The following is a 57,671-nucleotide window of genomic DNA, read 5'->3' on the forward strand; positions in this document are numbered from 1 at the left end:
CCCGCCCACAGCCTGACATCAGCAAGGTCCCCACCCATAACCACACCAACGACCGACCTGGCCATCAGTCACGGCAAGGACCGTTGCAGTACTAGTCTGGTGCACACCTCAACCACGCGACCCACGGCACCAGTGAGTAGCCCTCGCCCGACCCGCCTGGGTCGGCAGTCGCCTCGGCGGTGAGAAACAGCGCTCGGGCGGTAGCCGGGTCGATGCTCGGCCGACCATTCGGATGGCGGGCGTTGACATTCGGCTGGTCAAGCCGTCCGGGCCTGGGTCAGGTCGGCGAGGGAGGCGGGCGCGCGCCCTGACGTTAGCGCATCCTCTCCCGCATGTTGAGCAGGTGTATTCGGCCTAGGCTGGCGTCAGGTCCTTCAATGCGCCCTGAAGGGCCGCCCCGGTCACCGGTGCCGCCTCAGCAACCTTCCGAAGATCTTCACCGGTCAAGTACCGGTAGCTCTGCGGTGGATGGAACGGTCCCGAGGCTCGCAGCGCGGCCAGCGTTACCGGGTCCTCGAAGGTGATCGGTTCCTTGAGCAACAGACCGCTGGCCTGAGTCGCTCCACTCATGTACTCGTCGTACTCGCGACGACTGATCCCGGCACTCGTGCGGCTGGCCGACCAGACCTCCCGCGGGGAGGCCACTTGCACAGAAGCGATCCGAGCCATGCCCACGATGGCCATCGTGGGCGCGGTCGCATAGAGGAGTACTGGAGTTCCAGGCAGGACGGCGACGCGCTGTCGGCGGACCTCGACCGTCTTTGTTCCGGCCAGGATCGCCGTGGCGAACCTAGGGTGGACGGACAGCAGCATCGCGCGCTCCGGATCACTCACGTCTTTCGGTGCCCCTCTTCGTACATGGCCTGGAACAGCGCGTTGCTGATCTTTGACAGCTGCATTGGCGGTACCCACCGTAGCCCCAGCCCCTTGGCCAACGCGGTCACTCGTGCATGCGTCACCTGTACGGGAAAGATCTCCGTGTCCGAAAACCTCAACGCCATGGCCTTGCCCGACACATCGGCTGCGGCACGCACTTCGGCATGACCATATACGCCCAGGTGTTCGAATCGCGAGAAGAGGGTGTCGGGGTCGTCGATGACCACCTCGTCGAGGCGCGAGCAGCCGATGACCATCTTGCCCTGCTGCCCAGAAGTCCCCTCACTGACGTACCACAGGATTCGGGCGGGAACGCTCTCTCCGCGGTGTCCGGACGAGCGGTAGTAGACATGCTCGCGGTTGATGCCCAGTACGTCGTCACGGGGAACCAGCATGGCCGGAACGTCGAAGAGCTCCGTGGACCAGCGCGGCTTGATGGGCGCGATGAAGGAGGGGAGGGCCGTGTCGATCAGTTTGGCCGGCCACCACACCCGCTCGGCCACGCTCGCGATCTCGGGCGACACACGAGCATCCAGCCGTGGCGTCGACCGCCTCATCCGCCCCGCGATCTCCGCAGCCTTCTCCGAGACCGCTTCAGCAGGTCCGCAGACGTCGACCAGAAGCGCGGTGAAGCCGCTCTCGTCCTCGGTGAAGCCGTCGGCGCCGGCAGCCGCCATAGCCGTCGGAGACAGGAACGGATCGGTGATACGGACCGCCTGCGCCCCTCGCTCCCGGCCAAGGCGCTTGAGCATGAACAGCAGTTGCCGTGCAAGTGTCTCCTCCAGCGGGTGCGACGCCGTACGGAGGAACGCGACGTTCAACGTGCGGCCGTCCATCGCCCAGACGTAAAGGGCCACCGGGTGCCCTTCTCCATCCCGGAGCAACTCCCTGCGCCACAGCACCCCGTCATTGGCGAGGCTTTTCAGCCGCTCCGCGAAGCCCGTTCCACGGTCGCCCTCAGCCTGGTCGAAGAAGGCGACCAGCTCTCCTTCACCGCCTGGCGCGATCTCCTCGGCGGAGAAGGCAGTGCCCATGAGATCCGCAGGACGGTACACCTGGGCCTGGCGCAATTCGTCCACATGCAGCGTGACCACCGCCGGGGAGACGACCTTGACCCGTGCGACGTCCCAGGCGATGTCCGCTAGAGCCGCTAGTGCGGGATCGCGCGTCACCAGCACCTGGAGCCCGGCACACGACGTCTCGGCCACGTAGCGCAAGCGGGCACGCTGCCGATCATCGAGGGGAACAGCAGGCAGCTCCTTCCTCGCTGCCGCGGCCAGCTCCTCCAAGCGGATGGCCACGGCAGCGCTGTCGGGAGACAGTGACCGCAACTCGGCAAGCCCCGCACGCTGATGATTGCGCGCCGCACGCTCCTCGACATCACGCACATCGTGCAGAAGCTGCGGAGTGAACGCGAGCTCGATCAGGTCGGCAAGCCATCCTGCCGCGAGAGCACGGGACTCCTCAACGGCGCGTTCCGTTCCCGCACCGCGCAGCCCGGCGAACACGCCATGATCGACGGTCACCACCAGAAGCGCATCACTCTGGGCCTCGGCGAACAGATCCTCGTGTCCCAGATCGAGCCACCACGTGTCCAGCGTCTCCTTGTCCTTGCCCCGCCCCAGGCTCTCACCCTTGGGAACGAAACCCAGCGCTGTCCACATGCCGCTGAGCCCGTAGTCGCGCCGGCACTTGGCACGGATACCGAGCCGATGAGCGTGCCGCGCGCGGATCGCGTCGATCAGCTCACGAGCGACACCCTTACCTCGGTGTTCCTCAGCCACACACAAATGAGCCAGCCGCACATACAGACTCCGCTTGGGCAGCCCGAAGAGCGCGTAGCCGACGACCTCTTCGTCATCCACGGCCACCAGCAGGCCGCCGTCCTCGGCGTGCTTACGGTAGGCAGGAGGCGTGAGCAGCCCGAGATACTTCGTATACCGGTTACCCAAAGCGATAACCGCGTCCAGCAGCTCCGACTGTTCCGCAGACACCGGCAGCACTCTGATCGCCATGTTCCCCCTCCGGTTCCCTCAACCGACAATGCCCCAGGACGGCATACTGCCCAACAGCGTCAGTGGCGAGCCACTGATTGATCAAAACCGGCTAACTGGCGGGAACCCATCCGCTCTTGTTTCGTTCACCGCCGCCATGGCCGACTCGCCAGCAGGTCAGGGAGGCCGAGCTGACGGCAACGGTGATGACGCCGACCGCACGGACTTAGACACGGTCCACGTCACTCCCGCTCGTTCGAGCGACTTTTTCGAACCAACCGTCGCTGAGGAACGAAACTGACAACATGCCGCCGTCGTTCGTCAACCTCGAGTTGAAGGCGGGCCATTGGAACGGCAGGTCAATGAACGGCAACTGTCGGTGCTGCAGTGGGTGGAAGACGGGTGCCCTGCGGGCGTCTGGGAGACCAGCTCCTACAAGACCACCTGTCAGGCACTGCAGAACCGGGGCCTGGTCACGGTCTCCCGGAAGGGAGGGCAGTGGAGCGCAGCCCTTACGAGTGCAGGCCGACACTATCTGGCGCACGGCACCTACCCTCCCCGTGAGTTTCGCCCGAGGAAGGCCCAAGCCACCGCTCCACGACCCCAGTCCACCCGGGCGCAGGAGACTCCGGCCGCCGCACGTAAGCCAGGCCCTCCCGCACAACCTCGTGTGACGTTCACGGAGCAGCTGTTGCAGGAGCTCGCGGACGCCGGCGGGCGGATCGTCAAGAGCGGTAACGGGCCGGAGTTGGAGAAGTGGCCGTCCCGCGTCGCCGCGGCACGCAGGTCCGGAAGGGTCCCGGAGACGAAGGAGTTGTACGGGGGCTGGTGCCCTGGCGGGTACGAGATCAAGCTCGTCGACATCCCCTCCTGGCGCCTCGCCGTCCTCGAACCCGTCCCCGTCCCCTCCCGGCTCGCGCGGCCACACACCGTGGTCCGGGCCATGCAAGCCGAATCCCAGCCGCTGGGCCTGACCAAGCCCGTCCAAGGACGTGCCCTCCGGCTCATTCATGCACTGGTCACCGCCGTCGAGGCCAATGGGCACTCCAGCTCAGCCGGACAGACCGACTTCGCGCCGCCATCTCATCGCCGCCGCAGCGCGTCTCCCCATTTCACCATCACCGCACAGGGCCAGACCGTGGGGTTTCTCGTCCTACAGGAGCAGGACCGGACCGAGCACGTCGCCACCGAGAAGGAACTCGCCGCCGCCCCGAAGAACTCCTGGATCAGGATCCCCCGCTACGACTACACCCCGTCCGAACGACTCCGCTTCGTCCTCAGCGGCGGCCAGCCGCACCGGTCGAGCGAATGGGCCGACGCCCCCAACCATCCTCTCGAAGACCAGCTCGCCGAAATCGCCCAAGAGGTCAGGCTCCGTGGCGAAGCCGCCGAACGCAGACGCCTCGACGAGATCGAAGCAGCGCGCCAGAAGCGCATCCGCTGGGAAGCCGCCATGGAAGAAGCCCGCATCCGCTACGCCGAGGCGTACCGCGTCAGGCACTTCGAGGCGCAGGAAGCGGCATGGCGCCACGCCACCCGACTGACGGAGTACGTAAGCGCCGTACGCACGCGTGTCGACGCCATGCCTCCGGGCCAGGCCAGGATCGAAGCCGAATCATGGATCAGTTGGGCAGCGGCCACCATCGAGCGCCTCGACCCACAGAGCACACCGCCCCGACTGCCCGACATCCCCGAACCACGAGCCGACGATCTGAAGCCCTTCCTCGGGCACTGGAACCCCTACGGGCCCACCTACTGAGCGCCCGCTCCGCGAAACGTCCAGCCCGCCGAAGTACGGCCGTCCGGAACTCGGTTGATTTTCGTTCAAGTTCCCGCAAAGCCAGCCTTCGGAAGCACCGCTTCCACCCAGCAGGATCTGCACGATCAGTTAGGTGACACACCATCAGAACGAGCGTCAAATGAGCGTCACGAGCGTCATTTCAGCGTCAAGATATCGCCCGTAACGCCCACACCGCACATAATGCGCACACACAAAACCGCAGGTCAGGAGCCCTTCGCGGCCGGTTCAAGGATCGCGACACACTCAACGTGGTGGGTCATCGGAAACAGATCGAACGCCCGCAACGTCCGCACCCGGTACCCCCCGTCCCGGAAGTACCCCAGATCCCGAGCCAGCGCAGCGGGATCGCACGCCACGTACGCGATCCGCCGCGCCCCCAGCGACGACAGGTGCTCCACCGTCTTGCGTCCCGCGCCGGCCCGCGGCGGGTCCAGGACGATCAGGTCGACCTCCGTGATGCCGGTGCGCGGCAGCACGCTCTCGACCTTGCCCTGCTCGATCCGCACGCGGTCGAAGTCGGCGAGGTTGTGGCGGGCGTCCTCCACCGCGCGCTTGCCGGACTCGATGCCGAGGACCGCGCCCTGTTCGCCGACCCGGTCGGCGAGGGCGCCGGCGAAGAGGCCGACGCCGCAGTAGAGGTCGAGCGCCATGTCGCCCTTGCGCGGCAGCAGGCCCTGCATGACCGCCGTCACCAGGGTGTCCGCGGCCTTCGGGTGGACCTGCCAGAAACCGCCGTTGGCCACGCGGTGGGTACGGCCGTCCGCGCGCTCGCGGACGAACGGGCGGCCGTGGACGCGGTGGACGCCGCCGGAGCGCTCGTCGACGCGCAGCACGGACACCGGGCGGTCCAGCTCGACCAGGGGCAGGCGCGCGCCCGGCTTCGGCGTGAGGATCACCTGCCGGTCCTGGGAGCCCGTCGCCGCGATGGCCTCGACGGAGTCCATGCCGGTCCAGTCGCGCTTCTCGATGCCCAGCTCGCTGACGCCCTCGGCCGCGATCATGCAGTGGTCGATCGGCTCGACCTCGTGGGAGCGGTGCCGGCGCAGACCGGCGCGGCCGTCGGCCGTGACGGCGTACTGGACGCGCGTGCGCCAGGCCGGGACCTGCCCCGCGGGCACCTTGTCGCCCTCGGCGGGCACCACCGTGCCGTCCCAGCCGGCCTCCTCCGGGGTGAGCCCGGCGAGCCGCTGGAGCTGCTCCGCGATCACGTCGGCCTTCAGCCGCCGCTGCGCCCCCGGCTTGGCGTGCTGCCAGTCGCAGCCGCCGCAGCGGCCCGGCCCGGCATAGGGGCAGGGCTCGTCGATCCGGTCCTTGGAGGCGTCGAGTACCCGCACCGCGTCGGCCCGCAGGAACCGCGCCCCCTCCTCGCCCTCGGTGACCCGGGCCACGACCCGCTCACCGGGCAGCGCGTGCCGTACGAACAGCACCTGGCCCTCGGACGTGCGGGCGATGCAGTGGCCGCCGTGGGCGACGGGGCCGACCTCGACCTCGTACTCCTCCCCCACCAGCGACTTCCTCGGTTCTGCCTGCATGGCGGGGTGACTCCATAACGCGTGAGGGGGAAGGGCCGCACGGAAACGGCCGGACAACAGCCCACCAGTCTACGTGGCTGCCGCCCGGCCGGTTCACACCAGCCGCCGGCTCACGACTTGTGCTCGGTGGTCTCCTTCGACCGCACCTGCGCGGGACCCCGCCGCACCGAGCCGGGCGCGTTCCACTCCTGCTGCCTGCGGGCGCGCCGCTTGGCCGCCTCGGAGGACTGCAGCTGGTACGGCACCGAGGTGACCATGATCCCCGGCGTGAAGAGCAGCCGGCCCTTCAGCCGCAGGGCGCTCTGGTTGTGCAGCAGGTGCTCGTACCAGTGGCCGACGACGTATTCGGGGATGATCACGGAGACCGCGTCGCGCGGGGACTCCTTGCGCAGGCTCTTGACGTACTCGATGACCGGGCGCGTGATCTCGCGGTAGGGCGAGTCCAGGACCTTCAGCGGTACGTCGATGCCGCGCCGGTTCCACTCCTCCTGGAGGGCCTTGGTCTCGGCCGGGTCGACGTTGACGCTGAGGGCCTCCAGGGTGTCCGAGCGCATCAGCTTGGCGTAGGCCAGGGCGCGCAGCGTCGGGCGGTGGATCTTGGAGATCAGCACGACCGAGTGGACGCGGGAGGGGCGCACGCTGTCGTCGCTCGGGCCGTCGGGGGCGGCGATCTCGGCGGCGACCCGGTCGTAGTGCTTACGGATGGCCGTCATCGTCCCGTAGAAGATGACCATGCCGAGCAGGGCGACCCAGGCGCCGTGCGTGAACTTGGTGACGAGGACGACCACCAGTACCAGGCCGGTGAAGAACGCGCCGAAGGCGTTGATGGCGCGCGAGCGGATCATGTGACGGCGCTTGGCCGGATCCTTCTCGGTGGCCAGGTGGCGGTTCCAGTGCCGGACCATGCCGGTCTGGCTGAGGGTGAAGGACACGAACACGCCGACGATGTAGAGCTGGATCAGGCGTGTGGAGTCGGCGCCGTAGACGCCCACCAGCAGTCCGGCGGCGCCGGCCAGCAGCACGATGCCGTTGGAGAAGGCCAGCCGGTCGCCGCGGGTGTGCAGCTGACGCGGCAGGTAGCGGTCCTGGGCGAGGATCGAGCCGAGCAGCGGGAAGCCGTTGTAGGCGGTGTTGGCGGCGAGGAACAGCACCAGCGCGGTGGCGGCGGCCAGGATGAGAAACAGGAAGCTGTCCGCGCCGAAGACCGCCTCGGCGACCTGCGCGATCACGGGGTGCTGCACATAGTCCGGGCCGAGCGGGACGCCGTTGTGGACGAGGTCCTTGGCCGGGTTCTCGGCCATGCGCACGTCGGTGGCGGCGGCCAGCGCGATGATGCCGCAGAACATGGTGACGGCCAGCAGGCCCATCATGGCGAGGGTGGTCGCGGCGTTCTTCGACTTGGGCTTGCGGAAGGCGGGGACGCCGTTGGAGATGGCCTCGACGCCGGTCAGGGCGGCGCAGCCGGAGGAGAAGGCGCGCAGGAGGAGGAAGACCAGGGCGAAGCCGGCCAGGCCCTGGTGCTCGGGCTTGATGACGTAGTCCGCGGTCGGTGCCCGCATGGTGTCGTCCAGGACGAGGCCGCGGAAGGCGCCCCACGCCAGCATCGTGAAGACACCGGCGACGAAGACGTACGTGGGGATCGCGAACAGCGAGCCGGATTCCTTCACCCCGCGCAGGTTCATCAGCGTCAGCAGCACGATCACGCCGAGCGCGCAGGCGACCTTGTGCTCGACGACGAAGGGGATCGCGGAACCGAGGTTCTCGATGCCGGAGGAGATCGAGACGGCGACGGTGAGGACGTAGTCGACGAGCAGCGCGCTGGCGACCGTGAGGCCCGCCTTCGGGCCGAGGTTGGTGTTGGCCACCTCGTAGTCGCCGCCGCCGCTGGGGTAGGCGTGCACGTTCTGCCGGTACGAGGCCACGACGGTGAACATCAGCACGACGACCGCGACCGCGATCCACGGGCTGAAGTGGTACGCCGTCACGCCCGCGATCGACAGGACGAGCAGCACCTCGCCGGGTGCGTACGCCACGGAGGACAGCGGGTCGGAGGCGAAGACGGGGAGTGCGATGCGCTTCGGCAGGAGCGTTTCCCCGAGCCGGTCACTGCGCAGTGCGCGCCCGATCAGGATCCGTTTGGGCACGTCGGTCAGTTTGGACACAACAGAGGATCGTAAGCGTTCGAACGCGGGCTCGCCCACCCGCCACCCCTCATCGGCGTTCCCTCTGCTCTCCGAGTGAATTCAGGGGCCCCCGCGGCTGCGGATTCCGCAGGTCACGTCACTTCCATGCCTATATGACTAAGCCCGTCCCCGACCTGGCCGTCACCGCCCCAGGAGGCCCTCATGCACGCGCCCGCGGAACTGATCGGCGCCGCAGCCACACTCGTCGTCCTCGGAATCCTCACCCTGGCGAGCGTGCGCAGCATCAGTCGCCGCAAGGACGTGGCCCCGGGGGCCCGATAGGAGCAGCAGGAGGGGCCGTGAACGAACACCACTGCCGATTCCCATGGGAGACCGACGTCCAGCCGGGGCAGACCGCCACCGGCGAGTAGCCCACGACGCCGAAGACGACGAAAGGCATCGAGCTCGACATCACCGGCTTCAGTCGCACGACCGGTTTCCGGCCACGGACGCCTCGAGCGCCGCGACCCCGGCCTTCAGTTCCTCCGGTCCGATGCTGTCCGTCCGGGTCGCGGGCACCGTGCAGGCGTAGGCGCCGGCCACCGCGCCGTGCAGGGCGCAGCGGTGGGGCGGTTCGCCGGCGAGCCAGGCGTGGAGGAAGGCGGCCGCGAAGGCGTCGCCCGCGCCGTTGGAGTCGACGACGGGGGCCGGCGGCGCGGCGGTGGGTACGCGGGTCAGTTCGCCGTCGGCCAGCAGGTACGCCCCGTCCGCCCCGGCGGTGGCGACGACGGCCCGGGCGCGGCCGCGCTCGGCGATCCGCCGCATGGCCGGCTCCGGGTCGGCCAGGGCGGCGGCGGAGAGGAACACCAGGTCGGCCTGGTGGGCGAAGGGCTGGTGGTACGGGTCGGCCCCGTCCCAGTCGTGCAGGTCGGTGGAGATCGTGACGCCCGCCGCGCGCAGGAGCGGCAGCGCGTGGCCGCACGGCTGGGTGATGACGACGTGGGCGTGCCGGCTCACGGCCGCCAGTTCCCGCACCGTGGCCTCCGGCAGCCGGTCCGTCTCCGCCGAGCGCGTGGCGTCGTACAGGGACAGCCGCCGCCCCTCCGGGTCCACGAGGTTGACGGCGCGTTTGGTGCCGAGCGGCTGCGGGACGGCCGTGAGCGGGATGCCCCGCTCACGGTGCAGCGCCCGGACGAGCTCGCCCTCGGGGTCGTCGCCGAGCATGTCGAGGTGGTGCGTGCGCAGTCCCAGAGCGCCGGCCGCCAGTGCGACGAAGTCCCCGCTCTGGCCCGCGCGCGTCACGATCCCGGGCCGGATCATGTGGCTGTCCGCGTAGGGCACCGGCAGTGCGGGCACGTGCACGATCGTGTCCACGCCCGCGCCGCCCAGCACCAGGACGTCGATCTCGACGGTCATGGCAGATTCTCCCCCTCCCGAGGCTGTGCCCGGGTCCCGGCAGGGCCCCCGGCAACGCCCCCGGCTTTGCCGATACGTTGGAGTCGGGCAGCCGGACGCGGCACCGCCCCCGGAGGGCATCATGGCGTGATTCCACCGGCATGATGGTGCCTGGCGGCCCGCACTCAGGCCGCGACGTGTTGCCTGGCGAGCCGAAAGAGAGACATGGGCACGACATTCATGAAGGTCAGACGGCCTGCAGGAAGCGCGGTGTGACGCGATGCATATTGTCATCATGGGTTGCGGAAGGGTCGGCTCCGCCCTGGCCCAGAACCTGGAGCAACAGGGCCACACCGTGGCCGTGGTCGACCAGGACCCCACCGCCTTCCGCCGCCTGGGCTCCTCCTTCGGCGGCCGCCGCGTCACCGGCGTCGGCTTCGACCAGGACACGCTGAAGGAGGCCGGCATCGAGGAGGCCGGCGCCTTCGCCGCCGTCTCCAGCGGTGACAACTCCAACATCATCGCCGCCCGCGTGGCCCGCGAGATGTTCGGCATCGAGAACGTCGCGGCGCGCATCTACGACCCGCGCCGCGCCGAGGTCTACCAGCGCCTGGGCATCCCCACCGTCGCGACCGTCCGCTGGACGGCCGACCAGATGCTGCGCCGGCTGCTCCCCTCCGGCGCCGAGCCGCTGTGGCGCGATCCGACCGGCGGCGTCCAGCTCGCCGAGGTGCACACCTCCACCGCCTGGGTCGGCCACAAGATCAGCCGGATCCAGGAGGAGACCGGCGTGCGCGTGGCGTTCCTGACCCGGCTCGGCGAGGCGGTCCTGCCCACCTCGCAGACCGTGCTGCAGGAGGGCGACCTGGTGCACGTGATGATGCGCACCGACGAGGTCGACAAGGTCGAGGCGGCGTTCGCCAAGGGTCCCGAACAGGAGGGCGGTCACTGATGAGGGTCGCCATTGCCGGAGCCGGCGCGGTCGGCCGCTCGATCGCGGGCGAACTGCTGGAGAACGGCCACGAGGTCCTGCTGGTCGACAAGGCGCCGACCGCCATCTCGGTCGAACGCGTCCCGCAGGCCGAGTGGCTGCTGGCCGACGCGTGCGAGATCACGTCCCTGGACGAAGCGGCCCTGCAGCGATGCAACGTCGTGATCGCCGCGACGGGCGACGACAAGGTCAACCTCGTCGTGTCCCTGCTGGCCAAGACGGAGTACGGCGTCCCGCGCGTCGTCGCCCGGGTGAACAACCCCAAGAACGAGTGGCTGTTCAACGAGTCCTGGGGCGTGGACGTCGCCGTCTCCACGCCGCGTCTGATGTCGGCCCTGGTCGAGGAGGCGGTGAGCGTGGGCGACCTGGTCCGCCTGCTCCGCTTCAGCCACGGCGACGCCAACCTCGTCGAGCTGACCCTGCCGGAGGAGTCGGCCCTGGCCGGCACGCAGGTCGGTGACGTCGAGTGGCCGGAGGACACGTCCCTGGTGACGATCATCCGCGGCACCCGCGTGCTGACCCCCACCCGGGAGGACTCCCTGGAGGCGGGCGACGAGCTCCTCTTCGTGGCGGCCCAGGCCCGCGAGGAGCAGCTGGAGGACCTGCTGTCGGTGCGCCGGGACAGCGCGGCGGGCTGACACCCGGCCCGCGCGTCCGGCGAAGGAGGGGCGCCCCCGCAACGGGGGCGCCCCTCCTTCGCCGGATCCGGCACTCACTGCTCGGCGGACCGGGCGGCGGCCTGCCGTTCCCTCTCCTCGGCGGCCTTCTCCTCCGCCTCCATCTCCGCGAACACGTCGATCGGCGCGGGTGCCTTCGCCAGGAAGACCCAGGTCAGCCAGACCGCGAGCAGGAACGGCGGGATCTTCAGGGCGACCAGGACCCAGCCGAGCTGCGTGGTGTCGGCCCACCAGTACAGCGGGAAGAGGATCGCGCACTTGGCGAGCAGGATCGCGCCCCAGGCGTAACTGGCCTTGGTGTACGCCGCCTTGCGTCCCGGGTTCCGGGTGCGCCAGGAGAGGTTCTCCTTGAAGACCGGCCCGAGGATCAGGCCGATCAGCGGCACCCCGCACAGTGCGGTGATCACGTAGGCGAGTCCGAGGCCCAGCGTGTAGAGCATGCCGGGCAGGTAGAAGTCCTTGGCGTTGCCGGTCATCATCGCGAAGACGACACCGAAGGCCACACCGAAGACACCGCTGAAGGCGTGCTTGACGGTGTCCTTCATCACCAGCCGGACCACGACCAGCACGAGCGACACGGCCAGCGCCGCGATCGCCGACAGGTGCAGGTCCTTGTTGATCGTGTAGATGGTGACGAACAGCAGGCCGGGCACCACCGTCTCGACCATGCCCCGCACGCCGCCGAACGCCTCGAACAGGGCGGCCTCGGTCACCGCCCGGGCGTCGTCCGCAGAATTCTCTTCGGTCGGCTTGTCGAGCGACGTCACCGGCTACTCCCGTCCGAGGGGTCTGAGTTCGTACTTGGGATTGAACAGCACCCGGCGGCCCCGGCTCATCGAGATCCGGCCCGATGCGATCAGCTTGCGGCCCGGCTCTATGCCCACGATGGAGCGCCGGCCGAGCCACACCACGTCCAGCGCGGCCGAGCCGTCGAACAGCTCCGCCTCCAGGGTCGGCACTCCGGCGCGCGGCCGCAGGGTGACCGTGCGCAAGGTACCAGTAACCGTGACTATCTGGCGGTCCTGGCAGTCTCCGATCCGGGTGCAGCCGGCCGTCTCGGCGTCCTCCCGCAGTTCCTCGGACTCCAGGTCCTCCTGCGACGAGGAGAGCCGGTCGAGCATGCGCCGGAACCGGCCCACCGGCTTTTCGGAACGAGGAACAGCACTCATATCTGAAGCGTACCGGGGCGTGCCGACATCCCCGTAGCCCTGTGGCAGGGCCCCCGGCCGGGCGGGCGCCGGTCACTTCTCGAAGCGGTACCCCATCCCCGGCTCCGTGATGAAGTGCTTCGGGTGGGAGGGGTCCGCCTCCAGCTTGCGCCGCAGCTGCGCCATGTACACCCGCAGATAGTTGGTCTCCGTCCCGTACGACGGCCCCCACACCTCCTGCAGCAGCTGCTTCTGGCCGACCAGGCGGCCGCTGTTGCGCACCAGGACCTCCAGCAGGTGCCACTCGGTGGGCGTCAGCCGGACGTCCTTGCCGGCGCGCTGGACCTTCTTCGCGGCCAGGTCGACGGTGAACTCCCCGGTCTCCACGATCACGTCGCCCTCTCCGCCGCCGGCCGGCTCGGCCCGGCGCACGGCGGCCCGCAGCCGCGCCAGCAGCTCGTCCATGCCGAACGGCTTGGTGACGTAGTCGTCGGCGCCCGCGTCCAGCGCCTCCACCTTCTCGTCGGAGGAGTGCCGCGCGGACAGCACCAGGATCGGCACCCGCGTCCAGCCCCGCAGGCCCCGGATCACCTCGACGCCGTCCATGTCGGGCAGCCCGAGGTCGAGGACGACCACGTCGGGGTGGCGGGCGGCGGCGAGCTGGAGGGCCGTGGCACCGTCGTGGGCCGCGTCGACCTCGTAGGTGCGTGCCTTGAGGTTGATCACGAGGGCGCGCACGATCTGCGGCTCGTCGTCGACCACCAGGACGCGGGTCATGAGGCCTGCCTTTCCGGTTCTGCCGGCGGTTCTGCCGGCGGGAGCAGGGGCTGCGGGCGTGTTCCCGCCGCGCGGAGGGTGAGGACCATGGTCAGTCCCCCGCCGGGGGTGTCCTCGGCGTTCAGGGTGCCGCCCATCGCCTCGGCGAAGCCGCGGGCCACCGCGAGCCCCAGGCCCACACCGGCTCCGCGCGGGGCGTCGCCGTAGCGCTGGAAGGGTTCGAAGATACGTTCCTTGGCCGGGTCCGGGACGCCCGGCCCCCGGTCCACCACCCGCACCTCCACCCGGTCGGCGAGCGCGCTGGCGGAGACCAGCACGGGCACCCCGGGCGGACCGTACTTGACGGCGTTCTCGACGAGGTTGGCCATCGCCCGCTCCAGCAGCCCGGGGTCCACCCCGACCATGGGCAGGCTCTCCGGCACGTCCAGGTCGACGCTGCCCTCGGGCACGCCGCCCAGCGCCATCGGCGCCACCTCGTCGAGGTCGATCTCGCGGATGAGCGGGGTGACGGTGCCGGTCTGCAGGCGGGACATGTCGAGCAGGTTCCCGACGAGGTGGTCGAGCCGGTCGGCGCCCTCCTCGATGCCCTCCAGCAGCTCGGCCCGGTCCTCCTCGGACCACTCGACGTCCTCGGACCGCAGCGAGGACACCGCCGCCTTGATCCCGGCCAGCGGCGTGCGCAGGTCGTGGCTGACGGCGGCCAGCAGCGCCGTACGGATGCGGTTGCCCTCGGCGAGCCCCCGGGCCCGGTCGGCCTCCTCGCGGAGCCGGCGCCGGTCCAGGACGACGGCGGCCTGGGCCGCGAAGGCGGCCAGCACCCGGCGGTCCTCGGCGGGCAGGACGCGGCCGGCCAGGGCGAGGGCCATGTGGTCCCCGACCGGCATGTCCACGTCCGCCTGCTCGGGCCGCTCGACGGGTCGCCCCTGGCCGACGCGGCCCGCGCAGGTCCACGGCTCGACGTCGCTCGCCCGTTCCAGCAGGGCCGCGGACTCCATGCCGAAGGTCTCCCGGACCCGTTCCAGCAGTTCCTCCAGGCCGGTCTCGCCGCGCAGCACGTTCCCCGCGAGGAACGAAAGGATCTCCGACTCGGCCCGCAGCCGGGCCGCCTGGTGGGTGCGGCGGGCGGCGAGGTCGACCACGGACGCCACCGCCGCGCCCACGGCCACGAAGACCACGATGGCGACGATGTTCTTCGGGTCGGCGATGGTCCACCGGTGCAGGGGCGGTGTGTAGAAGTAGTTCAGCAGCAGCGACCCGACGGCCGCCGAGGCCAGGGCCGGCAGCAGCCCGCCGAGCAGGGCAGCCGCCACCGTCAGCGCCAGGAACAGCAGCATGTCGTTGGCCAGGCCGAGGTCGACGGTGCTCAGCAGCGCCGTGAGGACCGGCGGCCCGGCCACCCCGGTGATCCAGCCCCACACCCGCCGGGACCGCCCGAGGCGCGCGCCCCGGGCCACCGGCAGACCGCGGCCCTTGGCGACCTCCTCGTGGGTGACGATGTGCACGTCGAGGTCGGGTCCGGACTCCCGCGCGACGGTGGCGCCGACGCCGGGTCCGAAGACGTACTGCCAGCTCTTGCGGCGGGAGGAGCCCAGGACGATCTGGGTGGCGTTCACGCCGCGGGCGAAGGAGAGCAGCGCGGCCGGTATGTCGTCGCCGACCACGTGGTGGAAGGTGCCGCCGAGGTCCTCGGCCAGGGTCCGCTGCAAAGCCAGTTCCTTGGGCGAGGCGGAGGTGAGCCCGTCACTGCGCCCTATGTAGACGGCGAGCACCTCGCCGCCGGCACCCTTCTCGGCCAGCCGGGCGGCGCGGCGGATGAGCGTGCGGCCCTCGGGACCGCCGGTCAGGCCGACCACGATCCGCTCGCGCGAGCCCCAGATCCGCGACACCCGGTGCTCGCTGCGGTACCGGGTGAGGTGGGCGTCGACCCGGTCGGCCACCCACAGCAGGGCCAGCTCCCGCAGGGCGGTGAGGTTGCCGGGGCGGAAGTAGTTCGACAGGGCCGCGTCGACCTTGTCGGGCTGGTAGATGTTGCCGTGCGCCATCCGCCGCCGCAGCGCCTCGGGCGACATGTCGACCAGCTCGACCTGGTCGGCCCGCCGCACGACCTCGTCCGGCACGGTCTCCCGCTGCCGTACGCCGGTGATGGACTCGACGACGTCGCCGAGGGATTCCAGGTGCTGGATGTTGACGGTCGAGACGACGTCGATGCCGGCCGCGAGCAGTTCCTCCACGTCCTGCCAGCGCTTGGCGTTGCGGGAGCCGGGGACGTTGGTGTGGGCGAGTTCGTCCACCAGGGCGACCCGGGGGCGGCGGGCCAGCACGGCGTCGAGGTCCATCTCCGGGAAGACGCCGCCGCGGTACTCGAGCCCCCGGCGCGGCACCTGTTCCAGACCGCGCAGCATCACCTCGGTGCGCGGGCGGTCGTGGTGCTCGACGAAGGCGACCACGCAGTCCGTGCCCCGCTCGACGCGGCGGTGCGCCTCGGACAGCATCGCGTACGTCTTGCCGACGCCCGGTGCCGCACCGAGGTAGATCCGTAGCTTGCCGCGTGCCATGGCCCCATTGTCTTCCGGTTGTCTTCCGGTCCGCTGCCTGCGCAGCGTCGACCCTACGGCGCGCCGGGGCGGCGTGCCGGTGCCGGGCGGGTCCGCGGAACCGTCTTTGACGGAACCCTGACGCGCCCGGCCGGGCGGGGGCTTCAGGCGGGGTTGTCGCCGTGGGTGAGGGTCTCCCAGGCGACGAAGAGGTTGTTGCTGCCGGCGGGGCGGCCGCGCAGGGTCAGCGTCGCGGTGTTGGTCATGGCGTGCCCGAGGCGGTTGGCGAGGGCGTTGTGGCCGACCTCGGTGACCGGGCCGAGTCCGGGCTTGAGGGAGCCCCCGCACAGCCAGCTCGGGACGGCGCCGCCGAGTTCGTACCTGGCGTGGAAGCCGAGGCCGTGCCGCAGCCGCTCCCCGACGTCCGTACCGTAGAGGTCCTGGCCCTGGATCCGGCTGGTCTCGGCGACGTGCGAGATGGCCGAGAGGCCGTAACCGGTGTGCGTGAAGTCGCGGCAGGTCTCCTGGCTGAGCCCGTTGACGAAGGTCGACTGCCCCTGCCAGTACCTGACGATCTTGTCGCGGGTGTCGAGGTTCTGGCTGGGGACGGTCTTCGGCAGCGCGCCGTCGGACTCCAGGTAGACGTAGGCGGCCGTCCGGGTGCGGAACTTCGCCATGGCCTTGTCGTAGGAGGCCTTGTCGTCCAGGAAGACGGAGATGCCGACGGCGGCCTCCATCATCGACAGTTCCCAGTTGCCGTTGGAGTTGGAGCCGTTGATGATCTCGGGCAGGTAGACGGTGCGGAGCATGGTGGCGAAACGCCCGGAGTGGGCCCAGGTTCCGGTGTAGGTGTACTTGACGATCTCGGCGGCCCGGGGCCAGGTGGAGCCGGCCCAGCCGGTCTGCAGGGGCGCGTTGCTGTTGGTGTGGTCGCGGAGCACGGCGGACCAGGCGTCCATCAGCTCGATGGCCTTGCGCGCGTGCCGTTCGTCGCGCGTGATGTACCAGGCCAGGGCGTGGGTGTACGCGGCGATCGCGTCCTCGCGTTCGTCGGTGCAGCCGTGGTTGGGGTTGGAGTACGAGCCGCACTCGACGACCGCTCGGGGCTTGGGCGTGCGGTTCAGGTCGGCGTACCTGCTCGCCGTCATCTGGTCGAAGGCGCCCTTCCAGGGCTGGGCGCCGGCGGTGACCCGGGACCGGGCGAGGTCCAGCTGGCCTTGGGAGACGGTGACGCCGGGGTGGACGAAGGCCGCGGGGGCGGCCGGGGCGGCGCCAGCGGGACGGGCGAGGACTCCGGCGACGAGGGCGGCCGCGGCCGCGAACAGAGCGGTTCTGCGCATGCGTGGGGGGCCTTCCGTTCTCGTATGTGAACGTGAAGCGCCTTTATGAACGGGCGCGTTGACCGGAGACGGTAGGTACAGACCAATACGGCGTCAAGGTTCCGCACATGAGAAAGGGCCGCGCCCCCGGTGGGGTGCGGCCCTGGTGTGCCTCTGCGGATCAGCGGACCTCGGTGATCTCCGGTCCGCGCTGGAGCTGGCCCATTCCGCCCGCGAAACGGGAGCCCTCCTCCTGCTGCACGCCCTCGGGGACCATCTGGGCGTCGTTCGGCAGCTTCAGGACGATCGGGTCGCGGGGCGCCATCGGGCCGTCGCCGCGGACCACGACCGTGTCCCGGAAGATCTGCTCCAGCAGCCCGGCGGCCTGCGGCTGCACCGCGCCCTGGCCGGAGATGACCCCGCGCAGGAACCAGCGGGGACCGTCCACGCCGACGAACCGCACCACCTGGAAACCGCCCGTGCCGTCCGGCAGCTGGACGGGGACCTGGGCACGCAGCTCCCAGCCCAGCGGTCCCTCGACCTCGTCGACGATGCCGCCCTGCTGGGTGATGCCGGTGCCGATCTCCTCGCGCACCTCGCCCCAGATGCCCTCGCGCTTGGGCGCGGCGAAGGCCTGCAGCTGGATGGCGCTGTCGCGCAGCACGACCGTCGCCGCGACGATCGCGTCACCGGCGACCTCGACCCTGAGCTCCATGCCGTCGACACCCGGCACGAACAGGCCACCCAGGTCGACCCGGCCCTCGGCGGGGTCGCGTACCTCGGAGCTGTCCCAGGGACCGTCGGGGCGCGGCGCCGGTTCGAGCCGCAGGCGCCCGCCCTCTTCGTCCGCCTCGGTGTCGACACCGTCGACGACCTGCTCGGCCTCGCCGGCCGCGTCCTCGGCGGCATCCCTCTTCTTGCGACGTCCGAACACGTCACTGTCCTTCCCGGTCGGATACGACCGAAGCGTATCGATTCCCACCCGTCCGACCGCCCAGGGCGGCCTGACCGCTTGTGCCGCTCGTCCCGTCCACCGCGGCGTGCCCTCCGGTGGACCCGAAGCCCCCCTCGGCCCGCACGGAATCGGGAAGCTCCGCCACCTCCTGGAAGCGGACCCTCTCGACCTGCTGGACGACCAGTTGGGCGATCCGGTCGAAGCGCTCGAACCGCACGGCCTCGCGCGGGTCGAGATTCACCACGATCACCTTGATCTCCCCACGGTACCCGGCATCAACCGTCCCCGGGGCATTCACCAGGGCGACGCCGCAGCGCGCGGCCAGGCCGGATCGCGGGTGCACGAAGGCCGCGTACCCCTCCGGCAGCGCCACAGACACCCCCGTGGGCAGCACGGCCCGCTCCCCGGGCGCCAGTTCACACGCCTCGGTGGTGCGCAGATCGGCCCCCGCGTCACCGGGGTGCGCGTACGACGGGAGCGGTACGTCCGGGTCGACGCGCCGGATCAGCACGTCCACGGGCCGGCGGCTCACGGGTTCACCTCGAAGGCACGGGCCCGCCGGACCTGGTCCGGGTCGTCCATGGCCGCCCGGATCTCCTCCTGGCGGCCGTGGGCGACGAAGTGCTCGACGGCCACCTCGATGAAGAGCGCGTCGGCGCGCACGGCGACGGGCCCTTCGGGGCCGCCGACCCGGCCGGTCGCGGTCGAGTAGATCTTCCGCCCGGCCACGGCCGTCACCTCCGCCTCCAGGTGCAGCGTGGTGCCGACGGGCACGGGCCGCACGAAGTCGGTCTCCAGCCGCCCGGTCACGGCGATCGTGCGCAGCAGCCAGTTCAGCGCGCCGAGGGTCTCGTCGAGAGCGCTGGCGAGCACACCGCCGTGCGCGAGGCCGGGTGCGCCCTGGTGGGCGGGCCGCACGGTGAACTCGGCGGTGAGGCAGACGCCCTCGCCGGCCCGGGCCTCGAGGTGCAGCCCGTGCGGCTGGTCCCCGCCGCAGCCGAAACACTGGCCGTAGTGCGCGCCGAGGAGCTCGCCGGGCGCCGGGGCGTCCGGATGCCGCACCGGTCGCACGGCGTCCGCCGGGGGCTGAAGAGCTGCGGAAGTACCACTCACAGGCGCAGACCTTACCCGCGCGTCGGCCCGCCGCGGACACCGTGCCAAGCTTGGCCCCATGCAGCTCTCCGCCGCCCCCTACGAAGAACGCCTCACCGCCCCGCGGACCTGGTGGCTGATCTCGTTCCTCGTGGGCGTCTCCATGGCCCTGGTCCTGCTCCCGTTCGGCACGCTGCCGATGCTCGGCGGACTGGCCGGGGGCACCGCGGTCGCGGCCGTCGCCGCGAGTTCGTACGGCTCGGTCCGCATCCGCGTCGTGGGGGACGCGCTGATCGCCGGGGAGGCGCGGATCCCGGTGGCGGCGCTGGGCGAGGCGGAGGTGCTGGACGCGCAGGAGGCCCGCGCCTGGCGCACCCACAAGGCCGACCCGCGCGCCTTCATGCTGCTGCGCGCCTACATCCCCACGGCCCTGCGCGTGGAGGTCACGGACCCGCAGGACCCGACGCCCTACCTGTACCTGTCGACGCGCGAGCCGGAGCGGCTGGCGCAGGCGCTGCGCGCCGCGAAGCCGCAGTAGCACAGCCGCTCGGGGCCTCACCCGGGAGGCGGGCCTCCCCCGAAGGACGGACGGCGGGTCTCAGCGCCCGCCGTCGCGCTTGCCGTCTCCCCTGCCCTCGTCCGCGCGGTCGTGGCGGCCCAGCGGATCGTCGGTGATCCCGGTCATCTCCAGGGCGTCCGCCGGCTGTTCCAGGGCGGGCAGGGCGTCCAGGGCGTCCCAGGGCACCTGGATCTTGCGCAGGTCGGCGCGGATCCGCCCGGCGAGCTTTCTCGTCTCGCTGCGGTTCATGGCCGCGCCCACGACGGCACCCACCAGGAACGGCATCAGGTTGGGCATGTTGCGGACCATCCGCTTCATGATCCGCTGACGCAGCTCGCGCTTCATACGGCTGTTCAGCGCGGTGCTGAAGGTCGAGGGCTTGGTCGCGTCGATGCCGCGCTCCCCCGACCACGAGTCGAGGTACGCGGTGCTGCGCTGCTTGAGGTTGCCGGGCGGTCGTACGCCGTAGACCTCGTGCAGTTCGGCGATCAGCTTCAGCTCGATCGCGGCGACGCCGGTGACCTCGGCGGCCAGTTCCGTCGGCATGGCCGGCGGCACGGGCAGCATGGCCGCCGCGCCGACGCCGGCTCCGACCGTCGCCGTCGCCTTCGCCGCTCCCGCGACGAGCCGGTCCGCGAGCTCCTCGGGCCCCAGGCCCGGGAACTGCCTGCGCAGCGTCGCCAGGTCCCGTACGGGGACCCGCGGGGCCAGTTCGATGATGCGGTCGGCGAGATACGCGAGCCCCGCCCGGGCCCTCTCGCCGCCCTTGCGGGCGCCCCGTCTGGCCCGCTCCCGGATCGCCCCCGCCCGCCGCGGGGCGACGGGTGCGGGGACGTCCACGGACGCCGGGAGGTCACCCCGGTCCGCCGCCGGTTCGAGCGAGGCCGCCCCCGTACCGGTGGAGCCTCGCTCGTCGTCACGCGCGCCGTACTGCGGGCCGTCGTCGATCGGCCCTTCGTCCGCCCTCCGCCGGGAGAAGCGGCGCTTCCAGGGAGGGGTCGAGCCAGTCACGGCCGACCCGCCCTCAGTCGCAGTCGCGGCAGATCGGCTGGCCGTTCTTCTCCCGGGCCAGCTGGCTGCGGTGGTGCACCAGGAAGCAGCTCATGCACGTGAACTCGTCCTGCTGCTTCGGCAGCACCCGGACGGCCAGCTCCTCGTTCGAGAGGTCCGCCCCGGGCAGCTCGAGACCTTCGGCGGCCTCGAACTCGTCGACGTCCACGGCGGAGGCCGACTTGTCGTTCCTCCGGGCCTTCAGCTCTTCGAGACTGTCCGAGTCGACGTCGTCGTCGGTCTTGCGTGGAGTGTCGTAATCGGTTGCCATGTCGCTCTCCCCCTCTGGGTGTCTGCGGTGTCTCCAGCGCACGTAACGCGTGAGAGGCCGGACTTGTGCCCGACCTTGAGGCGGAGATTTTGCCTCACATCAAGGTCTGTTACTCAATCGACACCCAACCGGACTCCTCACGAGTGATCGGCTTGGATGGCGATGGGGACCGTACACGGTCCTAATGCCGCACTTCAAAGGCGTCTCACCGTGTACTTCCCGTGATCAAGACCCTCGAAAACCGGGATTTTCCCGGCTTTCCGACAGGGTGCATGATCACGGAGAGTAGATGTCCGGAAAGGCGCTCCTGTGATCGATCACACACGGACCCGGTGCGGCGAACCTCGCGAAATTCCGCGCAAAGCGAACATCCCCGTCTGTCGCCGAGTTGATCGGCGCCATGATCTCAGACGGGCAGCGTGACCCGCATCACGAGCCCCCCTCCTTCGCGGGGCTGGGCGTAGATGTGCCCGCCGTGCGCCCGGGCCACGGACCGGACGATGGACAGGCCCAGCCCGACGCCCTTGTCGCTGCCCGTGCGCTCGGTGCGCAGCCGCCGGAACGGCTCGAAGAGGTTGTCGATCTCGTACGCCGGCACCACCGGGCCCGTGTTGGACACGACCAGGACCGCCTGGCCGTGCTGGACGTCGGTGGTGACCTCGACCCAGCCTCCCTCGGGCACGTTGTAGCGCACGGCGTTCTGCAGCAGGTTGAGCGCGATCCGCTCCAGCAGCACGCCGTTGCCCTGGACGACCGCGGGCTTCTGCTCGCCGCGGATGGTCACGCCCTTGCTCTCGGCCTCGCCGTGCACCTGGTCGATGGCCTGTCCGGCGACCTCGGCCAGGTCCACCGGGCCCCGCTCGACGACCTGGTTGTCACTGCGGGCGAGCAGCAGCAGGCCCTCCACCAGCTGCTCGCTGCGCTCGTTGGTGGCCAGCAGGGTCTTGCCGAGCTGCTGGAGCTCCACGGGGGCGCCCGGGTCGGACAGGTGCACCTCCAGGAGGGTGCGGTTGATCGCCAGGGGCGTTCTCAGCTCGTGCGAGGCGTTGCCCACGAAGCGCTGCTGGGCGGTGAAGGCGCGCTGGAGCCGCTCCAGCATGTCGTCGAAGGTGTCCGCCAGCTCCTTCAGCTCGTCGTCCGGGCCGTCCAGCTCGATCCGGCGGGAGAGGTCCGAGCCCGCCACCGCGCGGGCGGTGCGGGTGATCCGGCCCAGCGGCGACAGGACCCGCCCGGCCATGGCGTAGCCGAAGGCGAAGGCGATGACCGCCAGGCCCAGCAGCGCCAGCAGCGAGCGGCTGAGCAGGTTGTCCAAGGCGTTCTGGCGCTGCTCGTTGACGCAGTGGTTCATGGCGTTGTTGAACTCGCTGGGCGAGGCCTGGTCGGGCAGGTTGCAGATGTCGCTGGTGACCTTGCCCTCGACGATCTTGAACGGCAGGTCGCTGCCCACGTTCAGCGCCTGCGCCGCGAGCAGGTAGATGATCGACAGCAGCAGGATGCCGGCGATCAGGAACATGCCGCCGTACAGCAGCGTGAGCCGTATGCGGATGGTCGGGCGCAGCCAGGGGAAGGGCGGAACGGGCCTTCTGGGGTCCCAGGTGGGCTTCGGGGGCGCCTGCGGAGGCGCGGGGGTCGCTGTCACGGGGATCAGATCCGGTAGCCCGAGCCGGGGACGGTGACGATGACGGGCGGCTCGCCGAGCTTGCGGCGCAGGGTCATGACCGTGACGCGGACGACGTTGGTGAACGGGTCGGTGTTCTCGTCCCAAGCCTTCTCCAGCAGCTGCTCCGCCGAGACGACGGCGCCCTCGCTGCGCATCAGCACCTCCAGGACGGCGAACTCCTTCGGCGCGAGCTGGACCTCCTTGCCGTCGCGGAACACCTCGCGGCGGTTGGGGTCGAGCTTGATGCCGGCGCGCTCCAGCACGGGCGGCAGGGGCACGCTGGTGCGCCGGCCCAGGGCGCGCACCCGGGCGATGAGCTCGCTGAAGGCGAACGGCTTGGGCAGGTAGTCGTCGGCGCCGATCTCCAGGCCCTCCACACGGTCGCTGACGTCGCCGGAGGCCGTGAGCATCAGCACGCGCGTGGGCATGCCGAGTTCGACGATCTTGCGGCAGACGTCGTCGCCGTGCACGAGCGGGAGGTCGCGGTCGAGGACGACCACGTCGTAGTCGTTGACGCCGATGCGTTCCAGGGCGGCCGCACCGTCGTAGACGACGTCGACCGCCATGGCCTCCCGGCGCAGTCCGGTGGCCACCGCATCGGCGAGCAGTTGCTCGTCCTCGACGACGAGTACGCGCACGTCCCTTGTCCTTCCTGGTGTCCACCCGCGCGGCGCTCTTCGGGCGCACGCGGGCAGGGGTCTTCGACGGTGTCGGTGTGTTGCCCTCCATCCTGCCCTTTTCGGTCATAAGTCGGGGGTAAGGCGGCTGCGGGGACGCGGGGCCCGGAGGGAATAGGAGATTTTCTCCGGCGGTTAGGTTTCCACGGAAGGGAGCTTGGGGAGGACGGCTTTACATCCCACGATCACCCTCTGCAGGTGTGGACCACCATGCGGTGCTGCACCATCCGCTTTTCCGCAGGGCGGGCGTGGGTGTCCGGCACCGCCGCCGCCCGGCCGAGCGGCGCTGGGCATCCGCAGGAGACGTGATCGTCCCTTCCGAACGGCACACCCCCGTGCCATCGACCCACGACCCAGGACGAGGGGGCGCAGCATGGACGCATTCACCGCAGGACTTCTGCAGCGCATAAGGGCGACCGAGTCCGATCTGTCCCGGGCTCGCGACGAGGGCGACGAGTTCCTCGTCGACGTGGAGCAGGGTGAGCTCGACGACCTGCGCCGTCTCGCCGCCGAGCACGGTGTGGAGGTCGGCGCGACGAGCGTCTGAATCAAGGCCTGAGCGACGGGCCCCGGCGAATCCAGCGCCGGGGCCCGTCGCGTCGTCCGCGCCGGTGTTCACGCGGTGTCCGGCGGGCCGCCGTCCGTCGTTCGCCGGAGGGCGGTGCCATCCCGGCCCTCCACCGCCCGGGGGTGGCCCGCCCTCAGTCGTGCCAGGCGCCGAAGTCCTCCAGCAGGCGCTGGAGCGGCTCGAAGACGCCCGGTGTCCCGGCGACCGTCAGCTCGCCCGAGGGGCGCTCTCCGGGGCGTCCACCGGTCAGCGCGCCCGCCTCCCGGGCGATCAGGTCGCCCGCCGCGAGGTCCCAGGCGTGCAGGCCGCGCTCGTAGTACCCGTCGAGGCGTCCCGCGGCCAGGTCGCACAGGTCGACCGCGGCCGAGCCGCCGCGGCGGATGTCGCGCAGCAGCGGGATCAGCCGCCGCGCGACGTCCGCCTGGTGGGCGCGGACCTCGGCGACGTAGTTGAAGCCCGTGGAGACCAGGGCCTGGTCCAGGGGCGGCGCGGGGCGGCAGGCCAGCCGGCGCTCGCCGTCCCAGGCTCCGGTGGCCCAGGCGCCGCGGCCGCGCACCGCGTGGAAGGTCTCGCCGCGCATCGGTGCCGCGACGACTCCGACGACGGTCTCGCCGTCCTGCTCGGCGGCGACCGAGACGGACCAGGTGGGCAGCCCGTAGAGGTAGTTGACCGTGCCGTCGAGCGGGTCGATCACCCAGCGGACACCGCTCGTGCCCTCGGTGGAGGCGCCCTCCTCACCGAGGATCCCGTCGTCCGGGCGGCGCTCTGCGATCAGGCCGGTGATCAGCTTCTCCGCGGCGATGTCCATCTCCGTGACGACGTCGATGGGGCTGGACTTGGTCGCGGCCACCGCCAGGTCGGCCGGGCGGCCGTCCCGCAGCAGCGCGCCGGCCCGGCGGGCGGCCTCCTGGGCGAGGTCGAGCAGGTCCGAGTGCAGGGGGTCGGTCACGGGGCTCCTCACGCGTAGGGGCTGTCGGCGCCCGCGGCGGCGGGCCGGGGGGCGCGGGCCGGGCAGCAGCCGACCGGGCAGAGGTCGTGGCTCGGGCCCAGGGAACCCAGGGCGCACGGCCTGACCTCCTGCCCGCGCTCGGCGGCGGCGCGCTCCAGGACGAGCTCGCGGACCGCGGCGGCGAACCTGGGGTCGTCCCCGACGGTGGCCGAGCGCCGCATCGGCAGCCCCAGCTCCTCCGCCTTGGCCCTGGCCTCCGTGTCGAGGTCGTACAGGACCTCCATGTGGTCGGAGACGAAGCCGATGGGGGCGATCACCACGGCCGGGACGCCGGCCGCGTGGCGCTCCTCGAGGTGGTCGCAGATGTCGGGCTCCAGCCACGGGATGTGCGGCGCGCCGGAGCGCGACTGGTAGACGAGCTGCCAGGGGTGGTCGACGCCGGTGCGCTCGCGGACCGCCCCGGCGATCAGCTCGGCCACGTCCAGGTGCTGCCGCACGTACGCGCCGCCGTCGCCGTGGTCCTCCACGGGCCCGGAGGTGTCGGCGGCGGACGTCGGGATGGAGTGCGTCGAGAAGGCCAGGTGCGCCCCGTCGCGGACGTCCTCGGGCAGCTCCTCCAGGGAGCGGATCACGCCGTCGACCATGGGCTCCACGAAGCCCGGGTGGTTGAAGTAGTGCCGCAGCTTGTCGATCCTCGGCAGCTCCAGGCCCTCGCCCTCCAGGGCGGCGAGCGCGTCGGCGAGGTTCTCGCGGTACTGGCGGCAGCCCGAGTACGAGGCGTAGGCGCTGGTGGCCAGGACGAGGACGCGGCGGCGTCCGTCGCGGACCATCTCGCGCAGGGTGTCCGTGAGGTACGGCGCCCAGTTGCGGTTGCCCCAGTAGACGGGCAGGTCCAGGCCGTGCTCGGCGAAGTCCTTGCGCAGGGCGTCCAGCAGGGCGCGGTTCTGGTCGTTGATGGGGCTGACCCCGCCGAACAGGAAGTAGTGCTGCCCGACCTCCTTGAGGCGCTCCTTGGGGATGCCGCGTCCGCGCGTCACGTTCTCCAGGAACGGGACCACGTCGTCCGGGCCTTCCGGGCCGCCGAAGGAGAGCAGGAGGAGGGCGTCGTAGGGGGTGGCATCGCGCGCGTCTGGCATGACTCCGATCCTGCCACCCTGCGCTGACAGCCGGGAAACGGCGGGTGGCACCCGCGCGGCGCCGGGTTCGGGAGCCGTTGCGGGAGCGGTCGAACGGGTGCACTACGGACGTCCGGAGTCGTAAGCTGTGTCGACTGCGTTCGCAGCTTACTGAGCCGTTCGGAGACCCCGTTGCCCAGCCCTTACCGCGCTCTGTTCGCCGCCCCCGGCACCAAGGGCTTCTCCGCCGCGGGCTTCCTCGGCCGGATGCCGCTGTCGATGATGGGCATCGGCGTGGTCACGATGGTCTCCCAGCTCACCGGGCGGTACGGCCTGGCCGGTGCCCTGTCGGCGACGATCGCGCTCGCCGCGGCGGTGGCGGGGCCGCAGGTCTCCCGGCTGGTGGACCAGTACGGGCAGCGGCGGGTGCTGCGTCCGGCGACGCTGGTCTCCCTCGCGGCGGCGGCCCTGCTGCTCCTCGCCGCGCACTACCGGTGGCCGGACTGGGTGCTGTACGTGGCCTGCGTCGGCATCGGCTGCGTGCCGAGCGTCGGCGCGATGATCCGGGCCCGCTGGGCGACCCTGTACCGGGGCACGCCGCAGCTGCACACCGCGTACTCCTTCGAGTCCGTGGTGGACGAGGTGTGCTTCATCTTCGGGCCGATCATCTCCATCGGCCTGTCCACGGCCTGGTTCCCCGAGGCCGGTCCGCTGCTCGCCGCGTGTTTCCTCGCGGTGGGCGTCTTCTGGCTGACCGCGCAGCGCGCCACCGAGCCGGAGCCGCATCCGCGCGAGCGCAAGGGCGGGGGCAGCGCGTTGCGCGCACCGGGGCTGCAGGTCCTGGTGGCCACGTTCGTCGCCACCGGGGCGATCTTCGGCGCCGTCGACGTGGTGACCGTGGCCTTCGCGGACGAGCAGGGGCACAAGGCGGCGGCGAGCGTCGTCCTCGCGGTGTACGCGGCGGGTTCCTGTGTCGCGGGCATGGTCTACGGGCTGATGCACTTCGCCGGGGCACCGGAACGTCGGTGGTTGCTGGGCGTGTGCGCCATGGCCGTGAGTATGATCCCACTCCTACTGGTCGGAAACTTGCCGTTCCTGGCCGTGGCGCTGTTCGTTGCGGGTCTGTCCATCGCGCCGACGATGATCACGACGATGTCCCTCATCGAAGAGCACGTACCACGCGCGCAGCTCACCGAGGGCATGACCTGGGTGAGCACCGGGCTTGCGGTGGGGGTCGCACTCGGCTCCTCCGCGGCCGGCTGGGTGATCGACGCCGCCGGGGCGCGCGCCGGGTACGGGGTACCGGCGGTGTCCGGGGCCGTCGCGGTCGCGGTGGGTTTCCTCGGTTATCGCCGGCTCAAGCGGCCGGCTCCGGGTCGGGGAGGCTCCGTTGGGCAGCACAGCGAACGGAAAGAACGGCACGTGGCGTAACTGGGGCGGCAACGTCTCCGTGCGCCCCGCGCGGGAGGTCACCCCGGCCTCCGTCGACGAGCTGGCCGCCGTCGTGCGGCGGGCCGCCGAGGACGGCCTGACGGTGAAGGCCGTCGGCTCGGGGCACTCCTTCACGTCCATAGCGGCGACGGACGGTGTGTTGATCCGCCCTCAACTGTTGACCGGCATCCGCAGGATCGACCGGGAGAACATGACGGTCACGGTGGAGGCCGGCACCCCGCTCAAGAGACTCAATGTGGCCCTGGCCCGCGAGGGCCTGTCGCTGACGAACATGGGCGACATCATGGAGCAGACCGTCTCCGGCGCCACCGGCACGGGCACGCACGGCACGGGCCGCGACTCCGGTTCGATCGCCGCTCAGATCAAGGGCCTTGAGCTGGTCACGGCGGACGGCTCGGTCCTCACCTGCTCCGAGAAGGAGAACCCGGAGGTCTTCGCGGCCGCCCGCATCGGCCTGGGCGCCCTGGGCGTCGTCACCGCGATCACGTTCGCCGTCGAGCCGCTCTTCCTGCTCACGGCCCGCGAGGAACCGATGCCGTTCGACCGGGTCCTCGCGGACTTCGAGGAACTCTGGGCCGAGAACGAGCACTTCGAGTTCTACTGGTTCCCGCACACCGGCAGCACCAACATTAAGCGCAACAACCGCAGCGCGGGTCCCGAGCAGCCCGTACCGCAGCTCAAGGGCTGGATCGAGGACGAGTTCCTCTCCAACGGGGTCTTCCAGGTGGCCAACTGGGTGGGCCGGGCGGTGCCCGCGACGATCCCCGCGATCGCCCAGATCTCCAGCAAGGCCCTCTCCGCGCGGACGTACACCGACATCCCTTACAAGGTCTTCACGTCTCCGCGCAGGGTGCGCTTCGTGGAGATGGAGTACGCCGTTCCGCGCGCGGCCGTGGTGGAGGTGCTGCGCGAGCTGAAGACCATGGTGGACCGCTCGGGGCTCAGGGTCAGCTTCCCGGTCGAGGTGCGCACCGCCCCGGCCGACGACATCACGCTCTCCACCGCCTCCGGGCGCGACAGTGCCTACATCGCCGTGCACATGTTCCGGGGCACGCCCTACCACCGGTACTTCACCGCGGCCGAGCGCGTCTTCACCGCCCATGAGGGCCGTCCGCACTGGGGCAAGATCCACACCCGGGACGCGGAGTACTTCTCCCGGGTGTACCCGCGCTTCGGCGAGTTCACGGCGCTGCGGGACCGTCTGGACCCTGACCGCCTGTTCCGCAACGACTACTTGCGGAGGGTTCTGGGGGCGTAGGCGACGCGCTGGGGATGGTGCGCCCCGCGTCCTCGCTCCCGGTGGCGCTCGGGGTCGGGGCCGGTGCGGAAGCCGTGCCGTCCGGGTCGCCGGGGGCGGGAGAGACGCCCCCGCCCGGCGCGGGGCCGGTGGAAGGAACGCCGGTGCACCGCCGTCACCTTCCGAACCCCCGTCGGAACCCTCGGGCGTCGCCGGGTCGCCGGAGGTGCCCGGTTCCTCCGCTCTTCCGGGGGTGGGCGAGGAGCCGCCGCCGGAGAAGGCGTCACCGACGGTGGTGCTGCCCCCGCCGCCGAGGGTGTGGCCGGACGCCGGCTCGTAGGCGGTGATTCCGGCCATCGCGACGCCGAAGAGGACGGCCGCCGCGAGCACCGGCCGCTTCCAGCCCCCCGGCCCCGGCGCGGTGGACGGTGCCCCGGGTGAACTCGCCGGGCGGCGGGGACGGTTGCGCCGCCACGCCCGCCGGCCCAGGGGACAGGACCGCCGCGCCGCGCCCCCGCTCGCCGGTGCGCTTGAACAGGTGCTGGAAGGGCGGACTTCGCCCATCTCGCCGTTCTGGCGATTACGTGAACTTCCCCACGTTCAAGATCGGGGAACGGGGGCAAGAGGCGTCCAAGCCTCCCTCTTGCGAGAAGTTGGGCGGCGTGCCAATCCACGCACGTGGCCCAAATGGAGTACTGTTGCGAGCCCTGGGTCCGGTCTCCCGTCAGGGTGCCCGGGACCATGAAGGACCGCCGGGAGGGGGCTAGTTGCACAGGGTGATGAAGTTCGTCACTTAGCGTTGCGAATAGGTAACCGTGCCATAACGGCGATCCAGGGCCCGCGCCCGACACGCCGGGCAACTCGGCAAGGTTGTGGCAGGCTGCACCCGGGCAGGCCACACTCGACTAGCGGAAGCAGCGACGCACGTGACGTCGGCAGGCACCACCCGGGAGGTCCCCATGCCCGAACTGCGTGTCGTGGCCGTCTCGAATGACGGCACACGGCTGGTGCTGAAGGCTGCGGACAGCACGGAGTACACGCTTCCGATCGACGAACGGCTCCGCGCCGCCGTGCGCGGCGACCGTCCCCGCCTCGGCCAGATCGAGATCGAGGTGGAGAGCCACCTCCGCCCCCGCGACATCCAGGCGCGTATACGGGCCGGTGCGACCGCGGAAGAGGTCGCGCAGATGGCCGGCATCCCCGTCGACCGGGTCCGCCGCTTCGAGGGCCCCGTGCTCGCCGAGCGGGCGTTCATGGCCGAGCGGGCCCGCAAGACCCCCGTCCGCCGCCCCGGCGAGAACTCCGGTCCGCCGCTGGGCGAGGCCGTGCAGGAGCGGCTGCTGCTGCGCGGGGCCGACAAGGACACCGTCCAGTGGGACTCGTGGCGTCGCGACGACGGCACGTGGGAGGTCCTGCTGGTCTACCGCGTCGCGGGCGAGCCGCACTCGGCGAGCTGGACGTACGACCCGCCCCGGCGGCTCGTCCAGGCCGTGGACGACGAGGCCCGCTCGCTGATCGGCGAGTCCGACGACCTGGCCGCGCCCGAGCCCAGCTTCCCGTTCGTGCCGCGGATCGCGCGGCTGCCGCGCGACAGACCGCTGGACCGTCCCGGCGACCGCGAGCGGCCGAGCCTGCCCGCGCAGGCCTCCGAGCCCGACGAGGAGGCCCTGGCCATCACGGCCTCGACCGAGCGGGACTCGCTGACCAGCCTGCTGGAGGCGGTGCCGAGCTTCCGCGGCGACCTCGTGGTCCCGGAGCGGCCCGCGCCGGAGCCCGACGAGGAGCCCGTCGCCGAACCCGAGGAGGAGGAGCCCCCGGCTCCCGCCGCCTCGGCCGGTTCCGCGTACGCCGACGTCCTCATGCCGCGCTCCGTCGGCAGCCACCGCGACCGGCTCATCGGCGCCACCGACCGCCAGGCGGAGGCCGACGGGGTCCGCCCGGGCCGCAGGGCGGCGGTGCCGAGCTGGGACGAGATCGTGTTCGGGACCCGGCGCAAGAAGCAGGAGTAGCCGAGCCGGCCGTCCTCAAGGTCCGCGTACGGGTGAGGGCCGCGCCGTGCCGGGCGCGGCCCTCACACGTGAAGGTCACCGGGGCCGCGACGGGCGGACGGTCACTGCGGGTCGGCCCCCACGGCGACCGGACGGTCCGGGTCCGAGGACCACTCCGACCAGGAGCCCACGTACAGCTCGGCCGGGATGCCCGCGACCGCGAGGGCCAGCACCTGGTGCGCGGCCGACACGCCCGAACCGCAGTACACGCCGACCCGCGACCCCTCCGACACACCGAGGCCCTTGAAGCGTTCCCGGAGTTCCCCGGCCGGCAGGAAACGGCCGTCCGCGCCCACGTTCTCCGTCGTGGGCGCCGACACCGCGCCCGGAATGTGCCCGGCCACCGGATCGATCGGCTCCACCTCGCCCCGGTACCGCTCCCCCGCCCGCGCGTCCAGCAGCACCCCGGACCGTGCCAGCGCCGCCGCGGCGTCCGCGTCGAGCAGCCCCACCGCACCCGGCTCGGGCGTGAAGTCGCCCTCCACCGGAGCCGGCACGGTCGTCTCCAGCGGCCCCTCCCAGGCCGGCAACCCGCCGTCGAGGACCCGCACGTCCGGATGACCCGTCCAGCGCAGCAGCCACCACGCCCGGGCCGCCGCCCAGCCCTGGCCGCCGTCGTAGACGACCACCGGCGTCCGGGCCGACACGCCCGCCCGGCGCATCGCCGCGCCGAAGCGCGCGAGGTCGGGCAGCGGATGCCGGCCCCCCGGGCCGGGGGCCGAGGCCAACTCCCGGTCCAGGTCGACGTAGACGGCCCCGGGCAGGTGCCCCGCCTCGTACGCGGCCCGGCCGTCGAACGGTGGTTCGCCGGACGCCTTGGCCGCGGTGAGCTGCCAGCGGACGTCGAGCAGGACCGGCGGGGTCGGGCCCGCCAGATGGTTCGCGAGGCCGGATGCGGAGATGATGGCGTTCATGGCCCCCATCCTCGCGCACCGGGTGGCCGAGCCGTCACCGTCCGGCTACTCTGCTCCGCCGAACCGGGTCGATCACGTGGCGTGCGGGAACAGGCACATGCTGTACAGCTGAACGACACCTGCCGACAAGCGCGCCGCAAGGGACAGCGCCCCACACATCGGGCATTCTCCCGGACAAGGGTCGTCCCGCGGGACGAGCCCCACGAGGGCTGCGGAGACCACGGCCACCACGAGGCCGAGAAGAGAGTGACGATGAGCGACGCACCGGCGTCCGCCGGCCCGAACGGCGGGACACCCGCGCACCACACGCCCGGCACGCCCTGCTGGGTGAGCCTGATGGTGCACGGCCTGACCGCGACCGAGGATTTCTACGGGGCGCTGTTCGGCTGGGAGTTCCGGCCCGGCCCCCAGCAGCTCGGCCCGTACGTGCGCGCGCTGCTCGACGGGCGCGAGGTGGCCGGCATCGGGCAGCTGCCACCGGAGCGGCACCTGCCCGTCGCGTGGACGCCCTACTTCGCCTCACGCAACGCCGACCTGACGGCCGAGACGGTGCGCAGCTGCGGCGGCACGATCGGCGTGGGCCCGCTGGACGCCGCCGACGCCGGGCGGCTGGCGATCGGCTCCGACCCCTCCGGGGCGGTCTTCGGCGTCTGGCAGCCGGCCGCGCACCTCGGCACGGCCGTCTCGGACGTGCCCGGCACCCCCGCCTGGAACGAGCTGCTGACCTTCGAGTCGGCGACCGTCGCCAAGTTCTACCGGACGGTCTTCGGTTACGAGGAGGAGCCGGTGGTCTCCGCCGACTTCGACTACGTGACCCTGCACCTCGGCGGCCGGCCCGTCGCCGGTGTCCACGGCCTCGGGCAGTCGCTGCCCCGGGACCGGGGCGCGCACTGGGTGACGTACTTCCTGGTGGACGACGTCCGGGACGCCGCGGACCATCTCGTCCACCTGGGCGGAACCGTCCTGCGGCCGGTGCGGGACACCCCGCAGGGGCGCGTGGCGGCGGTGGCGGACCCGCAGGGCGCCCGCTTCGCGCTGCTGCAGCGGCCGGACTGAGGGGCGGCGGGACCCGCGCCCGGTACGGGTGGGTCAGGCCGACGTGACGGGCAGCACGTCCGGGGAGAGGGCGGCCGCGCGGGCCGTCGCGGCCGTCATCCGGCGGCGGTGGTGGCGGCGGCACAGCACCTCGTAGCCGACCTCGTCGGCGGAGTGGGTGACGTCGCCGACGACCACCTGGGCGCCCTCGACGACCATGACGCCGCCTATCGTGCGGGCGTTGTGCGTGGCGCGTGCGCCGCACCAGCACAGGGCCTCGACCTGGAGCACCTCGACCCGGTCGGCCAGTTCCACCAGCCGCTGGGAGCCGGGGAACAGCTTGGAGCGGAAGTCGGTGGTGATGCCGAAGGCGTAGACGTCGAGTCCCAGGTCGTCGACGACGCGGGCGAGTTGGTCGATCTGTTCCGGGGCGAGGAACTGCGCCTCGTCGGCGATCACGTAGTCCGCGCGGCCGCCCTGCGAGAGGTGGTCGACGAGGTAGGCGTAGAGATCCTGCCCGTCCTCGACCTCCACGGCGTCCGTGACCAGGCCGAGGCGGGAGGACAGCTTGCCGTGGCCGGCGCGGTCGTCGCGGGAGAAGATCATGCCCTGCAGGCCGCGCGCCGAGCGGTTGTGCTCGATCTGGAGAGCCAGCGTCGACTTCCCGCAGTCCATCGTTCCGGAGAAGAACACCAGCTCGGGCATGGGGGGTTGAGCACCTTTCGGTGGAAGGGGTCGGCGTGCGGTCTCAGGAGCGTACTTCGAGCAGGGGGACCAGCTGCTCGGCGGGGGTCATCGAACCGTGGTTGCCGACCATCGCCGACTCCTTGGGCTCCCGCTCGGAGGCGATGAGCAGGACGTCGTCGCGCGCGGCGGCGACCACGTCGCCGATCCGGTCGTACACCCGCGCGTCGACGCGCGGGCCGAACCAGCCCGCCTCGATGGCCTGGTCCCGGGAGGCGACCCAGAACTGCTCGCCGAGCACCTCGCGCCAGCACGTCAGCACGTCGTTCGCGGCGCCCGGCACCGCGTAGACGTGCCGGGCGCGGCCCTCGCCGCCGAGCAGGGCGACTCCGGCGCTGAGCTCCCAGTCCTCGTCGAAGTCGATGCGGTGCTGCTCGCCGAAGGGCACGTCGATCATGCCGTGGTCGGCGGTGACGTACAGGGCGCTGCGCGGGGGCAGTTGCTCCGCGAGGCGCTGGACCAGGCGGTCGGCGTACATGAGCTGGCCGCGCCAGGCGTCGGAGTCCACGCCGAAGCGGTGGCCCGCGCCGTCGACCTCGGCGAAGTACGTGTAGACCAGCGAGCGGTCGTCCGCGGCCAGTTGCTCGGCGGCCAGGTCCATCCGGTCCTCGCCGGTCAGCCGTCCGAGGAACGTTCCGCCGCTGAGCGCCACCCGGGTGAGCGGGGTGTTCTCGAAGGTCGGGGAGGACACCTGCGCGGCGTGCACGCCCGCCTCGTGGGCCAGCTGGAAGACCGTGGGGTACGGCTGCCAGGGGCCGGGCGGTGTCCAGGGCTGCCAGCGCAGCTGGTTCATCAGCTCGCCGGTGTCGGGGTTGCGCACCGTGTAACCGGGCAGGCCGTGCGCGCCGGGCGGCAGGCCGGTGCCGACGGAGGCCAGGGAGGTCGCCGTGGTGGCCGGGTAGCCGGCGGTGAGCGGACGTCCGGTGCCACCGCGCGAGGTGGCGAGCAGGGACGTCATGAACGGGGCGTCCTCGGGATGCGCCTTCAGCTGCTCCCAGCCGAGGCCGTCGATCAGGAACACGCAGTTGCGGTCGGCGGGGGTCAGCTCGGGGATCGCGGCGGTCATGCCCGGCACGTCCATCCCGGCGGCCAGCGTGGGCAGCAGGTCGGCGAGGGAACCGCTGCCGTACTCGGGGACCGGCGCGGAGGCCACGGTGAGCGGTTCGGGGTGGTGGTCCCAGGCCGTGTTCGGCTGTGCCATCAGCGGGCGCTGTCCGCGGTCGCCTCGGAGAGGGCCTGCGCGAAGGCCAGGGCCTGACGCACGGTCTCCGGTCCGTCCCCGGCCTCGCTGACGCGCAGGCTGAGGTCGTCCGCCGTGGAGTTGCCGGTGTAGCCGTGGTCCGCTTCGCAGTTGGGGTCGCCGCAGGCGGCCGGCTCCAGGTCGATGCGGGAGACGGCGCCCCAGCCGATGGTGAGCACCACCTCGCGGGGCAGCGTGCCCGGCTTGTACGACTCGGGATTGGCGACCACGCGGCTGACCACGATCGACGAGATGCGGCCGATCTTCACCGACTCCGTGGACGTCGTGGCGTACGGCGTCGGGGACGTGCTGTCGGCGGCCTGTTCGTCGGTGTGGCTGACGATGAAGCGGTTGTCCGTGAGGACCAGCACCGTCACGTGCCGGCGCACCTCGTTCTGGTCGAACGTCGTCTCCTGGTGGACCAGGTACGACCGGATGGGCTCGCCGCCCACGGCGGCCTCCACCGCCTCGGCCACGAGGGCCGGGTAGTAGCCGCTGCGCTCGATCGCCGCCCGCAGCCCCTGGGTCGTCGTACTGGTCTTGGCCATGACGCCCATCCTACGGGGGACCGCTGACTGCCAGGCACCGCTCGCCCCCGGTCCGTGCGGAGGACGGGGGCGTGACCCGGGCCCGTTCAGTACGCGGGGAGGGTCCGCGGGCCGAGGTCGTCGCGGACGGGTGGTGGCGCGAGGCGGATGGAGGCGCCCAGGACGCTCAGGCCCTGCGAGGCGACGACGACCGGCTCCAGGGTGACCGCCACGACCTCGGGGTGGTCGTCGACCAGCCGGGACACGCGCAGCAGCAGCTCCTCCAGGGCCCGGGTGTCGACGGGGGCGGAGCCGCGCCAGCCGAACAGCAGGGGCGCCGTGCGAATGGAGCGCACCAGCGAGCCGGCCTCTCGGTCGGTGACGGGGATCAGCCGGTGCGCCGTGTCCCCGAGCAGCTGCGAGGCGGCCCCGGCCAGCCCGAAGGAGAGCACCGCGCCGGCCGCCGGGTCGATGACCGCCCGGACGACGACGTCCACGCCGCGCGGCGCCATCCGCTGCACCACCGGGCGCAGCTCGTCCGGAGCGCCGAAAAGATCGGTCAACTCGACGTAGGACCGGCGCAGTTGCGCCTCGTCGGCGAGGTCGAGCCGGACACCGCCCAGGTCGGATCGGTGCCTCAGATGGGGGGCGGTGGCCTTCAGGGCGACGGGGTAGCCGAGGGTGCGGGCTGCCTCCGCCGCGGCGTCCTCGGTCGGGGCCGGCAGGGCGCGGTGGACACGGATGCCGTAGTGGCCGAGCAGGTCGCAGGTCGCGTCCGCCCCGAGCGTGAGCCCCTGCCCGCTCGCGAGCAGCCCGTCGATGAGGGCGGCGGCGCCCTTCTCGTCGATGTCGTCGTACTCGGGCACCTTGCCCGGGTCGGCGGCGTCGCGCCGCCACCGCGCGTACGCGAAGGCCTGACCGAGGGCCCGGACGGCGCGTTCGGCGGCGGGGTAGGCGGGGATGAGGTGGGTACCTTCAGGAGTCTCGGCCACGGGGGGTCGTGCCACGGTGACATCCGGGGCGGACACCGGGCCGGGGACGGACGCCGGGCCGGGGACGGGCATCGGGCCGGAGGGGAGCTGCGGGCCGGAGGCGGACGCCGGGCCGGAGGCGGACGCCGGGCCGGAGGGGAGCTGCCGGCCGGAGGCGGGCGCCTGGTCAGGGGCCGTCGCCGGGCCGGAAGTGGGCTGCACGGATCCCAAACCGGAGCCAGACGCCGGGCCGGAAGCGGACGCCGGACCGGAGGCGGACGCCGGGCCGGGGGCAGGCTGCGGGCCAGATGCGGGCTGCACGGATCCCAAACCGGAGCCAGACGCCGGACCGGAGCCAGACGCCGGGCCCGAGGCAGGCGCCGGGCCCGAGGCGGGCTGCGCGGGGGGTCCCGTCTCGGACTGGGGTGCCGTGCTCGCCGCCGCCGACAGGGCCTCCGCGAGGCCGCCGAGCTCCACGTGGACCACCAGGACCGGCTTGGCCGACGCGGCGGCCGCGGCCGAGCGGAGCGCCTGGGCGAGCGCGGCGTCCCCGACCGAGCCCTCCCCCACCGCCGGAATGGCCGTGACGACCACCGCGTCGCACCGGTCGTCGGCCAGCGCGCGCGACAGGGCCGCGTGGAAGTCCGCGGCGGAGGCGGCCGTGGTCAGGTCCCGCGGCGGATGGGGCCGCAGCCCCTCGGCGAGGCAGGCGTCGTACGTCAGCAGGCCGAGTGACTCCGAGTTGCCGAGGATCGCCACCCGCGGTCCGGCCGGCAGGGGCTGGCGGGCGAGGAGCAGGCCGGTGTCCACCAGCTCGGTGATCGTGTCGACCCGGATCACGCCGGCCTGCCGCAGCAGCGCCGACACCGTCGCGTGCGGCAGCCGGGTCGCCCGCACGGCGTGCCCCTGGGGGGCGGCTCCGTGCCGGGCGCCCTGCACCACGACCAGCGGCTTCGCGGCGGCGGTCCGGCGGGCGAGGCGGGCGAACTTGCGGGGGTTGCCGATGGACTCCAGGTACATGAGGACGACGTCGGTGTCGGGGTCCTCGTACCAGTACTGCAGGACGTCGTTGCCGGAGACGTCGGCTCGGTTGCCCGAGGAGACGAAGGTGGAGACACCGGTCACGCCCGTGACGCCCCCGCCGCGCCGGTGCAGCCGGGACAGCAGGGCGACGCCGATGGCGCCGGACTGGGCGAACAGGCCGATCCGGCCGGGGCGCGGCACCTCGGGGGCGAGGGAGGCGTTGAGCCGCACCCGGGGCGAGGTGTTGATGATGCCGAAGGCGTTCGGGCCGACGACGCGCATGCCGTACGTGCGCGCCTGGCGCACCAGGGCGCGCTGGCGTTCGCGCCCCTCGGGGCCGCTCTCGGCGTACCCGGCGGAGACGACGACGAGCCCCTGCACTCCGTGTTCGCCGCACTCGGTGACCACCTCGGGCACGTGCTCGGCGGGCACGGCGACGACCGCGAGGTCGACCGGGCCGTCGATGTCCCGCACCGACCGGTGCGCGGGCACCCCGTCGAGCTCCTTCTGGCCCTCGGGCAGGGCCTTGTTCACGGCGTACAGCCGGCCGGTGAAGCCGGCGTCCCGGATGTTGCCGAGGACGCTGCGGCCCACCCCGCCCGGGGTGCGACCGGCACCGATGACGGCGACCGCGCCGGGGGCGAGCAGCCGCTGCACGGACCGGGCCTCGGCGCGGTGCTCGCGCGCGTACTGCACGGCGAGGGAGCGGTCGGTGGGCTCCAGGTCGAACTCCAGGCGGACCACGCCGTCCTCGAAGCTGCGCTTCTGGGTGTACCCGGCGTCCGTGAACACCTTGATCATCTTGGTGTTGGCGGGCAGCACCTCGGCGGCGAAGCGCCGGATGCCGCGCTCCCGGGCGACGGCGGCGATGTGCTCCAGCAGGGCGGAGGCGACGCCGCGGCCCTGGTGGGCGTCCTGCACCAGGAAGGCGACCTCGGCCTCGTCGGCGGGCGCGGACGCGGGCGTTCCGTCCGGGCCGATCCGGTCGTAGCGTACGGTGGCGATGAACTCGCCGCCGACCGTGGCCGCGAGTCCCACCCGGTCCACAAAGTCGTGGTGCGTGAAGCGGTGGACGTCCTTGGCGGACAGGCGAGGGTACGGCGCGAAGAAGCGGTAGTACTTCGACTCGTCGGAGACCTGCTCGTAGAAGCTGACCAGACGCTCGGCGTCATCGACGGTGATGGGCCGGATGCGCGCGGTACCCCCGTCGCGCAGCACCACGTCGGCTTCCCAGTGGGCGGGATACTCGTGCCGGTCCGGCGAGGTCTGCATGGGCCCCAGAGTACGGCTAGCGCCTGACAACGGCGCGAGGCAGTCTGTGGAGGGCGTCAGTCGGGTCGAGGCCGCGATCCGACGGCACCCGCGGGGCGGAACGACAGGTCCGCTCCGGGCTTCACGTATGGGAAACTGGTCTAGACAACCCTGAACAGCGAAGGGCAGCAACACATGGCTGAGCGCCGCGTCAACGTCGGCTGGGCCGAGGGCCTCCACGCCCGCCCCGCCTCCATCTTCGTCCGAGCCGCCACGGCCGCAGGCGTCCCGGTGACGATCGCCAAGGCAGACGGCAACCCCGTCAACGCGGCCTCCATGCTCGCCGTCCTGGGCCTCGGCGCCCAGGGAGGCGAGGAGATCGTCCTCGCCTCCGACGCGGAGGGTGCGGACGCCGCCCTGGACCGGCTGGCGAAGCTGGTCTCCGAGGGCCTCGAGGAGCTGCCCGAGACCGTCTGAGTCGTTCGAGCGGTTTTCCGCGGGTGAAGCCGCGCCGGCCTATCGGCCGGCGCGGCTTCACTCTTCTCCGGCCCCGCCCTCAATCAATTTGAGCTCAAGAATTCACGCGGGCTGCCGGAAAATCGGCAGCAGAAATAATCCCCCGGCGGATCCCCTTCTTTGTATACGGCTTCCGTGTTAATGCCGCAGGCCCGCCGTGTTTACGGGATGTTGCGAGTTCCTCACACGCTCGGCGGCGACGCCGAGCCGGAGCCGGTGCGCGGACGTGGCGCGCTCGGTGTGCTGCGCCGTGACCGCCCGCGCGCGCTCGCTGTCGCCGCGCGCCACCGCGTCCACGATCGCGCCGTGCTCGGTCCAGGACGCCACCGGATCGGCCGGCGCGTCCACCGCGTACATCCAGGCGATCTTGTGGCGCAGCTGGGTGAGCATCGCGATCAGGGCGGGGCTGCCGGAGGCCTGCGCCAGCGTCTCGTGGAACCAGCCGCCCAAGGAGCGCAGGTCGTCGCTGGTGCCGCGGCGGGCGCGCTCCTGGCCGAGCCGGACCAGGCCGCGCAGCACCTTCAGGTGGGCCTCGGTACGGCGCTGGGCGGCGCGTGCGGCACCGAGCGGCTCCAGCAGCGCGCGCATCTCCAGCAGGTCGGCGGCCTCCTGCTCGGTGGGTTCGGCCACGCACGCGCCCGCGTGCCGCCGGGTCACCACGAAGCCCTCGGCCTCCAGCGTGCGCAGGGCCTCCCGCACGGGGACGCGCGAGACGCCGTAGCGGCGCGCGAGGAGCTCCTCGGTGAGGCGGCTGCCGCGCTCGTGCACACCCGCGACGATGTCGTCCCGGATGGCCGTGCACACCGAGTGCGCGGGAATACGCATGACCCGACCTCCGCTTAATCCCCGTGAAACGCCGACGCGTGACGCCTGTTCCGTGACTCTATTGCAATCAGCCGGAATTTCCGACGGCAGCCCGGAATCCATGGATATTTTTTGGACAGCGGCACCGGGAATGCCGAAAGGCCCCGGCTCGGTGAGCCGGGGCCTTTCGGATGCGCAGCGGGTGGCGTCAGAGGCTCACGCCGTGCGAGCGGAGGTAGGCGAGCGGGTCGATGTCCGAGCCGTACTCGGGGCTCGTCCTGGCCTCGAAGTGCAGGTGCGGGCCGGTGACGTTGCCGGTCGCGCCGGACAGGCCGATCTGCTGGCCGGGGGTGACCTGCTGGCCCACCGAGACACCGACGGACGACAGGTGGCCGTACTGGGTGTACGTCCCGTCGTTCATCTTGATCACGACCTGGTTCCCGTAGGCGCCGCCCCAGCCGGCCTCGACGACCGTGCCCGCGCCGACCGCGTGGACGGGGGTGCCGCTGGCGGCGTGGAAGTCGATACCGGTGTGGCTGCCGGAGGACCAGACGGCGCCGCCTGCCTTGTAGCCGGTGGACACGTAGGAGCCCGGGATCGGGGACACGTAGCTGTTGAGGCGCTTGCGCTCGGCCTCGCGGGCGGCGCGCTCCTTGGCCTCACGGGCCTTCTCGGCGGCCTCCTTGGCCTTCTCGGCCAACTCGGCGGCGCGCTCGCGGGCGGCCTCCTCGGCCTGCTTGCGGGCGGCGGCCTCTTCGGCCGCCTGCTTCTGCGCGACGGCCTGGGCGTCGATCTGCCGGGCCACGGTGTCACCCATGGTGACGACCGGGGTGAGGCCGGTCTGCTCGACGGCGGGCTCGGAGGCGGCGAAGGCCGGGGCGGCCACGGTGCCGATCACACCGGTGGTGGCGAGAGCCGCGACGCCCGCCGCGCGGGCCGTGCCGCGCTGGATCCTGCTGGGACGGCGATGCTTGCCGGTGGCGCGTGTGAACGCCATGAAGTGGCTGGTCCTTTCCTTCCCTCTCGCCTACCGGGTTAGCTGACGGGTTCGGAGCAGGAAGGTCTCCTACGGACTCCCTCGCGACTCGCGCGGGCGTCCGATTCACCCCAGGGACTGCGGTTGGGTCCCCGGCTCCCCTGGCTCGCGCCGTACGGGGACTCGGCGATGACTGTCCGGTGCCGCGGGTGCGGCGCACTGCCTGACGAACAGCCCGGACGACGCTAAGCGGGGGCACTTTCAATTCCCAAACGGATCGGGCGTTTTGTAGCGCATCCCACAGGGCAGACAGGCAACTCCCGCCTCAATTCGGGCATAAAGGGGCCCTGGTGCCTTGGAAGACAACCAGGGCCCCTGCGCGCGTGCCGCTACTCGGCGGCCACGACCTTGACGTCACCGATGCCCAGGGCCTCCACCGGTGCCTTGATCTGCGCCGCGTCGCCCACCAGGACGGTCACCAGACGGTCCACGGGGAAGGCGCTGACGGCCGCCGCCGTGGCCTCCACCGTGCCCGTCGCGGCGAGCTGGCGGTACAGCGTGGCCTGGTAGTCGTCGGGCAGGTGCTGCTCGACCTGGTCGGCCAGCGTGCTCGCGACGGCCGCGGCGGTCTCGTACTTCAGCGGGGCCACCCCGACCAGGTTCTGCACGGCCACGTCCCGCTCGGCGTCGGTCAGCCCCTCCGCGGCGAGGGTGCGCAGCACCGTCCACAAGTCCTGGAGGGCCGGGCCGGTGTTGGGGGTGTCCACGGACCCGCTGATGGCGAGCATCGAGGCACCGGACCCGTCGGGCGCGGACCGCAGCACCTGGGCGAAGGACCGCACGCCGTAGGTGTAGCCCTTCTCCTCGCGCAGGACGCGGTCCAGCCGGGAGGTGAGCGTGCCGCCGAGGCAGTATGTGCCGAGCACCTGGGCGGGCCAGACGCGGTCGTGCCGGTCCGGGCCGATCCGGCCGATCAGCAGCTGCGTCTGTACGGCGCCCGGGCGGTCCACGATGACGACCCGGCCGGTGTCGTCGGCGGTCACCGGCGGCACCGGGCGCGGTTCGGCCGAGGAGCCGGTCCAGGAGCCCAGGGTGTCGCCGAGCAGGGCGTCCAGGTCGATGTCCGTGAGGTCGCCGACCACCACGGCCGTGGCCGTCGCGGGGCGGACGTGCTTCTCGTAGAAGGCGCGGACGGCCGCGGAGTCGATCGCGGCGACCGTCTCCTCGGTGCCCTGCCGGGGCCGCGACATGCGCGAGTCCGCCGGGAACAGCTCCTTGGAGAGCTCCTTGGCGGCGCGCCGCGAGGGGTTGGCCAGCTCGTGCGGGATCTCGTCGAGGCGGTTGCGGACCAGCCGCTCGACCTCGCCGTCCGCGAACGCGGGCGCCCGCAGCGCGTCGGCGATCAGACCGAGTCCCTTGGCGAGCCGGGAGGCCGGGACCTCCAGGCTGATCCGGACGCCGGGGTGGTCGGCGTGCGCGTCGAGGGTGGCGCCGGCCCGCTCCAGCTCGGCGGCGAACTCCTCGGCGGAGTGCTTGTCGGTGCCCTCCGAGAAGGCCCGCGCCATGATCGTGGCCACGCCGTCGAGACCGGCCGGCTCGGCGTCCAGGGGCGCGTCCAGCAGCACCTCCACGGCGACGACCTGCTGGCCCGGGCGGTGGCAGCGCAGCACCGTCAGGCCGTTGCCGAGCGTGCCGCGCTCGGGGGCCGGGAAGGCCCACGGCCTGGCCTCGCCCGCCTGCGGCCGGGGGTGGAAGTCCATCGTGGCGAGCTCGGTCACTTGGCCGCCTCCTCGTTCTCGTCGCCGGCCGCGGCTGCGGTGCCCCCGGCGGTGTCGGCGTCGTCAATCTCGTCGGCGACGGGCTCGTAGACGAGCACCGCGCGGTTGTCGGGGCGCAGGCGGGCCTTGGCGACCTCCTGGACCTCCTGCGCCGTCACCTCCAGCACGCGCTGCACGGCGGTCAGCGCCAGCTGCGGGTCGCCGAACAGCACGGCGTACCGGCACAGTTCGTCGGCGCGGCCCGCGACCGTGCCGAGCCGGTCCAGCCACTCGCGTTCCAGCTGGGCCTGGGCGCGCTCCATCTCCTCGGCCGTGGGGCCCTCCTCGGCGAACCGGGCGAGCTCCTCGTCGATCGCGGCCTCGATGACGGGCACCTCCACGTCGCCGGAGGTCTTCACGTCCAGCCAGCCCAGGGAGGGCGCTCCGGCGAGCCGCAGCAGGCCGAAGCCCGCCGCGACGGCCGTACGGTCGCGCCGCACCAGGCGGTTGTACAGGCGGGACGACTCGCCGCCGCCGAGGACCGTGAGGGCCAGGTCGGCCGCGTCGCACGCGCGCGTGCCGTCGTGCGGCAGGCGGTAGGCGGCCATCAGGGCGCGCGCCGGGACGTCCTCCTCGACGACCTCGCGCAGCTGCTCGCCGATGATGTCCGGCAGCGAGCCGTCGCGCGGCGCGGGCTTGCCGTCGTGGCCGGGGATGGAGCCGAAGTACTTCTCGATCCAGGCCAGGGTCTGCTCGGGGTCGATGTCGCCGACCACGGAGAGCACGGCGTTGTTCGGCGCGTAGTAGGTGCGGAAGAACGCGCGCGCGTCCTCCAGGGTGGCCGCGTCCAGGTCGGCCATGGAGCCGATGGGCGTGTGGTGGTACGGGTGGCCCTCCGGGTAGGCGAGGGCGGTGAGCTTCTCGAAGGCGGTGCCGTAGGGGACGTTGTCGTAGCGCTGGCGGCGCTCGTTCTTCACGACGTCCCGCTGGTTCTCCATCGACTCCTCGTCGAGGGCGGCGAGCAGGGAGCCCATCCGGTCGGCCTCCAGCCAGAGGGCGAGTTCCAGCTGGTGGGCGGGCATGGTCTCGAAGTAGTTGGTCCGCTCGAAGCTGGTGGTGCCGTTCAGCGAGCCGCCCGCGCCCTGGACGAGCTCGAAGTGGCCGTTGCCCTTGACCTGGGCGGAGCCCTGGAACATCAAGTGCTCGAAAAGGTGAGCCAGGCCGGTGCGCCCCTTGACTTCGTGGCGCGAGCCGACGTCGTACCAGAGGCAGACCGCCGCGACGGGGGTCAGGTGGTCCTCGGAGAGCACCACGCGCAGACCGTTGGCCAGGCGGTGCTCGGTCGCTGTCAGGCCCCCGGAGCCTGCCTGGGCTGTGGCCGTGTGACCCATGGGCATGTACGTCCCTTCGATCGCGGAGCGGTCTTCACAACCGCGGATTCCTGCCGGTCCTGCCACTGTATGCAAGCGCGCGGAGCGCTGGTGAAGTTCCCGGCGGTGACGTGGTCCGCGGACCGCGGAAGGCCTTTTGGAACCGGGTCCTGGTCCCGGTTGTCACCGCGTCGGTCCACAATGGTCGGCGTCAGATCCGGATCGCAGCAGCAAGGAGCCGGCAGCGATGGCCCGCCGCAGCACGAAGACCCCGCCGCCCGACGACTCGTACGAGGAGCGGATCCTCGACATCGACGTCGTCGACGAGATGCAGGGCTCCTTCCTCGAGTACGCGTACTCGGTCATCTACTCCCGGGCCCTGCCGGACGCCCGCGACGGCCTGAAGCCGGTGCACCGGCGCATCGTCTACCAGATGAGCGAGATGGGTCTGCGCCCCGAGCGCGGGTACGTCAAGTGCGCCCGTGTCGTCGGCGAGGTGATGGGCAAGCTGCACCCGCACGGCGACGCGTCGATCTACGACGCCCTCGTGCGCATGGCGCAGCCCTTCTCGATGCGGGTCCCCCTGGTCGACGGCCACGGCAACTTCGGTTCGCTGGGCAACGACGACCCGCCGGCGGCCATGCGGTACACCGAGTGCCGGATGGCCGAGGCCACGAGCCTGATGACGGAGTCGATCGACGAGGACACCGTCGACTTCAACCCCAACTACGACGGCCAGGAGCAGGAACCGGCCGCCCTGCCCGCCGCTTTCCCGAACCTCCTGGTCAACGGCGCCTCGGGCATCGCGGTCGGCATGGCCACGAACATGCCGCCGCACAACCTGCGCGAGGTCATCGCCGCGGCCCGCCACCTGATCAGGCACCCGAACGCCGACCTCGACGCCCTGATGAAGCACGTCCCGGGTCCCGACCTGCCCACCGGCGGCCGCATCGTCGGCCTCTCCGGCATCCGGGACGCCTACGAGACCGGCCGCGGCACGTTCAAGATGCGCGCGACCGTCTCCGTGGAGCAGGTGACGGCCCGCCGCAAGGGCCTGATCGTCACGGAGCTGCCCTTCGCGGTCGGCCCGGAGAAGGTCATCGCCAAGATCAAGGACCTGGTCGGTTCGAAGAAGCTCCAGGGCATCGCCGACGTCAAGGACCTCACCGACCGCGCGCACGGGCTGCGCCTGGTCATCGAGATCAAGAACGGTTTCGTGCCGGAGGCCGTGCTCGAGCAGTTGTACAAGCTGACGCCGATGGAGGAGTCCTTCGGCATCAACAACGTCGCCCTCGTGGACGGCCAGCCGCTCACGCTGGGTCTGAAGGAGCTGCTGGAGGTCTACCTCGACCACCGCTTCAACGTGGTGCGGCGGCGCTCGGAGTTCCGTCGCGGCAAGAAGCGCGACCGGCTGCACCTCGTCGAGGGCCTGCTGACGGCCCTGCTGGACATCGACGAGGTCATCCGGCTGATCCGCTCCAGTGAGAACTCCGCGCAGGCGAAGCAGCGCCTGATGGAGCAGTTCTCGCTGAGCGAGGTGCAGACGCAGTACATCCTGGACACGCCGCTGCGCCGCCTGACCAAGTACGACCGCATCGAACTGGAGACGGAGAAGGAGCGGCTCACCGCGGAGATCGAGGAACTGACCCGGATCCTCGACTCGGACGCGGAGCTGCGCAAGCTGGTCTCCTCCGAACTGGCCGCGGTCGCCAAGAAGTTCGGCACCGACCGGCGTACGGTCCTGCTGGAGTCGGGTGGTGCCCCGGTCGCGGCCGTGCCGCTGCAGGTCGCCGACGACCCCTGCCGGGTGCTGCTGTCCTCGACGGGCCTGCTGGCCCGCACGGCGAACGGCGAGCCGTTCCCGGAGGACGCCACGGCCAAGCGCGTGAAGCACGACGTGATCGTCTCGGCCGTGCCGGCCACCGCGCGCGGCGAGATCGGCGCGGTCACCTCGGCGGGCCGGCTGCTGCGGCTGAACGTGATCGACCTGCCCCAGCTTCCGGAGTCGATGCCCACGCCGAACCTCGCGGGGGGTGCCCCGCTGGCGGAGTTCGTCTCCCTGGAGGACGACGAGACGGTGGTCTGCCTGACGACGCTGGACGAGTCGTCGCCGGGCCTGGCGCTCGGCACGGTCCAGGGGATCGTGAAGCGCGTCGTGCCCGACTATCCGGCCAACAAGGAGGAGCTGGAGGTGATCACCCTCAAGGAGGGCGACCGGATCGTCGGCGCGGTCGAGCTGCGCACGGGCGAGGAGGACCTGGTCTTCGTCACCGACGACGCCCAGCTGCTGCGCTTCCAGGCCTCCCAGGTGCGCCCGCAGGGCCGCCCGGCCGGCGGCGTGGCCGGGATCAAGCTCTCCGAGGGCGCGAAGGTCATCTCCTTCACGGCGGTGGACCCGGCCGCGGACGCGGTGGTCTTCACGGTCGCGGGCTCGCGCGGCACGCTGGACGACTCGGTCCAGACGACGGCCAAGCTCACGCCGTTCGACCAGTACCCGCGCAAGGGCCGGGCCACCGGCGGTGTCCGCTGCCAGCGGTTCCTCAAGGGCGAGGACTGCCTGTCCCTCGCCTGGGCGGGCCCCAGCCCCGCGCTGGCCGCCCAGAAGAACGGCAGCCCGGCCGAGCTGCCGGAGATCGACCCCCGCCGGGACGGCTCGGGTGTGTCGCTGGCGAAGACCGTCGCGGTGGTGGCCGGACCGGTCTAGGCCGGTTCCGCGGGCTCCTCCTCGGGTTCGCGCACGTACCGCAGGACGCCCCACATGCCGTGCTCGTCGGCGTGCGGGGCGTCGCTCCGGCAGGCGTCGAGCTGCTCGTGGAGCGCGGGGGCGTCGATGCCCGAGCCGATGAGGACCAGCTGGGTGAGGCGCTCCTCGCCGGCCGGCCAGGGCTCCGGGTAGAAGCGCAGGAACCGCCCGACGGCGTGCACGGCGTAGCGGTTGCGGACGTCGTACGGGCCGAAGTCGACGTATCCCTTGATCCGGTACAGGCCCTCCGGGCGGCGATCGAGGAACTGCATCAGCCGGCGCGGGTCGAGGGGCTGCGGCGAGGTGAACGACAGGCTGTCGTAGGCGCTGTGCAGGTGCCCGGCGTGATCGTCGTGCTCGCCGTGCTCGTGCAGGTCGTCGAAGGACAGCTGCCCGACGCGTTCCTCGCTCGGCCGGCAGTCGAAGAGGAACTCGGGGTCGATCCGGCCGTAGGCGGCCGGGACGACGGCGGCGCCGTCGACGAGGGACCGGACGAGCCCGAGGACGCGTTCGCCGTCCGCCGCCCGGTCAAGCTTGTTGACCACGACGAGGTCGGCGAGCGCGAGGTGCCGGTCGATCTCGGGATGCCGGGCCCGGGTGGCGTCGAACTCGGCGGCGTCGACGACCTCGACGAGCCCGCCGTACACGATGCCCGGGTGCTCGCTGGCGAGCAGCATCCGTACGAGTTCCCGCGGTTCGGCGAGGCCGCTGGCCTCGATGACGATGACGTCGATGCCGAGGGAGGGTGCCGCGAGCTTCTCCAGGTACTGGTCGAGTTCGCTCGCGTCGACCGCGCAGCACAGGCATCCGTTGCCGAGCGAGACCGTCGAGTCGCCGAGCGCGCCGGCCACGGCCATCGCGTCGATCTCGATGGCCCCGAAGTCGTTGACGAGCACGCCGATCCGGCTCCCTCCGCTGTGGTGGAGGAGGTGGTTGAGCAACGTGGTCTTCCCCGAGCCGAGGAATCCGGCCAGGACGACGACCGGGATCTGCTGCGGCTGCGGACTCGGCTGACCCACCGTACGACCTCTTTCACACCGACGCGCGTACCGGCTCACGCCACCGGCACGCGTACGAGCTGGGATGCGGCCCCAGGATACGAGGCCGGGTGGATCGCACAGGGGGTGACGCTCGTCGGTGGCGCTCGTGTGCGGATGCCGGGTGCTTGGGCGGGCGCCGGGTGCGTGTGCGGACGCCGAGTGCGAGCGCCGGGTCCGCGTGCGGGCACCGGGTGCGTGTGCGGGCGCCGGGTGCGTGTGCGCGTACGGACGCCGGGTGCGGGCGCCGGGTGCTTGGGCGGGCGCCGGGTACGTGTGCGCGACGCGGTGACGTCCCGCGGCAGCGGCCCGTCAGCGGCCCGCGAAGGCCCCCGAGGCGGGCACCGGCGCCGGTGCCTCCGGCCCCACGTAGCGCGCCACCGGCCGGATGATTTTCGTGTCCTCCGCCTGTTCCAGGATGTTGGCGCTCCAGCCCACCGCCCGTGCGGCGGCGAAGGTCGGGGTGAACATCTCGCGGGGCAGACCGCAGAGTTCCATGACCACACCCGCGTAGTACTCGACGTTGGTGTGGAGTTCACGCCCGGGCTTCAGCTCCGCCAGGATCGCCTCGACGTGCCGCTCGACCTCCACGGCGAAGTCCACCCGCGGTCCGCCGAACTTCCGGGCGACCTCGCGCAGCAGCCGCGACCGCGGGTCCTCCGTGCGGTAGATCGCGTGCCCGAAGCCCATGATGCGCTCACCGGCGAGCACCCGCTCGCGCACCCAGGAGTCGATGCGGTCGGGGGCGCCGATCGCGTCCAGCGTGTCCAGGGCCCGGCTGGGCGCACCCCCGTGCAACGGCCCCGACAGCGCGGCGACCGCACCGGCGAGGCAGGCCGCCACGTCCGCGCCCGTGGAGGCGATCACCCGCGCCGTGAAGGTTGACGCGTTGAATCCGTGGTCAATGGTTGAGATCAGGTACTGCTCGACGGCCCGGGCCCGCTCGTCGTCCGGGACCGAGCCGGTCAGCATGTAGAGGTAGTTCGCCGCGTAGGACAGGTCCTCCCGCGGCTCCACCGGATCGAGACCCCGCCCCAGCCGGTGCAGTGCGGTCAGGAGCGTCGGCACGGCCGCCGTGGCCTCCAGTGTGTCCCGGCGGCGCTGCTCGGCGTCGATGTCGTACACCGGGCGGAATTTCTTCGCCGCCCCCAGCAGGGACAGCGCCGTGCGCATCCCGGCGAGCGGACCGGAGCGTCCTCCGGCCGTGGCGACGGCCGGCAGCGCTCCGCGCACCTCGTCGGGCAGGCGGCGCAGTGCGGCGGTCTCCCGCGCGAAGGCCGCGCTCCGCGCCGCGTCGGGCAGTTCGCCGTGCACGAGCAGATGCCAGACGTCCTCGAAGCCGCGGGTCCGCGCGAGATCGACGGCCGAGTACTGGCGGTAGTGGTAGAAGCCCTCGCGGCCGCGGACATCACCGATCCGGGTGTCGGTGACGACGACGCCGGCGAGTCCCCGCGGTACCTCGACGAGAGTGGCTGCGGACCTGTTGTCGGACATGTCTTCCTCCCTGGACTTGATCCGACTGTCCATGCTTGACTCAGTCTCTGTCAATATTGATTAAATCAACACATCACTCAACGCAGCGCCGGACGGATACGGTGACCCCCATGCGCGATCAGGAACCCGCCCCCCTCGACGCGGGACGGCGGCTGAGCACCAAGGAGGCCGCCGAGCTGCTCGGCGTGAAGCCGGAGACGGTCTACGCGTACGTCAGCCGCGGCCAGCTCAGCAGCCGGCGGGGCAGCGGCGGCCGGGGCAGCACCTTCGACGCCGGGGAGGTCGAGGCCCTCGCCCGGCGCAACAGGCGCGAGAGTGCGAGCACCTCGGGGACCGGCGGCGAGCTGTCCGTGCGGACCCGCCTCACCCTCATCGACGGCGACCGGTACTACTTCCGTGGCGTCGACGCGGTCGACCTGGCCACCCGGCACAGCTACGAGGAAGTCGCGGAATGGCTGTGGACGGGCCGGATCCGCCCGGGCAGCACGTTCGCCGCGCCCGCCGGCTCCGTCACCGTCGCCCGCCGCGCCGTCGACGCCCTGCCCGAACACGCCGCGCCCGCCGACCTGCTGCGTGTCGCGACGACGGCCGCCGCGACCGCGGACCCGCTGCGCTTCGACCTGTCCGAGGACGCCGTCCTCGGCACGGCACGCACCCTCATCCCGACGCTCGTCGCCGCCCTGCCACCGGCGGGGCGTGATCGCCGGGACGACCGCCGGGGCGACCGCCGCGAGCCGGGACCCCTGGCCCACCGCCTGTGGACCCGGCTGTCCCCACGGGACGCCGACGAGGCGTCCCTGCGCGCCCTGGACACGGCCCTCGCCCTCCTCGCCGACCACGACCTGGCCGCCTCCACCCTCGCGGTGCGGGTCGCCGCCTCGGCCCGTGCGCACGCCTACGCGGCCGTCTCCGCCGGGCTCGGCGTGATCGAGGGCCCCCTGCACGGCGCGGCCAGCGGGCTCGCCCACCGGATGCTCCAGGACGTGCTCGACCAGGGCGACGCGGGGCCCGTGATCGCCGAGGAGCTGCGCGCCGGCCGCCGCATCCCGGGGCTCGGGCACCGGTTGTACCAGGGCGAGGATCCACGCGCGCGTGCCCTGTTCGCCCTGCTCGAGAGCGTCCCGCGCGCCGAACCGGCCCTGCTCGCGGCCCGCGACATCGTCGGCACCGCCGCCCGGCACGCCCCGCTGCACGCCAACGTCGACCTCGCCCTCGCCGTGCTCACCGCGTCCTGCGGCATGCCCCCGGCCGCGGGCGAGACGATCTTCGCCGTGGCCCGTACGGCGGGCTGGATCGCCCACGCCCTGGAGGAATACGGCGAACGCCCGCTGCGGATGCGCCCGAGCGGTGTCTACGCCGGTCCGAGGCCGCCTCGGCCACTGCCGGAGTAGGGCGGGGCGGTCCCGGGAGGAGACCCGGGCCAACTCAGGTTAGGCTCACCTCTGTGAGTACGTGCTCAAGCGTCTCCCGGGACACCGACGAGCCCGTTTCGGGAACCGCGGCCACCGCGAGGACCTGGCTGCTGCTGGAGCAGCCCGGTCCGTGGGGTGCCAAGGCGCTCACCTCGAGCCACCTGGACCCCACGGTGGGCCGTGCCCTGGAGGCGGCCGCGCGGGACACGGGCGTGCGGATCGTGCTCATCCGCCGCCCCGGGCGCCACGCCGACCGCCGGATGCCCGCCGACCGCCGGATGCCCGCCGCCCGCCGGGTGTACGCGGCGCACACCGCCCCGGGCAACGTGTGGCTGCAGGCCGCCACCACCTCGGATCCCGCCCAGTTGCTCGACCTCGACTTCGCCGCGCTCGGCCGGGGCGACCACCGCACCTTCGACACGGTGCTCGGCGCGGAGCCGCACCGGGGCGGCCCGCTGGCGCTCGTCTGCACCAACGGCAAGCGCGACCGCTGCTGTGCCCTCCTCGGCCGCCCCCTCGCGGCCGAACTCGCCACCTCCGGAGTCGAGGGCGTCTGGGAGGTCACCCATCTGGGTGGTCACCGCTTCTCCCCGACCGTGCTGGTGCTGCCGTACGGCTACGCCTACGGGCGGGCCGAGGCGCACCTGCTCAAGGAGGTCCTGCAGGGCGCGCGGGAGGGACGGGTCGTCGTGGAGGGCTGCCGGGGCAGGTCCGCCTGGGAACGGCCGGGCCAGGCCGCCGAGCTCGCCGTGCGCACCGGTGTCGGCGAGTACGCGGCCGAGGCGCTGAGCGTCGTACGGACGGCCGGCGCGGCCCCGCGCTGGCAGGTGACCGTCGCCCACGCCGACGGACGCCGCTGGCAGGTCGAGGTGGTGCAGGGCGCGGCTCTCCCACCCCGCCCGGAGAGCTGCGGGGCGTCCGTCCTGGGCTCACCCGCGCGGATGGACGTGGTGGCGGTGCGCGAGCTGAGGGCGGCGCCGGCCCTCGCGAGCTGACCGCCCGCCGCGCGGGGACGGGCGGCACACGCGGGGACGACCGTCCACAGGCGGGCGGCCCAGGCGTCGGACGGCCGTCCGCGGCCGGTGCACCTCTTGACCAAGAGATCCACGCCACATCTGTTACGGCGGGTAGGCGGCCGCACGTACCGTCTTGGGTATGAGCCCCACCTCCCCCGCACGCCGCCTGCGCCTCGGCCTGCCGCGGCGGGTGTTCTCGCAGGTGCTGCTGATGCAGGTGGCCATCGCCGCGGGAGTCGCGGTCCTCGCGACCGGGCTGTTCCTCGCGCCCCTCGGTGACCAGCTGGACGACCAGGCGATGCGCCGCGCGCTGGCGATCGCGCAGACGACCGCGCAGCGGCCCGGGCTCGCGAAGGACCTGCGCGACACGCCGCCGTCGCCGGACGGCCCGGTGCAGCGGGAGGCCGAGCGCGTCCGCAAGGCGACCAAGGCCGAGTACGTGGTGGTGATGGACTGGCGGGGAGTGCGCTGGTCGCACACCGACCCCAAGCAGATCGGCGGGATCGTCTCCACCGACCCGGGCCAGGCCCTGGCCGGGCACGAGGTCATGGAGATCGACGACGGCACCCTCGGCCGCTCCGCCCGCGGCAAGGTGCCGCTGCGCGACAGCGACGGCACGGTCGTGGGCGCGGTGTCGGTCGGCATCGCCTACGACAGCGTCCGCGCCCGGCTCGTCCACGCGATCCCGGGGCTGCTCGCGTACGCCGGAGGCGCCCTGGCCGTGGGCGCGCTGGCGGCGTGGCTGATCTCCCGGCGCGTGCACCGGCAGACCAGGGACCTGGCCTTCTCGGACATCACCGCGCTGCTGTCGGAGCGGGAGGCGATGCTGCACGGCATCCGGGAGGGAGTGGTCGCCCTGGACCGCACCGGCCGCATCCGGCTCGTCAACGACGAGGCCCAGCGCCTGCTGGGCCTCGGGGACACGGTGGTGGGCCGTACCCCCGACGAGGCGCTGGGGGCGGGCCGCACGGCCGATGTCCTGGCCGGACGGGTGACCGGCACGGACCTGCTCACCGTGCGCGGCCGGCGCGTGCTGGTCGCCAACCGGATGCCCACCGACGACGGCGGCGCCGTGGCCACCCTGCGCGACCGCACGGAGCTGGAGCGACTGGGCCGCGAACTCGACTCCACCCGCGGCCTGATCGACGCCCTGCGCGCCCAGGACCACGAGCACGCCAACCGGATGCACACGCTCCTGGGACTGCTGGAACTGGAGATGTACGACGACGCCGTCGAGTTCGTCGGCGAGGTGGTCGGCGACCACCGTGCCACCTCCGAGCAGATCACCGAGCGGATCGAGGACCCGCTGCTCGCCGCCCTGCTGGTCGGCAAGGCGACCGTCGCGGCCGAGCGGGGCGTCGCCCTGGGGGTGTCGGACCGGACCCGGCTGCCCGACCGGCTGGTCGACCCGCAGGGTCTCGTCACGGTCGTCGGCAACCTGGTCGACAACGCCCTCGACGCCGCCGCGGGCACGCCGCACGCGCGCGTGGAGGTCGAACTGCGCGCGGAGGGCCGTACGGTGACCCTCCGGGTGCGCGACACGGGCCCGGGAATCCCGCCCGGGCACCGCGAGTTGATCTTCACCGAGGGATGGTCCACGAAGAAGCCGCCGGCTCACCGGGAGCGGGGCATCGGCCTGTCCCTGGTGCGCAGGCTCGCGGAACGGCAGGGCGGCAGCGCGACGGTCGGCGAGGCGCACGGCGGGGGCGCGGAGTTCACCGTCGTCCTGCCCGATGCGCTGAGCCAGCCGGGCCCCGAGCCGGCCCTGACCGTGCCGTCCGTCGCGCAGAACGCCGAGGAGGGGTCGTGATGATCGAGGTCCTGGTCGTGGACGACGACACCAGGGTCGCGCGGGTCAACGCCGCCTACGTGGAGAAGGTGCCGGGTTTCCACGTCGCCGGCCAGGCCCACAGCGCCGCGGACGCGCTGCGTCAGGTGGAGGCGCTGCCCCGGCTGGACCTGGTGCTGCTGGACCACTACCTGCCCGACGAGACGGGGCTGACGGTCGTCCAGGAGATGCGGCGCCGCGGCCACCAGACCGACGTGATCATGGTGACGGCCGCCCGGGACGTGTCCACCGTGCAGGCGGCGATGCGGCACGGAGCCCTGCAGTACCTGGTCAAGCCGTTCGCCTTCGCGGGCCTGCGCGCGAAGCTGGAGGCGTACGCGGAGCTGCGCCGCACCCTCGACGGGGGCGGGGAGGCCGAGCAGGCGGAGGTGGACCGCATCTTCGGAGCCCTGTCGGCCGGGGCGGAGCCCGCCCTGCCCAAGGGCCACTCCCCTACGACCGCCGAGTTGGTCCGGCAGTCCCTGATGCACGCCGACGGCCCCCTGTCCGCCCAGGAGATCGCGGAACGGACCGGCGTGAGCCGCCAGACCGCGCAGCGTTACCTCAAGCTCCTGGAGCGCACGGGCCGGGCCCGGCTCACCCTCAAGTACGGCGACGCGGGCCGCCCGGAACACCGCTACGTGTGGGCGACCCGCGCGCAGTGACGGCTCGGCAGCCCGGAGCGGGCGGCTACGCCGCCCCCGCCCCCGTCAGCGACCGGACCTCGGTCTCCGCGTGCCGGGCCTCGTCCGGGACCTCCGCCGAGGTGACCGTGCCCAGCCAGCCCGCGAGGAACCCCAGGGGGATCGAGACCAGCCCCGGGTTCTGCAACGGGAAGTACTGCAGGTCGACGCCCGGGAAGAGCGCGTCGGGACTCCCCGAGACGACGGGGGACAGCACCACCAGCACCACGGCCGGGACCAGACCGCCGTAGACGGCCCAGACGGCGCCCCGGGTGGTGAAGCCGCGCCAGAACAGGGAGTAGACCAGGACGGGGAGGTTCGCCGACGCGGCGACGGCGAAGGCGAGGCCCACCAGGAACGCGACGTTCAGGTCCCGCGCCAGCAGGCCGAGGGCGATCGCCACCGCGCCGACCCCGACGGCCGCGACCCGGGCCACGGCGACCTCGCTGCGCGGCTCGCCGCCCTTGCGCCGCAGGGAAGCGTACAGGTCGTGGGCCACGGACGCCGAGGACGCGAGCGTGATCCCGGCGACCACGGCGAGGATCGTGGCGAAGGCGACCGCGGCGACGATCGCGAAGAGAACCGTCCCGCCGGCGCTTCCGGCACCGCCGCCCAGGTCGAGGGCCAGCAGCGGAACCGCCGTGTTCCCGGCCGCGTTCGACCCGCGCACGGCGTCCGGCCCCACGATCGCGGCGGCGCCGAAGCCGAGCACGATCGTCATCAGGTAGAAGCCGCCGATGAGCCCGATCGCCCAGACGACCGAACGGCGTGCGGCGCGCGCGGTGGGCACGGTGTAGAAGCGGGACAGGATGTGCGGAAGCCCCGCCGTGCCCAGGACCAGGGCGAGTCCCAGGCTGATGAGGTCGAGCCGCGCGGTCCAGTCGCCGCCGTACCTCAGTCCGGGCGCCAGGAACGCCTCTCCGTGTCCGCTCCGCTCGGCCGCCGTGAGCAGCAGCCGGTTGAGGTCGCCGTGGAAGCGCACGAGGACGAGCGCGGTCAGCGCGACGGTGCCGCCGAGCAGCAGGACGGCCTTGACGATCTGGATCCAGGTGGTCGCCCGCATCCCTCCCAGCGACACGTAGATCACCATGAGCGCCCCGACACCGATGACGGTCCAGGCCCGCGCCGCCCCGCTCGTGCCGCCGAGCAGCAGCGCCACCAGGCTGCCCGCGCCGACCATCTGCGCCACCAGATACAGAACGGACACGGTGACCGAGGAAGTTCCCGCCGCGATGCGCACCGGCCGCTCCCTCATCCGCGCCGCCACGACGTCGGCGAGCGTGAAGCGACCGCAGTTGCGGACCAGTTCGGCGACGAAGAACAGCACCACCAGCCAGGCCACCAGGAATCCGACGACGTACAGCAGCCCGTCGTACCCGAACAGCGCGATGAGGCCGGTGACGCCCAGGAAGGAGGCGGCCGACATGTAGTCACCCGCGATGGCAAAACCATTCTCCATGGGTGTGAAGAGCCGCCCGCCCGCGTAGAACTCCTCCGCGGAACCCCGCCGGTTGCGCCCCGCCCACGTCGTGATGACCAGCGTGACCGCGACGAACGCACTGAACAGCAGCAGCGCCAGGGTCTGGTGCTCGTCCGTCATGAAGCACCGCCGTTCACGCCGCGGGTCAGTTCCTGGGTGTCCCAGCGCAGTTCCAGCGCCGCCCGGTCCCGCCGCAGCCGCGCGTGCCGGGCGTACGCCCAGGTGAGCAGGAACGTGGTGAGGAACTGGCCGAGGCCCGCCACCATCGCCACGTTGACCGCGCCCGCCACGGGCCGGGCCATGAACTGCGGCACGGTCGTGGCCGCCACGACGTAGCCCACGTACCAGGCGAAGAAGGCCGCGAAGGCCGGTACGACGAACCGGCGGTACCGCCGCCGCACCTCCTGGAAGGCCGCGCTGCGCCGCACCTCCAGGTACACGTCGGCGGCCGCGACGGCGGTCCCGGCCGCCTCACGCGCCGGCGGCATCATCGCCGGGGCGGGCGCTCCGGCGCCCTCCGGCTCGCCCCAGCCGGAGGCGAGGGCGTCGTACCAGGGGTCGTCGTACCTGAGCCGTACGGCCTCCTCGGCCGCGTCCGGGTCATGACCGTCGAGCCGTTCGGCCGAACTCTCCTGACCAGCCCCGACTGCGTGGGGACGGCCCTTGCTTGACTGCATGCCCAAGGATGGACAGCACGGGAAGATCCCCGACTCTTCTTCCCCCCGCTCTTCACTCCATCAGGTGACGCACCCCCGCGGGGCCCCGCCGAGGCCCTCCGGAAACGCCGCACGCCCGCCGGGAGTCCTTGCGGTCCCGGCGGGCACGAGCCCCGCGCAGCCGCTACGCGTCGATCCGCGACCGGTCCAGCGTCGCCGCCGAGTTGGAGATGAACTCCTTGCGCGGCGCGACGTCGTTGCCCATCAGCAGGTCGAAGACCTGCTCGGCGGCCTCCAGGTCGGAGAGGTTGATCCGGCGCAGCGTGCGGTGGCGCGGGTCCATGGTCGTCTCGGCCAGCTGGTCGGCGTCCATCTCACCGAGGCCCTTGTAGCGCTGGATCGAGTCCTTGTAGCGGATGCCCTTGCTCTGGAGGTCCATGAGCTTGTCGCGCAGTTCCCGGTCCGAGTACGTGTACACGTACTTGTCCTGGCCCTTCTTGGGCTGGACGATCTCGATCCGGTGCAGCGGCGGCACCGCGGCGAACACCCGGCCGGCCTCGACCATGGGCCGCATGTAGCGGTGGAAGAGGGTCAGCAGCAGCGTGCGGATGTGGGAACCGTCGACGTCGGCGTCGGTCATCATGATGATCTTGCCGTAGCGGGCCGCGTCGATGTCGAAGGTCCGCCCGGAGCCGGCTCCTATCACCTGGATGATCGCGCCGCACTCGGCGTTCTTCAGCATGTCCGTGACGGACGACTTCTGCACGTTGAGGATCTTGCCGCGGATCGGCAGCAGCGCCTGGAACTCGGAGTTCCGGGCGAGCTTCGCCGTGCCGAGCGCGGAGTCGCCCTCGACGATGAACAGCTCGCTGCGGTCGACGTCGTCGCTGCGGCAGTCGGCGAGCTTGGCCGGCAGGGAGGAGGACTCCAGGGCCGTCTTGCGGCGCTGCGCGTCCTTGTGCTGCCGGGCCGCGATGCGCGTCCGGGCCGCGGCGACGGCCTTCTCCATGACGACACGTGCCTGCTGGGCGGCGTCGCGCTTGGTGGACGTCAGGAACGCCTTGAGCTCCTTGCTGATCACGTTGCTCACGATGCGGCGGGCCGCCGAGGTGCCGAGGACCTCCTTGGTCTGCCCCTCGAACTGGGGCTCGGCGAGACGGACCGTGACGACCGCCGTCAGGCCCTCCAGGGCGTCGTCCTTGACGATGTCGTCCTCGGCGACGCGCAGCAGCTTCTTCGCGCGCAGCACCTCGTTCATCGTGGCCGCCACGGCCTGCTCGAAGCCGGCGACGTGGGTGCCGCCCTTGGGGGTGGCGATGATGTTCACGAACGACTTCAGTGTCGTGTCGTAACCCGTGCCCCAGCGCATGGCCACGTCGACGTCGAGCTCGCGG

Annotated in this window: 48 protein-coding genes and 1 riboswitch (1 of these 49 running past the window's edge); of the genes, 15 read left to right on the forward strand and 33 right to left on the reverse strand. The window is 72.1% G+C overall.

Going from position 1 to position 57,671, the window contains the following annotated elements:
• Positions 1-354: 354 nt before the first annotated feature.
• Both AC07DA_RS27310 and AC07DA_RS27315 read right to left on the reverse strand, forming a co-directional pair.
• Positions 355-834 carry an ASCH domain-containing protein gene (locus tag AC07DA_RS27310; protein WP_345576891.1) on the reverse strand — a complete coding sequence of 160 codons (480 nt, stop codon included), beginning with the start codon at positions 832-834 and terminating at the stop codon, positions 355-357.
• Positions 831-2,891 (reverse strand): GNAT family N-acetyltransferase, encoded by a 2,061-nt coding sequence (locus tag AC07DA_RS27315; protein ID WP_351348400.1) that lies wholly within the window; start codon positions 2,889-2,891, stop codon positions 831-833. The genes AC07DA_RS27310 and AC07DA_RS27315 overlap by 4 nt, the downstream gene beginning before the upstream one ends.
• Before the next feature lie 649 nt (positions 2,892-3,540).
• Between AC07DA_RS27315 and AC07DA_RS27320 the strand changes: the two genes are divergently transcribed.
• Positions 3,541-4,629, forward strand: coding sequence for a hypothetical protein (locus tag AC07DA_RS27320; RefSeq protein ID WP_479130849.1), 1,089 nt, complete (start codon positions 3,541-3,543; stop codon positions 4,627-4,629).
• Positions 4,630-4,874: 245 nt separating this feature from the next.
• Here the strand turns inward: AC07DA_RS27320 and AC07DA_RS27325 are convergent, their stop codons facing one another.
• The 3 genes from AC07DA_RS27325 to AC07DA_RS27335 form a co-directional block, all read right to left on the reverse strand.
• Complete coding sequence (locus tag AC07DA_RS27325; RefSeq protein WP_479130850.1) at positions 4,875-6,203, reverse strand: class I SAM-dependent RNA methyltransferase; 1,329 nt, start codon at positions 6,201-6,203, stop codon at positions 4,875-4,877.
• A 110-nt stretch (positions 6,204-6,313) separates the two neighbouring features.
• Entirely contained in the window at positions 6,314-8,365 is a 2,052-nt protein-coding gene (locus AC07DA_RS27330) for an APC family permease (RefSeq protein ID WP_479130851.1), read from the reverse strand.
• Between the two features lie 441 nt (positions 8,366-8,806).
• Positions 8,807-9,742, reverse strand: a complete 936-nt coding sequence (locus AC07DA_RS27335; RefSeq protein ID WP_479130852.1) for an adenosine kinase — start codon at positions 9,740-9,742, stop codon at positions 8,807-8,809.
• A gap of 259 nt (positions 9,743-10,001) precedes the next feature.
• On the opposite strand from AC07DA_RS27335, the gene AC07DA_RS27340 reads away from it, so the two are divergent.
• Together AC07DA_RS27340 and AC07DA_RS27345 are read left to right on the forward strand one after the other, a co-directional pair.
• Entirely contained in the window at positions 10,002-10,673 is a 672-nt protein-coding gene (locus AC07DA_RS27340) for a potassium channel family protein (RefSeq protein WP_479130854.1), read from the forward strand.
• The gene (locus AC07DA_RS27345) at positions 10,673-11,350 is read left to right on the forward strand and encodes a potassium channel family protein (RefSeq protein ID WP_479130855.1); all 678 of its coding nucleotides are present in this window, start codon (positions 10,673-10,675) and stop codon (positions 11,348-11,350) included. The genes AC07DA_RS27340 and AC07DA_RS27345 overlap by 1 nt, the downstream gene beginning before the upstream one ends.
• 74 nt (positions 11,351-11,424) lie before the next feature.
• Here the strand turns inward: AC07DA_RS27345 and AC07DA_RS27350 are convergent, their stop codons facing one another.
• From AC07DA_RS27350 to AC07DA_RS27385, 8 genes are all read right to left on the reverse strand, one after another.
• Positions 11,425-12,156, reverse strand: coding sequence for a DUF3159 domain-containing protein (locus tag AC07DA_RS27350; RefSeq protein ID WP_479130856.1), 732 nt, complete (start codon positions 12,154-12,156; stop codon positions 11,425-11,427).
• 3 nt (positions 12,157-12,159) lie between these two features.
• Positions 12,160-12,558: an OB-fold nucleic acid binding domain-containing protein gene (locus AC07DA_RS27355; protein ID WP_479130857.1), complete on the reverse strand. Its 399-nt coding sequence runs from the start codon at positions 12,556-12,558 to the stop codon at positions 12,160-12,162.
• Between the two features lie 72 nt (positions 12,559-12,630).
• A complete protein-coding gene (locus AC07DA_RS27360; RefSeq protein WP_479130858.1) occupies positions 12,631-13,314 on the reverse strand; it encodes a response regulator in 684 nt (227 codons plus the stop codon).
• The gene (locus AC07DA_RS27365) at positions 13,311-15,869 is read right to left on the reverse strand and encodes a sensor histidine kinase (protein ID WP_479130859.1); all 2,559 of its coding nucleotides are present in this window, start codon (positions 15,867-15,869) and stop codon (positions 13,311-13,313) included. Before AC07DA_RS27365 ends, AC07DA_RS27360 begins: the two co-directional genes overlap by 4 nt.
• Positions 15,870-16,012: 143 nt before the next feature.
• Positions 16,013-17,188, reverse strand: coding sequence for an alginate lyase family protein (locus AC07DA_RS27370; protein WP_479130860.1), 1,176 nt, complete (start codon positions 17,186-17,188; stop codon positions 16,013-16,015).
• 160 nt (positions 17,189-17,348) lie between these two features.
• On the reverse strand, positions 17,349-18,101 hold the full coding sequence (locus AC07DA_RS27375) for a DUF3710 domain-containing protein (protein ID WP_479130861.1): 753 nt from the start codon (positions 18,099-18,101) through the stop codon (positions 17,349-17,351).
• A 1-nt stretch (position 18,102) separates the two neighbouring features.
• Positions 18,103-18,654, reverse strand: coding sequence for a dUTP diphosphatase (dut, locus tag AC07DA_RS27380; protein ID WP_479130862.1), 552 nt, complete (start codon positions 18,652-18,654; stop codon positions 18,103-18,105).
• The gene (locus AC07DA_RS27385) at positions 18,651-19,235 is read right to left on the reverse strand and encodes a PaaI family thioesterase (protein ID WP_479130863.1); all 585 of its coding nucleotides are present in this window, start codon (positions 19,233-19,235) and stop codon (positions 18,651-18,653) included. Before AC07DA_RS27385 ends, dut begins: the two co-directional genes overlap by 4 nt.
• 58 nt (positions 19,236-19,293) lie before the next feature.
• Between AC07DA_RS27385 and AC07DA_RS27390 the strand changes: the two genes are divergently transcribed.
• The gene (locus AC07DA_RS27390; RefSeq protein ID WP_479130864.1) at positions 19,294-19,752 is read left to right on the forward strand and encodes a DUF3093 domain-containing protein; all 459 of its coding nucleotides are present in this window, start codon (positions 19,294-19,296) and stop codon (positions 19,750-19,752) included.
• 60 nt (positions 19,753-19,812) lie between these two features.
• Here AC07DA_RS27390 and AC07DA_RS27395 read toward each other — a convergent pair whose 3' ends face one another.
• The 4 genes from AC07DA_RS27395 to AC07DA_RS27410 all read right to left on the reverse strand — a co-directional run bounded on the left by AC07DA_RS27395 (position 19,813) and on the right by AC07DA_RS27410 (position 23,392).
• On the reverse strand, positions 19,813-20,784 hold the full coding sequence (locus AC07DA_RS27395) for a hypothetical protein (RefSeq protein WP_479130865.1): 972 nt from the start codon (positions 20,782-20,784) through the stop codon (positions 19,813-19,815).
• 13 nt (positions 20,785-20,797) lie between these two features.
• Positions 20,798-21,094: a DUF4193 domain-containing protein gene (locus AC07DA_RS27400; protein ID WP_003993510.1), complete on the reverse strand. Its 297-nt coding sequence runs from the start codon at positions 21,092-21,094 to the stop codon at positions 20,798-20,800.
• Positions 21,095-21,500: 406 nt separating this feature from the next.
• On the reverse strand, positions 21,501-22,733 hold the full coding sequence (locus AC07DA_RS27405; RefSeq protein ID WP_479130866.1) for a sensor histidine kinase: 1,233 nt from the start codon (positions 22,731-22,733) through the stop codon (positions 21,501-21,503).
• Between the two features lie 5 nt (positions 22,734-22,738).
• On the reverse strand, positions 22,739-23,392 hold the full coding sequence (locus AC07DA_RS27410) for a response regulator transcription factor (protein WP_003993508.1): 654 nt from the start codon (positions 23,390-23,392) through the stop codon (positions 22,739-22,741).
• Positions 23,393-23,804: 412 nt separating this feature from the next.
• On the opposite strand from AC07DA_RS27410, the gene AC07DA_RS27415 reads away from it, so the two are divergent.
• On the forward strand, positions 23,805-23,978 hold the full coding sequence (locus tag AC07DA_RS27415) for a hypothetical protein (protein ID WP_181361613.1): 174 nt from the start codon (positions 23,805-23,807) through the stop codon (positions 23,976-23,978).
• 154 nt (positions 23,979-24,132) lie between these two features.
• Here the strand turns inward: AC07DA_RS27415 and AC07DA_RS27420 are convergent, their stop codons facing one another.
• Positions 24,133-24,948, reverse strand: a complete 816-nt coding sequence (locus AC07DA_RS27420; RefSeq protein ID WP_479130867.1) for an inositol monophosphatase family protein — start codon at positions 24,946-24,948, stop codon at positions 24,133-24,135.
• An 8-nt stretch (positions 24,949-24,956) separates the two neighbouring features.
• On the reverse strand, positions 24,957-26,084 hold the full coding sequence (locus tag AC07DA_RS27425) for a ferrochelatase (protein WP_479130868.1): 1,128 nt from the start codon (positions 26,082-26,084) through the stop codon (positions 24,957-24,959).
• A 171-nt stretch (positions 26,085-26,255) separates the two neighbouring features.
• Between AC07DA_RS27425 and AC07DA_RS27430 the strand changes: the two genes are divergently transcribed.
• The 3 genes from AC07DA_RS27430 to sepH all read left to right on the forward strand — a co-directional run bounded on the left by AC07DA_RS27430 (position 26,256) and on the right by sepH (position 30,761).
• Positions 26,256-27,494: an MFS transporter gene (locus tag AC07DA_RS27430; RefSeq protein WP_479130869.1), complete on the forward strand. Its 1,239-nt coding sequence runs from the start codon at positions 26,256-26,258 to the stop codon at positions 27,492-27,494.
• The gene (locus tag AC07DA_RS27435) at positions 27,454-28,773 is read left to right on the forward strand and encodes a D-arabinono-1,4-lactone oxidase (RefSeq protein ID WP_479130870.1); all 1,320 of its coding nucleotides are present in this window, start codon (positions 27,454-27,456) and stop codon (positions 28,771-28,773) included. Before AC07DA_RS27430 ends, AC07DA_RS27435 begins: the two co-directional genes overlap by 41 nt.
• A gap of 938 nt (positions 28,774-29,711) precedes the next feature.
• A complete protein-coding gene (gene sepH / locus AC07DA_RS27440) occupies positions 29,712-30,761 on the forward strand; it encodes a septation protein SepH (RefSeq protein WP_479130871.1) in 1,050 nt (349 codons plus the stop codon).
• Between the two features lie 101 nt (positions 30,762-30,862).
• Here sepH and AC07DA_RS27445 read toward each other — a convergent pair whose 3' ends face one another.
• The gene (locus AC07DA_RS27445; protein WP_479130872.1) at positions 30,863-31,714 is read right to left on the reverse strand and encodes a sulfurtransferase; all 852 of its coding nucleotides are present in this window, start codon (positions 31,712-31,714) and stop codon (positions 30,863-30,865) included.
• A 252-nt stretch (positions 31,715-31,966) separates the two neighbouring features.
• Here AC07DA_RS27445 and AC07DA_RS27450 point away from each other — a divergent pair, with 252 nt between their 5' ends.
• Complete coding sequence (locus AC07DA_RS27450; protein ID WP_479130873.1) at positions 31,967-32,770, forward strand: VOC family protein; 804 nt, start codon at positions 31,967-31,969, stop codon at positions 32,768-32,770.
• A gap of 33 nt (positions 32,771-32,803) precedes the next feature.
• Here the strand turns inward: AC07DA_RS27450 and AC07DA_RS27455 are convergent, their stop codons facing one another.
• From AC07DA_RS27455 to AC07DA_RS27470, 4 genes are all read right to left on the reverse strand, one after another.
• Entirely contained in the window at positions 32,804-33,454 is a 651-nt protein-coding gene (locus AC07DA_RS27455) for a thymidine kinase (protein ID WP_479130874.1), read from the reverse strand.
• 43 nt (positions 33,455-33,497) lie between these two features.
• Positions 33,498-34,694, reverse strand: a complete 1,197-nt coding sequence (locus tag AC07DA_RS27460) for an alkaline phosphatase family protein (protein ID WP_479130875.1) — start codon at positions 34,692-34,694, stop codon at positions 33,498-33,500.
• On the reverse strand, positions 34,694-35,281 hold the full coding sequence (locus AC07DA_RS27465) for a DUF5998 family protein (RefSeq protein WP_309094457.1): 588 nt from the start codon (positions 35,279-35,281) through the stop codon (positions 34,694-34,696). Before AC07DA_RS27465 ends, AC07DA_RS27460 begins: the two co-directional genes overlap by 1 nt.
• A gap of 86 nt (positions 35,282-35,367) precedes the next feature.
• Positions 35,368-38,526, reverse strand: coding sequence for a bifunctional acetate--CoA ligase family protein/GNAT family N-acetyltransferase (locus AC07DA_RS27470; protein WP_479130876.1), 3,159 nt, complete (start codon positions 38,524-38,526; stop codon positions 35,368-35,370).
• A 174-nt stretch (positions 38,527-38,700) separates the two neighbouring features.
• On the opposite strand from AC07DA_RS27470, the gene AC07DA_RS27475 reads away from it, so the two are divergent.
• Positions 38,701-38,982, forward strand: a complete 282-nt coding sequence (locus AC07DA_RS27475) for an HPr family phosphocarrier protein (RefSeq protein WP_003993478.1) — start codon at positions 38,701-38,703, stop codon at positions 38,980-38,982.
• Between the two features lie 177 nt (positions 38,983-39,159).
• Here the strand turns inward: AC07DA_RS27475 and AC07DA_RS27480 are convergent, their stop codons facing one another.
• The 4 genes from AC07DA_RS27480 to AC07DA_RS27495 form a co-directional block, all read right to left on the reverse strand.
• A complete protein-coding gene (locus tag AC07DA_RS27480; RefSeq protein WP_479130877.1) occupies positions 39,160-39,846 on the reverse strand; it encodes a GntR family transcriptional regulator in 687 nt (228 codons plus the stop codon).
• A gap of 187 nt (positions 39,847-40,033) precedes the next feature.
• Positions 40,034-40,822 carry a M23 family metallopeptidase gene (locus tag AC07DA_RS27485; RefSeq protein WP_479130878.1) on the reverse strand — a complete coding sequence of 263 codons (789 nt, stop codon included), beginning with the start codon at positions 40,820-40,822 and terminating at the stop codon, positions 40,034-40,036.
• A 12-nt stretch (positions 40,823-40,834) separates the two neighbouring features.
• Positions 40,835-41,000: riboswitch (cyclic di-AMP (ydaO/yuaA leader) on the reverse strand.
• Positions 41,001-41,190: 190 nt separating this feature from the next.
• The gene (locus tag AC07DA_RS27490) at positions 41,191-42,579 is read right to left on the reverse strand and encodes a M16 family metallopeptidase (RefSeq protein ID WP_479130879.1); all 1,389 of its coding nucleotides are present in this window, start codon (positions 42,577-42,579) and stop codon (positions 41,191-41,193) included.
• On the reverse strand, positions 42,576-43,955 hold the full coding sequence (locus AC07DA_RS27495; protein ID WP_479130880.1) for a M16 family metallopeptidase: 1,380 nt from the start codon (positions 43,953-43,955) through the stop codon (positions 42,576-42,578). Before AC07DA_RS27495 ends, AC07DA_RS27490 begins: the two co-directional genes overlap by 4 nt.
• A gap of 220 nt (positions 43,956-44,175) precedes the next feature.
• Between AC07DA_RS27495 and AC07DA_RS27500 the strand changes: the two genes are divergently transcribed.
• Positions 44,176-46,632, forward strand: coding sequence for a DNA gyrase/topoisomerase IV subunit A (locus AC07DA_RS27500; protein WP_479130881.1), 2,457 nt, complete (start codon positions 44,176-44,178; stop codon positions 46,630-46,632).
• Here AC07DA_RS27500 and AC07DA_RS27505 read toward each other — a convergent pair.
• The gene (locus tag AC07DA_RS27505) at positions 46,629-47,690 is read right to left on the reverse strand and encodes a CobW family GTP-binding protein (RefSeq protein ID WP_479130882.1); all 1,062 of its coding nucleotides are present in this window, start codon (positions 47,688-47,690) and stop codon (positions 46,629-46,631) included. The two genes, AC07DA_RS27500 and AC07DA_RS27505, sit on opposite strands and share 4 nt — an antisense overlap.
• Before the next feature lie 330 nt (positions 47,691-48,020).
• A complete protein-coding gene (locus AC07DA_RS27510) occupies positions 48,021-49,202 on the reverse strand; it encodes a citrate synthase/methylcitrate synthase (protein ID WP_479130883.1) in 1,182 nt (393 codons plus the stop codon).
• Between the two features lie 110 nt (positions 49,203-49,312).
• On the opposite strand from AC07DA_RS27510, the gene AC07DA_RS27515 reads away from it, so the two are divergent.
• The 4 genes from AC07DA_RS27515 to AC07DA_RS27530 all read left to right on the forward strand — a co-directional run bounded on the left by AC07DA_RS27515 (position 49,313) and on the right by AC07DA_RS27530 (position 54,123).
• Positions 49,313-50,593, forward strand: coding sequence for a citrate synthase (locus AC07DA_RS27515; protein ID WP_479130884.1), 1,281 nt, complete (start codon positions 49,313-49,315; stop codon positions 50,591-50,593).
• 53 nt (positions 50,594-50,646) lie between these two features.
• On the forward strand, positions 50,647-51,609 hold the full coding sequence (locus AC07DA_RS27520) for a sucrase ferredoxin (protein WP_479130885.1): 963 nt from the start codon (positions 50,647-50,649) through the stop codon (positions 51,607-51,609).
• 160 nt (positions 51,610-51,769) lie between these two features.
• Positions 51,770-53,440 (forward strand): sensor histidine kinase, encoded by a 1,671-nt coding sequence (locus AC07DA_RS27525; protein WP_479130886.1) that lies wholly within the window; start codon positions 51,770-51,772, stop codon positions 53,438-53,440.
• Complete coding sequence (locus tag AC07DA_RS27530) at positions 53,440-54,123, forward strand: response regulator (RefSeq protein WP_479130956.1); 684 nt, start codon at positions 53,440-53,442, stop codon at positions 54,121-54,123. The genes AC07DA_RS27525 and AC07DA_RS27530 overlap by 1 nt, the downstream gene beginning before the upstream one ends.
• Positions 54,124-54,148: 25 nt before the next feature.
• On the opposite strand, the gene AC07DA_RS27535 is transcribed toward AC07DA_RS27530, so the two are convergent.
• The 3 genes from AC07DA_RS27535 to AC07DA_RS27545 form a co-directional block, all read right to left on the reverse strand.
• On the reverse strand, positions 54,149-55,741 hold the full coding sequence (locus AC07DA_RS27535) for a solute symporter family protein (RefSeq protein ID WP_479130887.1): 1,593 nt from the start codon (positions 55,739-55,741) through the stop codon (positions 54,149-54,151).
• The gene (locus AC07DA_RS27540; RefSeq protein ID WP_479130888.1) at positions 55,738-56,298 is read right to left on the reverse strand and encodes a DUF485 domain-containing protein; all 561 of its coding nucleotides are present in this window, start codon (positions 56,296-56,298) and stop codon (positions 55,738-55,740) included. The genes AC07DA_RS27535 and AC07DA_RS27540 overlap by 4 nt, the downstream gene beginning before the upstream one ends.
• A gap of 163 nt (positions 56,299-56,461) precedes the next feature.
• Positions 56,462-57,671, reverse strand: the 3' portion of a protein-coding gene (locus AC07DA_RS27545; protein WP_479130889.1) for a DNA gyrase/topoisomerase IV subunit B. Its footprint extends 914 nt past the window's final position; 1,210 of the gene's 2,124 nt are visible here — the last part of the coding sequence; its start codon lies off the right edge, out of view; its stop codon occupies positions 56,462-56,464.

The sequence above is a fragment of the Streptomyces sp. NPDC044921 genome (assembly GCF_056432865.1).

Coding starts and splice junctions, on each gene's coding strand:
- AC07DA_RS27315 (WP_351348400.1), bottom strand. CDS start 2,891: ATGGCGATCAGAGTGCTGCCGGTGTCTGCGGAACAGTCGGAGCTGCTG.
- AC07DA_RS27325 (WP_479130850.1), bottom strand. CDS start 6,203: ATGCAGGCAGAACCGAGGAAGTCGCTGGTGGGGGAGGAGTACGAGGTC.
- AC07DA_RS27335 (WP_479130852.1), bottom strand. CDS start 9,742: ATGACCGTCGAGATCGACGTCCTGGTGCTGGGCGGCGCGGGCGTGGAC.
- AC07DA_RS27340 (WP_479130854.1), top strand. CDS start 10,002: ATGCATATTGTCATCATGGGTTGCGGAAGGGTCGGCTCCGCCCTGGCC.
- AC07DA_RS27345 (WP_479130855.1), top strand. CDS start 10,673: ATGAGGGTCGCCATTGCCGGAGCCGGCGCGGTCGGCCGCTCGATCGCG.
- AC07DA_RS27355 (WP_479130857.1), bottom strand. CDS start 12,558: ATGAGTGCTGTTCCTCGTTCCGAAAAGCCGGTGGGCCGGTTCCGGCGC.
- AC07DA_RS27360 (WP_479130858.1), bottom strand. CDS start 13,314: ATGACCCGCGTCCTGGTGGTCGACGACGAGCCGCAGATCGTGCGCGCC.
- AC07DA_RS27365 (WP_479130859.1), bottom strand. CDS start 15,869: ATGGCACGCGGCAAGCTACGGATCTACCTCGGTGCGGCACCGGGCGTC.
- AC07DA_RS27370 (WP_479130860.1), bottom strand. CDS start 17,188: ATGCGCAGAACCGCTCTGTTCGCGGCCGCGGCCGCCCTCGTCGCCGGA.
- AC07DA_RS27390 (WP_479130864.1), top strand. CDS start 19,294: ATGCAGCTCTCCGCCGCCCCCTACGAAGAACGCCTCACCGCCCCGCGG.
- AC07DA_RS27400 (WP_003993510.1), bottom strand. CDS start 21,094: ATGGCAACCGATTACGACACTCCACGCAAGACCGACGACGACGTCGAC.
- AC07DA_RS27415 (WP_181361613.1), top strand. CDS start 23,805: ATGGACGCATTCACCGCAGGACTTCTGCAGCGCATAAGGGCGACCGAG.
- AC07DA_RS27425 (WP_479130868.1), bottom strand. CDS start 26,084: ATGCCAGACGCGCGCGATGCCACCCCCTACGACGCCCTCCTCCTGCTC.
- sepH (WP_479130871.1), top strand. CDS start 29,712: ATGCCCGAACTGCGTGTCGTGGCCGTCTCGAATGACGGCACACGGCTG.
- AC07DA_RS27445 (WP_479130872.1), bottom strand. CDS start 31,714: ATGAACGCCATCATCTCCGCATCCGGCCTCGCGAACCATCTGGCGGGC.
- AC07DA_RS27450 (WP_479130873.1), top strand. CDS start 31,967: ATGAGCGACGCACCGGCGTCCGCCGGCCCGAACGGCGGGACACCCGCG.
- AC07DA_RS27455 (WP_479130874.1), bottom strand. CDS start 33,454: ATGCCCGAGCTGGTGTTCTTCTCCGGAACGATGGACTGCGGGAAGTCG.
- AC07DA_RS27460 (WP_479130875.1), bottom strand. CDS start 34,694: ATGGCACAGCCGAACACGGCCTGGGACCACCACCCCGAACCGCTCACC.
- AC07DA_RS27465 (WP_309094457.1), bottom strand. CDS start 35,281: ATGGCCAAGACCAGTACGACGACCCAGGGGCTGCGGGCGGCGATCGAG.
- AC07DA_RS27470 (WP_479130876.1), bottom strand. CDS start 38,526: ATGCAGACCTCGCCGGACCGGCACGAGTATCCCGCCCACTGGGAAGCC.
- AC07DA_RS27475 (WP_003993478.1), top strand. CDS start 38,701: ATGGCTGAGCGCCGCGTCAACGTCGGCTGGGCCGAGGGCCTCCACGCC.
- AC07DA_RS27480 (WP_479130877.1), bottom strand. CDS start 39,846: ATGCGTATTCCCGCGCACTCGGTGTGCACGGCCATCCGGGACGACATC.
- AC07DA_RS27485 (WP_479130878.1), bottom strand. CDS start 40,822: ATGGCGTTCACACGCGCCACCGGCAAGCATCGCCGTCCCAGCAGGATC.
- AC07DA_RS27495 (WP_479130880.1), bottom strand. CDS start 43,955: ATGCCCATGGGTCACACGGCCACAGCCCAGGCAGGCTCCGGGGGCCTG.
- AC07DA_RS27500 (WP_479130881.1), top strand. CDS start 44,176: ATGGCCCGCCGCAGCACGAAGACCCCGCCGCCCGACGACTCGTACGAG.
- AC07DA_RS27510 (WP_479130883.1), bottom strand. CDS start 49,202: ATGTCCGACAACAGGTCCGCAGCCACTCTCGTCGAGGTACCGCGGGGA.
- AC07DA_RS27515 (WP_479130884.1), top strand. CDS start 49,313: ATGCGCGATCAGGAACCCGCCCCCCTCGACGCGGGACGGCGGCTGAGC.
- AC07DA_RS27525 (WP_479130886.1), top strand. CDS start 51,770: ATGAGCCCCACCTCCCCCGCACGCCGCCTGCGCCTCGGCCTGCCGCGG.
- AC07DA_RS27530 (WP_479130956.1), top strand. CDS start 53,440: ATGATCGAGGTCCTGGTCGTGGACGACGACACCAGGGTCGCGCGGGTC.
- AC07DA_RS27535 (WP_479130887.1), bottom strand. CDS start 55,741: ATGACGGACGAGCACCAGACCCTGGCGCTGCTGCTGTTCAGTGCGTTC.
- AC07DA_RS27540 (WP_479130888.1), bottom strand. CDS start 56,298: ATGCAGTCAAGCAAGGGCCGTCCCCACGCAGTCGGGGCTGGTCAGGAG.